General features: G+C 60.6%; 48 protein-coding genes, 2 tRNA genes, 11 pseudogenes and 1 riboswitch (2 of these 62 cut by a window edge). Of the genes and pseudogenes, 25 read left to right on the forward strand and 36 right to left on the reverse strand.

Translation table 11 applies throughout. The features are described 5' to 3' along the window. From QNJ43_RS07810 to QNJ43_RS07820, 3 genes are all read left to right on the forward strand, one after another. Positions 1 to 297: the 3' end of a bifunctional 2-C-methyl-D-erythritol 4-phosphate cytidylyltransferase/2-C-methyl-D-erythritol 2,4-cyclodiphosphate synthase gene (locus QNJ43_RS07810; protein ID WP_300468820.1), read on the forward strand. Its footprint begins 918 nt before the window's first position; 297 of the gene's 1215 nt are visible here — the last part of the coding sequence; the start codon falls outside the window, past its left edge; the stop codon is at positions 295 to 297. Positions 298 to 350: 53 nt separating this feature from the next. Then, a complete protein-coding gene (locus tag QNJ43_RS07815; RefSeq protein ID WP_300468823.1) occupies positions 351 to 887 on the forward strand; it encodes a CinA family protein in 537 nt (178 codons plus the stop codon). Between the two features lie 226 nt (positions 888 to 1113). Beyond that, entirely contained in the window at positions 1114 to 1401 is a 288-nt protein-coding gene (locus QNJ43_RS07820) for a hypothetical protein (protein WP_300468825.1), read from the forward strand. Between the two features lie 54 nt (positions 1402 to 1455). Here QNJ43_RS07820 and QNJ43_RS07825 read toward each other — a convergent pair whose 3' ends face one another. The 11 genes and pseudogenes from QNJ43_RS07825 to QNJ43_RS07875 all read right to left on the reverse strand — a co-directional run bounded on the left by QNJ43_RS07825 (position 1456) and on the right by QNJ43_RS07875 (position 14880). Further along, complete coding sequence (locus tag QNJ43_RS07825) at positions 1456 to 1911, reverse strand: type II toxin-antitoxin system RatA family toxin (protein ID WP_300468827.1); 456 nt, start codon at positions 1909 to 1911, stop codon at positions 1456 to 1458. Between the two features lie 148 nt (positions 1912 to 2059). Next, entirely contained in the window at positions 2060 to 3046 is a 987-nt protein-coding gene (lipA, locus tag QNJ43_RS07830; protein ID WP_300468829.1) for a lipoyl synthase, read from the reverse strand. 96 nt (positions 3047 to 3142) lie between these two features. Next, complete coding sequence (locus QNJ43_RS07835) at positions 3143 to 3304, reverse strand: GlsB/YeaQ/YmgE family stress response membrane protein (protein ID WP_346432909.1); 162 nt, start codon at positions 3302 to 3304, stop codon at positions 3143 to 3145. After that, positions 3284 to 4666, reverse strand: a pseudogene (lpdA, locus tag QNJ43_RS07840) (dihydrolipoyl dehydrogenase); the annotation flags it as partial. The gene QNJ43_RS07835 and the pseudogene lpdA, both read right to left, overlap by 21 nt. A 167-nt stretch (positions 4667 to 4833) precedes the next feature. Beyond that, positions 4834 to 6195 (reverse strand): pyruvate dehydrogenase complex dihydrolipoamide acetyltransferase, encoded by a 1362-nt coding sequence (locus QNJ43_RS07845; RefSeq protein WP_300468831.1) that lies wholly within the window; start codon positions 6193 to 6195, stop codon positions 4834 to 4836. 12 nt (positions 6196 to 6207) lie between these two features. Then, complete coding sequence (locus tag QNJ43_RS07850; protein WP_300468833.1) at positions 6208 to 7563, reverse strand: pyruvate dehydrogenase complex E1 component subunit beta; 1356 nt, start codon at positions 7561 to 7563, stop codon at positions 6208 to 6210. Between the two features lie 17 nt (positions 7564 to 7580). After that, positions 7581 to 8645, reverse strand: coding sequence for a pyruvate dehydrogenase (acetyl-transferring) E1 component subunit alpha (gene pdhA / locus QNJ43_RS07855; protein ID WP_300468834.1), 1065 nt, complete (start codon positions 8643 to 8645; stop codon positions 7581 to 7583). Positions 8646 to 8821: 176 nt separating this feature from the next. Continuing rightward, on the reverse strand, positions 8822 to 9151 hold the full coding sequence (locus QNJ43_RS07860; RefSeq protein WP_300468835.1) for a septum formation initiator family protein: 330 nt from the start codon (positions 9149 to 9151) through the stop codon (positions 8822 to 8824). 365 nt (positions 9152 to 9516) lie between these two features. Further along, positions 9517 to 10645 (reverse strand): peptide chain release factor 2 gene (gene prfB, locus QNJ43_RS07865; protein ID WP_300468837.1). Its coding sequence is split into 2 segments (ribosomal slippage): positions 9517 to 10575 and positions 10577 to 10645, totalling 1128 coding nucleotides; the frame shifts between segments, so codons are not numbered across the junction. Positions 10646 to 10776: 131 nt separating this feature from the next. Beyond that, positions 10777 to 13263 carry a penicillin-binding protein 1A gene (locus tag QNJ43_RS07870; RefSeq protein ID WP_300468839.1) on the reverse strand — a complete coding sequence of 829 codons (2487 nt, stop codon included), beginning with the start codon at positions 13261 to 13263 and terminating at the stop codon, positions 10777 to 10779. Positions 13264 to 13626: 363 nt separating this feature from the next. Beyond that, positions 13627 to 14880 carry an N-acetylmuramoyl-L-alanine amidase gene (locus tag QNJ43_RS07875; RefSeq protein ID WP_300468841.1) on the reverse strand — a complete coding sequence of 418 codons (1254 nt, stop codon included), beginning with the start codon at positions 14878 to 14880 and terminating at the stop codon, positions 13627 to 13629. Positions 14881 to 15657: 777 nt separating this feature from the next. On the opposite strand from QNJ43_RS07875, the gene QNJ43_RS07880 reads away from it, so the two are divergent. Further along, positions 15658 to 18339 carry an Rne/Rng family ribonuclease gene (locus tag QNJ43_RS07880; protein WP_300468843.1) on the forward strand — a complete coding sequence of 894 codons (2682 nt, stop codon included), beginning with the start codon at positions 15658 to 15660 and terminating at the stop codon, positions 18337 to 18339. A gap of 111 nt (positions 18340 to 18450) precedes the next feature. On the opposite strand, the gene QNJ43_RS07885 is transcribed toward QNJ43_RS07880, so the two are convergent. After that, entirely contained in the window at positions 18451 to 19557 is a 1107-nt protein-coding gene (locus QNJ43_RS07885; protein WP_300468845.1) for an aminotransferase class I/II-fold pyridoxal phosphate-dependent enzyme, read from the reverse strand. Positions 19558 to 19855: 298 nt separating this feature from the next. On the opposite strand from QNJ43_RS07885, the gene QNJ43_RS07890 reads away from it, so the two are divergent. The 6 genes from QNJ43_RS07890 (at position 19856) to aat (ending at position 25883) form a co-directional block, all read left to right on the forward strand. Beyond that, positions 19856 to 21235 (forward strand): M48 family metalloprotease, encoded by a 1380-nt coding sequence (locus QNJ43_RS07890; protein WP_300468848.1) that lies wholly within the window; start codon positions 19856 to 19858, stop codon positions 21233 to 21235. Between the two features lie 198 nt (positions 21236 to 21433). Then, a complete protein-coding gene (locus QNJ43_RS07895; RefSeq protein ID WP_300468852.1) occupies positions 21434 to 22219 on the forward strand; it encodes a DsbA family protein in 786 nt (261 codons plus the stop codon). Positions 22220 to 22706: 487 nt separating this feature from the next. Beyond that, on the forward strand, positions 22707 to 23147 hold the full coding sequence (gene aroQ / locus QNJ43_RS07900) for a type II 3-dehydroquinate dehydratase (RefSeq protein ID WP_300468854.1): 441 nt from the start codon (positions 22707 to 22709) through the stop codon (positions 23145 to 23147). Positions 23148 to 23178: 31 nt separating this feature from the next. Next, positions 23179 to 23649 carry an acetyl-CoA carboxylase biotin carboxyl carrier protein gene (gene accB / locus QNJ43_RS07905; protein WP_300468856.1) on the forward strand — a complete coding sequence of 157 codons (471 nt, stop codon included), beginning with the start codon at positions 23179 to 23181 and terminating at the stop codon, positions 23647 to 23649. Between the two features lie 9 nt (positions 23650 to 23658). Beyond that, on the forward strand, positions 23659 to 25011 hold the full coding sequence (gene accC / locus QNJ43_RS07910) for an acetyl-CoA carboxylase biotin carboxylase subunit (protein ID WP_300468858.1): 1353 nt from the start codon (positions 23659 to 23661) through the stop codon (positions 25009 to 25011). A 182-nt stretch (positions 25012 to 25193) separates the two neighbouring features. Continuing rightward, positions 25194 to 25883, forward strand: a complete 690-nt coding sequence (aat, locus tag QNJ43_RS07915; RefSeq protein ID WP_300468860.1) for a leucyl/phenylalanyl-tRNA--protein transferase — start codon at positions 25194 to 25196, stop codon at positions 25881 to 25883. 74 nt (positions 25884 to 25957) lie between these two features. Here the strand turns inward: aat and QNJ43_RS07920 are convergent, their stop codons facing one another. The 8 genes and pseudogenes from QNJ43_RS07920 to QNJ43_RS07955 all read right to left on the reverse strand — a co-directional run bounded on the left by QNJ43_RS07920 (position 25958) and on the right by QNJ43_RS07955 (position 33260). Further along, complete coding sequence (locus QNJ43_RS07920; protein ID WP_300468862.1) at positions 25958 to 26488, reverse strand: DUF2155 domain-containing protein; 531 nt, start codon at positions 26486 to 26488, stop codon at positions 25958 to 25960. A gap of 144 nt (positions 26489 to 26632) precedes the next feature. Next, a complete protein-coding gene (locus tag QNJ43_RS07925; RefSeq protein ID WP_300468864.1) occupies positions 26633 to 29488 on the reverse strand; it encodes a valine--tRNA ligase in 2856 nt (951 codons plus the stop codon). Between the two features lie 188 nt (positions 29489 to 29676). Continuing rightward, a pseudogene (locus QNJ43_RS07930) lies at positions 29677 to 30435 on the reverse strand (DUF2497 domain-containing protein). 322 nt (positions 30436 to 30757) lie between these two features. Then, on the reverse strand, positions 30758 to 30967 hold the full coding sequence (locus QNJ43_RS07935) for a hypothetical protein (protein ID WP_300468866.1): 210 nt from the start codon (positions 30965 to 30967) through the stop codon (positions 30758 to 30760). Positions 30968 to 31034: 67 nt separating this feature from the next. Further along, positions 31035 to 31427, reverse strand: a complete 393-nt coding sequence (locus QNJ43_RS07940) for a TolC family protein (protein ID WP_300468868.1) — start codon at positions 31425 to 31427, stop codon at positions 31035 to 31037. Between the two features lie 124 nt (positions 31428 to 31551). Further along, positions 31552 to 31761 (reverse strand): annotated as a pseudogene (locus QNJ43_RS07945) (TolC family protein); the annotation flags it as partial. Beyond that, positions 31758 to 32135, reverse strand: coding sequence for a TolC family protein (locus QNJ43_RS07950; RefSeq protein WP_300468870.1), 378 nt, complete (start codon positions 32133 to 32135; stop codon positions 31758 to 31760). The gene QNJ43_RS07950 and the pseudogene QNJ43_RS07945, both read right to left, overlap by 4 nt. A 453-nt stretch (positions 32136 to 32588) precedes the next feature. Beyond that, positions 32589 to 33260, reverse strand: a complete 672-nt coding sequence (locus QNJ43_RS07955; RefSeq protein WP_300468872.1) for a protein-L-isoaspartate O-methyltransferase — start codon at positions 33258 to 33260, stop codon at positions 32589 to 32591. A 272-nt stretch (positions 33261 to 33532) separates the two neighbouring features. Here QNJ43_RS07955 and QNJ43_RS07960 point away from each other — a divergent pair. The 6 genes and pseudogenes from QNJ43_RS07960 (at position 33533) to QNJ43_RS07985 (ending at position 36745) form a co-directional block, all read left to right on the forward strand. Continuing rightward, positions 33533 to 33606 (forward strand) — tRNA-Cys (locus tag QNJ43_RS07960). 491 nt (positions 33607 to 34097) lie between these two features. Beyond that, positions 34098 to 34547 (forward strand): hypothetical protein, encoded by a 450-nt coding sequence (locus QNJ43_RS07965; protein ID WP_300468874.1) that lies wholly within the window; start codon positions 34098 to 34100, stop codon positions 34545 to 34547. A gap of 1 nt (position 34548) precedes the next feature. Then, the gene (locus tag QNJ43_RS07970; protein WP_300469046.1) at positions 34549 to 35112 is read left to right on the forward strand and encodes an aminotransferase class I/II-fold pyridoxal phosphate-dependent enzyme; all 564 of its coding nucleotides are present in this window, start codon (positions 34549 to 34551) and stop codon (positions 35110 to 35112) included. 51 nt (positions 35113 to 35163) lie between these two features. Then, a pseudogene (gene cbiB, locus QNJ43_RS07975) lies at positions 35164 to 36103 on the forward strand (adenosylcobinamide-phosphate synthase CbiB). Further along, positions 36043 to 36492 (forward strand): annotated as a pseudogene (locus tag QNJ43_RS07980) (DUF938 domain-containing protein); the annotation flags it as partial. The pseudogenes cbiB and QNJ43_RS07980, both read left to right, overlap by 61 nt. A 16-nt stretch (positions 36493 to 36508) precedes the next feature. Then, positions 36509 to 36745, forward strand: a complete 237-nt coding sequence (locus QNJ43_RS07985) for a DUF938 domain-containing protein (RefSeq protein ID WP_300468876.1) — start codon at positions 36509 to 36511, stop codon at positions 36743 to 36745. Between the two features lie 20 nt (positions 36746 to 36765). On the opposite strand, the pseudogene QNJ43_RS07990 reads toward QNJ43_RS07985, so the two are convergent. Together QNJ43_RS07990 and QNJ43_RS07995 are read right to left on the reverse strand one after the other, a co-directional pair. Beyond that, a pseudogene (locus QNJ43_RS07990) lies at positions 36766 to 38206 on the reverse strand (cobyric acid synthase). Further along, on the reverse strand, positions 38203 to 38457 hold the full coding sequence (locus tag QNJ43_RS07995; protein WP_300468878.1) for a YrhK family protein: 255 nt from the start codon (positions 38455 to 38457) through the stop codon (positions 38203 to 38205). The pseudogene QNJ43_RS07990 and the gene QNJ43_RS07995 overlap by 4 nt, the downstream one beginning before the upstream one ends. 422 nt (positions 38458 to 38879) lie before the next feature. Between QNJ43_RS07995 and QNJ43_RS08000 the strand changes: the two genes are divergently transcribed. Further along, entirely contained in the window at positions 38880 to 39203 is a 324-nt protein-coding gene (locus QNJ43_RS08000; RefSeq protein ID WP_300468880.1) for a hypothetical protein, read from the forward strand. A 52-nt stretch (positions 39204 to 39255) separates the two neighbouring features. Here QNJ43_RS08000 and cobO read toward each other — a convergent pair whose 3' ends face one another. The 5 genes and pseudogenes from cobO to cobU all read right to left on the reverse strand — a co-directional run bounded on the left by cobO (position 39256) and on the right by cobU (position 45357). Continuing rightward, positions 39256 to 39882: a cob(I)yrinic acid a,c-diamide adenosyltransferase gene (cobO, locus tag QNJ43_RS08005; protein ID WP_300468883.1), complete on the reverse strand. Its 627-nt coding sequence runs from the start codon at positions 39880 to 39882 to the stop codon at positions 39256 to 39258. 107 nt (positions 39883 to 39989) lie between these two features. Next, a pseudogene (gene cobN / locus QNJ43_RS08010) lies at positions 39990 to 43738 on the reverse strand (cobaltochelatase subunit CobN). Between the two features lie 74 nt (positions 43739 to 43812). Then, positions 43813 to 44220, reverse strand: coding sequence for a GTP-binding protein (locus tag QNJ43_RS26890; protein WP_346432910.1), 408 nt, complete (start codon positions 44218 to 44220; stop codon positions 43813 to 43815). Between the two features lie 33 nt (positions 44221 to 44253). Next, a pseudogene (locus tag QNJ43_RS26895) lies at positions 44254 to 44847 on the reverse strand (GTP-binding protein); the annotation flags it as partial. Beyond that, a pseudogene (gene cobU, locus QNJ43_RS08020) lies at positions 44844 to 45357 on the reverse strand (bifunctional adenosylcobinamide kinase/adenosylcobinamide-phosphate guanylyltransferase). The pseudogenes cobU and QNJ43_RS26895, both read right to left, overlap by 4 nt. 349 nt (positions 45358 to 45706) lie before the next feature. Then, a riboswitch (cobalamin riboswitch) is annotated at positions 45707 to 45955 on the reverse strand. Positions 45956 to 46179: 224 nt separating this feature from the next. On the opposite strand from cobU, the gene QNJ43_RS08025 reads away from it, so the two are divergent. From QNJ43_RS08025 to QNJ43_RS26900, 6 genes and pseudogenes are all read left to right on the forward strand, one after another. Beyond that, positions 46180 to 46254 (forward strand) — tRNA-Asn (locus tag QNJ43_RS08025). A 413-nt stretch (positions 46255 to 46667) separates the two neighbouring features. After that, positions 46668 to 47030 carry a hypothetical protein gene (locus QNJ43_RS08030; RefSeq protein ID WP_300468885.1) on the forward strand — a complete coding sequence of 121 codons (363 nt, stop codon included), beginning with the start codon at positions 46668 to 46670 and terminating at the stop codon, positions 47028 to 47030. Between the two features lie 9 nt (positions 47031 to 47039). After that, positions 47040 to 47411 carry a hypothetical protein gene (locus QNJ43_RS08035; protein ID WP_300468887.1) on the forward strand — a complete coding sequence of 124 codons (372 nt, stop codon included), beginning with the start codon at positions 47040 to 47042 and terminating at the stop codon, positions 47409 to 47411. A gap of 269 nt (positions 47412 to 47680) precedes the next feature. Then, positions 47681 to 48469, forward strand: coding sequence for a hypothetical protein (locus QNJ43_RS08040; protein WP_300468889.1), 789 nt, complete (start codon positions 47681 to 47683; stop codon positions 48467 to 48469). Positions 48470 to 48735: 266 nt separating this feature from the next. Continuing rightward, a pseudogene (locus QNJ43_RS08045) lies at positions 48736 to 51030 on the forward strand (PHP domain-containing protein). Beyond that, positions 50987 to 52051: an OB-fold nucleic acid binding domain-containing protein gene (locus tag QNJ43_RS26900; RefSeq protein ID WP_346432900.1), complete on the forward strand. Its 1065-nt coding sequence runs from the start codon at positions 50987 to 50989 to the stop codon at positions 52049 to 52051. The pseudogene QNJ43_RS08045 and the gene QNJ43_RS26900 overlap by 44 nt, the downstream one beginning before the upstream one ends. Positions 52052 to 52384: 333 nt before the next feature. On the opposite strand, the gene QNJ43_RS08050 is transcribed toward QNJ43_RS26900, so the two are convergent. After that, a complete protein-coding gene (locus QNJ43_RS08050; protein WP_300468891.1) occupies positions 52385 to 52588 on the reverse strand; it encodes a hypothetical protein in 204 nt (67 codons plus the stop codon). Between the two features lie 106 nt (positions 52589 to 52694). Here QNJ43_RS08050 and QNJ43_RS08055 point away from each other — a divergent pair, with 106 nt between their 5' ends. Together QNJ43_RS08055 and QNJ43_RS08060 are read left to right on the forward strand one after the other, a co-directional pair. Continuing rightward, a complete protein-coding gene (locus tag QNJ43_RS08055) occupies positions 52695 to 53030 on the forward strand; it encodes a hypothetical protein (RefSeq protein WP_300468893.1) in 336 nt (111 codons plus the stop codon). Beyond that, positions 53023 to 53238 carry an AzlD domain-containing protein gene (locus QNJ43_RS08060; protein WP_300468896.1) on the forward strand — a complete coding sequence of 72 codons (216 nt, stop codon included), beginning with the start codon at positions 53023 to 53025 and terminating at the stop codon, positions 53236 to 53238. The genes QNJ43_RS08055 and QNJ43_RS08060 overlap by 8 nt, the downstream gene beginning before the upstream one ends. Before the next feature lie 320 nt (positions 53239 to 53558). Here QNJ43_RS08060 and QNJ43_RS08065 read toward each other — a convergent pair. The 8 genes and pseudogenes from QNJ43_RS08065 to QNJ43_RS08100 all read right to left on the reverse strand — a co-directional run. Then, positions 53559 to 54130, reverse strand: a pseudogene (locus QNJ43_RS08065) (biotin transporter BioY). An 81-nt stretch (positions 54131 to 54211) separates the two neighbouring features. Further along, the gene (locus QNJ43_RS08070; RefSeq protein ID WP_300468897.1) at positions 54212 to 54445 is read right to left on the reverse strand and encodes an energy-coupling factor transporter transmembrane component T; all 234 of its coding nucleotides are present in this window, start codon (positions 54443 to 54445) and stop codon (positions 54212 to 54214) included. After that, on the reverse strand, positions 54442 to 54777 hold the full coding sequence (locus QNJ43_RS08075; protein ID WP_300468900.1) for a hypothetical protein: 336 nt from the start codon (positions 54775 to 54777) through the stop codon (positions 54442 to 54444). Before QNJ43_RS08075 ends, QNJ43_RS08070 begins: the two co-directional genes overlap by 4 nt. Further along, the gene (locus tag QNJ43_RS08080; RefSeq protein WP_300468901.1) at positions 54774 to 55460 is read right to left on the reverse strand and encodes an ABC transporter ATP-binding protein; all 687 of its coding nucleotides are present in this window, start codon (positions 55458 to 55460) and stop codon (positions 54774 to 54776) included. The genes QNJ43_RS08075 and QNJ43_RS08080 overlap by 4 nt, the downstream gene beginning before the upstream one ends. A 219-nt stretch (positions 55461 to 55679) precedes the next feature. Next, positions 55680 to 55790, reverse strand: a complete 111-nt coding sequence (locus tag QNJ43_RS08085; RefSeq protein ID WP_300468903.1) for a hypothetical protein — start codon at positions 55788 to 55790, stop codon at positions 55680 to 55682. Positions 55791 to 55840: 50 nt separating this feature from the next. After that, positions 55841 to 56353 (reverse strand): hypothetical protein, encoded by a 513-nt coding sequence (locus tag QNJ43_RS08090; protein WP_300469049.1) that lies wholly within the window; start codon positions 56351 to 56353, stop codon positions 55841 to 55843. Positions 56354 to 56428: 75 nt separating this feature from the next. Then, the gene (madL, locus tag QNJ43_RS08095; RefSeq protein WP_300468905.1) at positions 56429 to 56926 is read right to left on the reverse strand and encodes a malonate transporter subunit MadL; all 498 of its coding nucleotides are present in this window, start codon (positions 56924 to 56926) and stop codon (positions 56429 to 56431) included. Continuing rightward, on the reverse strand, positions 56927 to 57105 hold the 3' portion of the coding sequence (locus QNJ43_RS08100; RefSeq protein ID WP_300468908.1) for a biotin/lipoyl-containing protein. The gene runs 34 nt beyond the window's last position; only the last 179 of its 213 coding nucleotides appear in the window; its start codon lies beyond the right edge, outside the window; its stop codon occupies positions 56927 to 56929.

Raw genomic sequence — 57105 nt, forward strand, 5'->3', positions numbered from 1 at the left:
CCGCCCACCGATCCGCAATGGAAGGGAGCGGCTTCCGACATCTTCCTGCGCAAGGCCGTCAATCGTGTCTTAGAGCGCGGTGGAATAATCGGTCATCTCGATTTGACGATCGTGTGCGAGGCTCCGAAGATCGGACCGCATCGCGACGCAATGCGTGCGCGGATCGCCGAGATTTGCGGGATCGAGATCGGGCGTGTCGCGGTGAAGGCAACGACTTCGGAACGGCTGGGCTTCACCGGACGGCGCGAAGGCATCGCCGCTCTTGCCGGTGCAACTGTGCGGCTGCCGCTCGCCTGACTTCCGGCACAGGCGATCGTGAAGAACGGCAGTCCTGATCAGGACGGAAACGAATGACCGATTTGGCTCCGCTCCATGCAAAGGCTCGGGAGATTCTGGATAACGCAGGTGCGGCCGGGTTCATGGTCACGGCGGCGGAATCGTGCACCGGCGGAATGGTGAGTGCGGCCTTGACCGAGCTCGCCGGGTCGTCGGCGGTTTTCGAACGCGGCTTCATCACCTATTCCAACGAAGCCAAGATGGACATGCTCGGGGTCCCAGCCGCCATGCTCAAGGAGCACGGCGCAGTCAGTTCCGTTGTTGCAAGGGCAATGGCGGAAAGCGCTTTGCTGCATTCGCGTGCCGATCTTGCCGTATCCATTACCGGCATTGCCGGTCCCGGCGGCGGTACAGTCGACAAGCCGGTCGGCCTTGTGCATTTTGCAATCGCCGGTCGCTACTCCGGCATCATTCAATTCGTTGAGGATTTCGTAAAAAACTTCCTTGTTTCAGACCGTTCACAGATCCGCATGAATGCAGCCGGCTTCGCTTTAGAAATTCTCTCAAATTCAATCAATTCACTTCGTGAAATATTAACACGTAAACTATAGTCTTTTTTCGGATCGGTACGATATCGACGTTCGGCATGACGCCGACGGGGGGCGGGCACCGGTTCCGGGAGAGGGGAATGCGTATACCTGCTTTTGGCACTGGCTCTGTCCACGACGGCAGCTTCTCCTGCTCTGGCGGGCGAAGTGCATATAATCTCGCGTGACAGTGGGGGGCAGATTTCTCTCTAGCCACCAGATTTTTCTGTCAGATCAGCCGCGTGAGCAGATGACCGCGGTTGACTATTGCGGGCGCACCTACTTCGTCTACTGGGACACGATCGACTGGCTCGATAACCAGGCGTTCGAGGGGCACAATCTCGGCGTTGAATATTCCAACGGCAAGAGCTGGCACCTGGTCAACCGCAACCCTGAGCAACAGATCACGGATATCCGGGAAGAAGAGCGCCCCAAGGAGCAGGGCCAGAGGAATATCCCGCGCGGCAAGGCAACAAGTACGGCTGGATTGGGCTTCTCGACAAGCGCGCCGCCCGCTAGATTTTCATATTACCGATGAAAGCTTGCGCGAACCTGCCTCCCGAGTTGGAGGCAGGAGATGTGGTCTCCGTCTTCAGGCGGCGCCGTACATCTCGTCCGCCCGCGCCTCGAAGGCGGTGGCGAATTTGCGAAATGCCTTATCGAACATGGTTCCCATCAGCGAGCCGAGCGCCCGCGAGCAGAACTCGTAGGTGATGTAGAACCCGACCTCGCAGGAATTCTCACCAAGCGGTTTGAAATTCCACTTGTTTTCCAGATGCCGGAACGGACCTTCCAGATATTCCACCGTGATCCTGTGCTCGGCCTTGTCCAGCATCACGCGGGTCGCGAAGATCTCACTGAAGACCTTGTAGGCGACCGTCATGTCCGAGATCAGGACGACCCGTCCGTCCTCAAGCTCACGCCGCCCGCGAACCCGTATGGATTGGCACAACGGCACGAACTGCGGGTATTTCTCAACATCCGCGACGAGATCGAACATGTTCCCGGCGGAATGGAGAACACGGCGGCTTGTCTGAAAACTCGGCATTCTGGAGATTCTCGCGGTTCCTCGACGTGTCACGCCGCAGGAAAATCCGGAACCTCAGAAAGGGTCCGGATTACAGTTTGCAGACGATGCGGAAAACGGCATTCTTCCGCACCATTCGTCGACTGACGCGGGGCCCCTGCCCTTCGGCTCAGGCCTTCGCGGTCTTGCCGTCGCGGGCAAGCCGCGCGGCCTTCAGGTCGCGGAAGTCCTCGCCCGCATGGTGCGAGGAGCGTGTCAGCGGGCTCGCAGACACCTTCAGGAAGCCCTTGGCATAAGCGATCTGCTCATAGCCCTTGAAGGCTCCCGGCGTGATGAAGTCTATCACCGGATGGTGCTTGCGCGTGGGCTGCAGGTACTGACCGATGGTCAGGAAATCGACATCGGCGGAGCGCAGATCGTCCATGAGCTGCAGCACTTCGTTCCGCTCTTCGCCCAGGCCCACCATGATACCGGACTTGGTGAAGATCGTCGGATCCAGTTCCTTGGCCCGCTGCAACAGGCGGATCGAATGGAAATAGCGCGCGCCTGGACGAACCTTCAGGTAGTTCGAGGGCACCGTCTCCAGATTGTGATTGAAGACGTCGGGCTTGGCTTCCACGACGATTTCCAGCGCGCCCTCCTTGCGCAGGAAGTCGGGGGTCAGAATCTCGATTGTCGTTTCCGGAGATCGGGTGCAAATGGCGTGGATGACGTCCGCGAAATGCCGGGCTCCGCCATCGGCAAGATCGTCGCGGTCAACGGAGGTGATCACCACGTGATCGAGCCCCATCGCGGCAACGGCTTCCCCGATCCCCTTCGGTTCGTCGGGATCGATAGGTCCCGGCATGCCCGTACGCACATTGCAGAAGGCGCAGGCGCGCGTGCAGGTGTCGCCCAGGATCATGAAGCTTGCGTGCTTTTTCGACCAGCACTCGCCGATATTGGGACAACCGGCTTCCTCGCACACCGTCACGAGCTTGTTGGAACGCACCACGTCCTGGGTTTCGCGATAGACCGGCGAGAACCCCGGCGCCTTGACGCGGACCCAGGCCGGTTTCCGCTTCATTGGCGTATCGACGTTCTTCTGCTTTTCCGGATGGCGCGGACGTTGAGCCCGCGCATCGGCGTTTGTAACGGTATCGACGACTGTGACCATTATCGAACACATCTCGTGGACTGCGGTCGCCGTCAAGTGCGGCTTACCGCTATATTGGATTTCTTATGCGCCGTTTTAGGCATTTGTCCGCGCCAATCAACGTCGAATGGCGCGAAAAACGAAGATCAGAAGGCAGGCGCCGACGACCGCGACGACGAGCTGTCCGATGAATCCACCAATCGTATGGTCGATAAGGCCGATCAGAATGGCGTTCGCGACAACGGCGCCCAGAATGCCGAGCACGCTTTCATGCATCATTTCAGACAAGGTCGGATGCGGGAAGACGGTTTCCATCAGTTCTCCTTCTGTCGTCTCCAGGTTCATGGCGACGACAAAGCCCTGAATGAGCTCCGTAACCTCCGCCCCAACCATGTGGGCCCCGAGAAGCTGGCCGGTCTTTGCGTCAAAAACCGTCTTGACCAGATCGTCCGGCTCGCCAAGCGCGATTACCTTGCCGTTGCCGACAAAGGGGAAGCGGCCGACCTTGACCTCGTGTCCCTCTTCCTTTGCCTTGGCTTCCGTCAACCCGACCGACGCGATCTGCGGCTGACAGTAGGTGTAGCCGGGGATCTTCTTCTTGTCCATCGGGTGCACGTCGAGCCCCTTAGATCTTCTCAACGCAGATAACGCCTTCATGTTCCGCCTTGTGGGCGAGCATGGGCGGATCGGCGACATCGCCGATGGCGTAGAGATCGGGAACGTTCGTGCGGCCGAACTCGTCGATGACGACGCAGCCGCGGTCCGTTTTCACGCCGAGCTTCTCAAGGCCGAGTCCGTCGATATTGCCAACCACACCGACGGCGGAGATCATTCGATCCGCGGTAATCTCCTGGCTCTTGCCGTCCTTGGTCTCGACCGTAGCCGTCACGCTGTCGGCCGCCTTGGTGACCTTGGAAACCTTGGCATCGGTCAGGATCTTGATGCCCTGCTTCTCGAAGCGCTTGCGCGCCTGAGCGGCGATCTCGGCATCCTCGACGGGCAGGATCTGGGGCATCATTTCCACGACCGTCACTTCCGCCCCCATGAAGCGGTAGAAGGAGGCGAATTCGATGCCGATGGCGCCCGAGCCCATCACGATCAGGGATTTGGGCATGGTTTCGGGAACCATCGCCTCGAAGTAGGTCCAGATCAGATTGTTGTCCGGTTCGATGCCGGGGAGAACGCGCGGACGCGCGCCGTCCGCCACGATGACGTGCTTGGCCGAATAGTCGCCGCCCTTGAGCGCGCCCTTCGGCGGATTTTCCGCGTCCTTGACCTTGATCTTGCCGAGCGCGGTGAGTTCCGCCCTGCCCCAGATCACGTCGATCTTGTTCTTCTTCATAAGGAAGCCGACGCCGGTAGTTAGCTGGTTGGAGACGCCGCGCGAGCGCTTGACGATCGCGAAGATGTCAAAGCCGATCTTGTCGGCTGACAGCCCGTAATCCTTGGCGTGTTCCATGTAGTGGTAGACTTCGGCGGAGCGCAGCAGCGCCTTGGTCGGGATGCAGCCCCAGTTGAGGCAGATGCCGCCCAGATGCTTGGTCTCCACGATCGCCGTCTTGAAACCGAGCTGTGCGGCGCGGATTGCGGTCACGTATCCGCCCGGACCCGACCGATGACGTCATAAGAGGTATCGGCCATGCCCCACCCTTTCCTGATCTTCAGCGAGGGTCGGCGGAATATGGGCCGCACCGTCGCGAAATGTCCGCCGCACGCAGGGTCGCGTGCGGTCTGAAATCACAAAGTCTCGTTGGCCTGGCCGGAGCGGCATTGAAAGTCGGAGCGCCCCGGCCGGCTCAATTGCGGTCCTAGACCAGCATGCTCATCGGGTTCTCGATGAAGCCCTTGAAGGCCTTGAGAAGCTGTGCGCCGAGCGCGCCGTCCACCGCACGGTGGTCGGTTGCGAGCGTCACCGTCATCATGTTGGCGATGGCGACGGCATCGTCCTTGACGATCGGCCGCTTCTCGCCCGCGCCGACCGCCAGAATGGTGGCATGCGGCGGGTTGATCACGGCGTAGAAGTCGCGCACGCCGAACATGCCGAGATTGGACACGGCCGTGGAGCCTCCCCGATACTCGGAAGGCTGCAGCTTGCGATCCTTGGCGCGCTTGGTGAGATCCTTCATCTCATTGGAGATGACGGAAAGGGTCTTCTCTTCGGCCCGGCGGATGATCGGCGTGATTAGGCCGCCCGGAATGGACACCGCGACACCGATATCGGAGTGCTTGTGAAGCACCATGTTCGCGTCGGTCCACGAGGCATTGGCCTCTGGCACCGCCTGCAGCGCCATCGCCTGCGCCTTGATGATCATGTCGTTGACCGACAGCTTGTAGGCGGGCTTGCCGTCTGCGTTGCGCGGTGCACCGTCATTGATCTGAGCGCGCAGCGCCAGCAATGCATCGATGTTGCAGTCCGCCGTCAGGTAGAAATGCGGCACGATCTGCTTGGACTCGGTGAGCCGGCGCGCGATCGTCTTGCGCATGCCATCATGCGGACGAAGCTCGTAGGAACCTTCCTCGAACAGCTTGAGGATCGCGCCGTCGCTGGGAGGCGTTGCCGGGGCGGACTTTGCAGCCTGCGGAGCGGCCTTGCCAGCCGTTGTCGTGGACGCTTTCGCACCGCCGGATGCAATGGCCCCCTCCACGTCGCGCTGAACGATACGGCCGCGCGGGCCGGAGCCCTTGATCTCGGAAATGTCGAGACCGTTCAGCGATGCGATACGGCGCGCCAGAGGCGAGGCGAAGATCCGATTGCCGTCAGAACGCGGAACCGGCCCCGCCGTGCCGCCGGTCGGCAGTGCGGAGGTCTTGGCCGCAGCCTCGGCCGGAGCCGCGTTCTTCGCAGGCACTGCCGCCTCGGTCGCGGGCTCCCTGGGAGCCTTCCCTTGCGCGGCGGGCTTGGCGTCTCCTATGGCGCTTGCGTCCTCGCCCTCTTTGAGCAGGACTGCGATCCGTTCGTTGACCTTCACGCCCTCGGTGCCATCGGCGACGAAGATCTTGCCGACCTTGCCTTCGTCAACGGCTTCCACTTCCATGGTCGCCTTGTCGGTCTCGATCTCGGCGATGACGTCACCGGTCGAAACCGTGTCGCCTTCCTTGACCAGCCATTTGGCGAGCTTGCCCTCTTCCATCGTGGGAGAGAGCGCAGGCATCAGAATGTCGATAGCCATTTTCGTCTCTCCTCACGCGGTGTAGGTCACGGCCTTGGCCGCTTCGATCACTTCCGCGACCGACGGCAGGGCCAGCTTTTCCAGGTTCGCGGCGTAGGGCATGGGCACGTCCTTGCTCGTCACGCGAGCGACCGGCGCGTCGAGATAGTCGAACGCCTTTTCCATGATCTGGAAGCCGATTTCTGACGACATGGAGCAGGTCGGCCAGCCTTCCTCGACGGTGACGCAACGCCCGGTCTTCTTGACCGAGGCGAGGATGGTGTTGATGTCGAGCGGGCGAACCGTGCGAAGGTCGATCACTTCCGCATCGATCCCCAGTCCCTTCAGCTCTTCCGCCGCCTTGGTGACGTAGGCCATGCCGATGCCGAAGGAGACGAGCGTCACGTCCGACCCGGCCTTGACGACCTTCGCCTTGCCGAGCGGCACGGTCCAGTCATCAAGCTTCGGAACGTCGAAGTGCTGCCCGTAGAGGATCTCGTTTTCGAGGAAGATCACCGGGTTGGGCGAGTGGACGGCGGATTTCAGCAGGCCCTTGGCATCGGCTGCCGACCACGGCTGCACGACGGTCAAGCCCGGAACGTGCGCATACCAGGAGGAGTAATCCTGGCTGTGCTGGGCGGCGACACGTGCCGCGGCACCATTCGGTCCGCGGAAGACGATCGGACACCCCATCTGACCGCCGGACATGTAGAGCGTCTTGGCCGCCGAATTGATGATCTGGTCGATCGCCTGCATGGCGAAGTTGAAGGTCATGAATTCAACGATCGGGCGCAGCCCGCCGAGCGCGGCACCGACGCCGAGACCGGCAAACCCATGCTCGGTGATCGGCGTGTCGATCACGCGCTTGGCGCCGAACTCGTCGAGCAGGCCTTGCGTGATCTTGTAGGCACCCTGGTACTCGGCCACTTCCTCGCCTATGACGAAGACGTCGCCGTCGGCGCGCATCTCTTCCGCCATGGCGTCGCGAAGCGCCTCGCGGACGGTCGTGGAGACCATCTCGGTGCCTTCCGGCACTTCCGGATCATCTTCCGGCTCGGGGCCCTTGGGCGCGGCTGGTTCGGACGGCGCGGCTTCGGGTGCAGCCGGAGCGCTTGCCGCGGCCTCGGCCGCGTCGGAGATGTCCCCGCCCTCCCCCGCGATCACGGCGATCGCGGTATTGACCTTCACGCCTTCGGTGCCTTCGTCGATCAGGATCTTGGCAACCGTGCCTTCGTCAACGGCTTCCACTTCCATGGTCGCCTTGTCGGTTTCGATTTCCGCGATGACGTCGCCAGCGGAGATCTCGTCGCCAACCTTGACGAGCCATTTGGCCAGTTTGCCCTCTTCCATGGTCGGCGAGAGGGCCGGCATCAGAATTTCAGTCGGCATTTTCTTGTCCCTTCGCCTCAGTGCAGAATGTCGGTCCAAAGCTCGGACGGATCCGGCTCCGGATCGGTCTGGGCGAATTCGGCGGCTTCGCCGACGAGCCCGCGAACATCCTTGTCCATGCTCTTCAGCTCGTCCTCGCCGGCCCACTTCTTGTCGAGGAGGCGCTTGCGGACCTGCTCGATCGGATCGTGCTCGGTGCGCATCTTCTGCACTTCCTCCTTGGATCGGTACTTGGCCGGATCCGACATGGAGTGCCCGCGATAGCGGTAGGTCAGCATTTCCAGGATATAGGGGCCTTTGCCCGCCCGGCAGTGGGCGATCGCCCGATCGCCGGCGGCCTTCACGGCCCTGACATCCATGCCGTTCACCTGCTCGCCCGGAATATCGAAAGAGGCGCCGCGTTCGGACAGGTCGACATTCGACGAAGCGCGTTCCACGCTCGTGCCCATGCCGTACTTGTTGTTCTCGATGATGTAGACAACCGGGAGGTGCCAGAGCTTCGCCATGTTGAAGCTCTCGTAGACCTGGCCCTGGTTGGAGGCGCCGTCTCCGAAATAGGTCAGCGTGACGTTGTCGGTCCCGCGATAAACGTTGGTGAAGGCGAGGCCCGTGCCCAGCGGCACCTGCGCGCCGACGATGCCGTGTCCTCCGTAGAAGTTCTTCTCCTTGGAGAACATGTGCATCGAGCCGCCCTTGCCCTTGGAGTAACCTCCGCGGCGGCCGGTCAGCTCGGCCATCACGCCCTTGGCTTCCATGCCGGTTGCCAGCATGTGGCCGTGGTCGCGATACCCGGTGATCACCTGATCGCCCGGCTTCAGCGCCATCTGCATTCCCACCACCACGGCTTCCTGACCGATATAGAGGTGGCAGAAGCCGCCGATCAGGCCCATGCCATAAAGCTGGCCGGCCTTTTCTTCGAAACGGCGGATCAGCAGCATGTCGCGGTAGGCGGCAAGCTCTTGTTCCTTGGAGAATTCCGCGATGGCCGGAGTCTTCTTAGCGGTCCGGCTTGTCGATTGGCGGGAACGCGAATGCGTGCCTCCCTGGTTGCGGGTGGCAGCGGTTTTGGGTTTGGTAGCCATAGGCCCTCGTCTCGGTGACGTTTCCCTCAAGCGTGTAGCGGAAATTAGTTGAGAGGGGCTGTCAATCCAAGAACGTAAAACGGTCTATTTAAAACAGGGTAAGCTATTGTATATGATGGTTAATAAAACAATTAACATAATTTAGATTAATTTACTTATATTAACGAAATTTCGATTTATTTCTGCGCGCTACGGTCATTGCGCAAAATAACTATCTCATCGGGATGAACAAGGTTCAGATTGTCGCGGGCACGCTCGTCGATCATGTCCGGATCAAGGCTTTCCGGACGCAACAGCACGACCCTGCGCTCCAATGTCTCCCGCTTCTGCTTGAGATCGGCAAGCTTCCTTTCAAGCGCGTGTGAGTTGTTTTCCAACTGTCCGCGCGCGATCAGCCCGTAGTCGCCGGAAAGGGCATGCAGGGCGAAATACAAAAGAAGCGCCGCTGACAGGCCTGGCAGGATCAGGCGACGGAGAAACGACTGCTTACGCTGACGGGTGTACATCACAATACGCGAACTCTACGCAACACACTTTGAACTGTATCGATCCTCGTCCAACAGCATTAACGGAGCGTTGAGATGGTCGATAAATCACAACCAATATTACCGGTAACGGGATAATGCCGGCGGCGTTTTGGTATTGAGGTAGTTATTTACCTCCGCGAACGGAGGAAAAGAGAAATGGTAGAGAAAATTGCGGATATAGACACCAATTCGCGCCCAAACCACTTAAGGTCGATAACGGAATTAGTTCGCACAAACAACGCGGTGACGTCATTTTCTCGGAATTCTCGCTCTGCCTCCCGCTTATCCGCCATAGGATAGAACGGGAGGCAGAGCGAAAGGCTCTGTTCGCTGCGTGACGGGCCTCAGTCGATGTCGGCCACTTCCGCCGTCTCGCCGCCGACACGGAAAGCGAGTGCTGCTTCCATGAAGTCGTCGAGATCCCCGTCGAGGACGTCGCCGGGAGACCTCTTCTCAACGCCGGTCCGCAGGTCCTTGACCATCTGATAGGGCTGCAACACGTAGGACCGGATCTGATGGCCCCAGCCGATATCGGTCTTGGCGGCCGCATCGGCGTTCGCCTTGTCTTCACGGATCTGCAGCTCGCGCTCGTACAAACGCGCCTTCAGCATCAACCACGCCGTTGCCCGGTTCTTGTGCTGGGAACGCTCTGCCTGACACTGCACGACGATGCCGGTCGGGTTATGGGTAATGCGAACCGCGGAGTCGGTCTTGTTGATGTGCTGGCCGCCGGCACCGGATGCGCGGTAGGTGTCGATCCGGCAGTCGCTCTCATTGATCTCGATATTGATCGAATCGTCGACGACTGGATAGACCCAGACGCTTGCGAAACTCGTGTGCCGCCGGGCTTGGCTGTCATAGGGCGAGATTCGCACGAGACGATGCACGCCCGATTCCGTCTTGATCCAGCCATAGGCATTCGGGCCCTTGATCTGGATCGTAGCGGACTTGATGCCAGCCTCTTCGCCGTCGTGCACTTCCAGCACTTCCGTCTTGTAGCCACGCTTTTCAGCCCAGCGCAGATACATCCGGAGCAGCATGCTGGCCCAATCCTGGCTTTCCGTGCCACCCGCGCCCGCATGGATTTCGACGTAGGAATCGTTGCCGTCGGCTTCTCCGGACAGCAACGTCTCGGCCTGACGACGATCGCCTTCCAATCGCAAGGCCCTGATCGCCTCCTCGGCTTCTTCGATCACGGAAGCATCATCCTCCATCTCGCCGAGTTCGATCAGCTCCAGATTGTCGGATAGCTTGGTTTCCATGCGCCGGACAGCGCCGATATTCTCTTCCAGGTACTGCCGCTCGCGCATCAGCTTGCGCGCCTTGGTCGGGTCGTTCCAGAAATCGGGGCCTTCAGCTACCGTGTTCAGTTCATCCAGACGTGAGATCGCGCGATCCCAGTTAAAGATGCCTCCTCAGCAGGCTGAGTGCCTGCTTGATCTCTTCAACGATCGCCTGCGTTTCCGGACGCATCGCATATGCCTCATGAATTGGGATGTTCTTGAAGGTGCGGACAGGCTGAGTGCCGCCGCCCTCGAGTCAGGGCGGCGACCATACTGAGCACATCCTCCGTGTGTAAACCGGGCGCCCCACCCCGGCCGGGCTCAGTAGAGCCCGCCGGTCCCCGTCATGATGGCCCGATCGGCCTCGGGCGTCACTGCGCCGGGCTGACCCATCTCGTCCTGGTAGCCGATGATCGAATAGTTGTCCGGCGGGGCTGTGCCGGGCTTGAAGGCTTCCAGGATCGTGTCGGGAGAATCCGCGGTTGCGGTTGCACGCAGGCCGGTGTGGCTGTCGATCGGTATAAGCTTGATGCCCGGCGGCACGCGGAATTCCATGGCGGGCTTGTCCGCCAGCGCCTGCTTCATGAATTCGGTGAAGATCGGTGCAGCGATGTGGCCGCCCGTCTGACCGCGTCCCATCGGCCGCGGCGTGTCGTATCCGACGAACACACCGACCGTCAGGTTCGGAGAGAACCCCATGAACCACGCATCGCGTTCATCGTTCGTGGTGCCGGTCTTGCCCGCGATCGGGCGACCGACGGCATGAACGCTCGTCGCCGTGCCGCGCTGAACCACGCCTTCCATCATGGACGTGATCTGGTAGGCGGTCATCGGGTCGAGAACCTGCTCGCGATTGTCGATCAGCTTCGGCTCATCCTGGCCATGCCAGTCGGTCGCGTTACACCCAACGCATTCGCGGGAATCGTGCTTAAAAATGGTGCGGCCATAGCGGTCCTGAATTCGGTCGATCAGCGTCGACGTGACCTTGCGGCCGCCGTTAGCGATCATCGAATAGGCTACGGTCATGCGCATGACCGTAGTCTCACCCGCGCCAAGAGCCATGGAGAGCACTGGAAGCATCTTGTCGTAGATGCCGAAACGACGGGCGTATTCGGCGACCAGCGGCATGCCCATGTCCTGTGCGAGGCGTACGGTCATGATGTTCCGCGACTTCTCGATGCCCGTTCTGAGCGTCGAGGGGCCGTAGAACTTGCCGCCATAGTTCTGCGGCTGCCAGACCTCGCCCCCGGCCTGTTCGACCGAGATGGGGGCATCCATGATCACGCTCGACGGGGTATATCCGTTATCGAGCGCGGCCGAATAGACGAACGGCTTGAACGAGGATCCCGGCTGGCGATAGGCCTGCGTTGCACGGTTGAATTCACTCTGGTTGTAGCTGAAGCCGCCGACCATCGCGAGAACGCGCCCGGTGAAGGGATCCATCGCCACGATGGCGCCAGACACCTCGGGGATCTGTCTCAGCTTCCACGCCGTGCTCTTGCCGCCAGCGGGATCGGGGATCTTCTCCACGTAGACGACATCGCCGACCTTGAGCACATCGTCCGAGCTCTTGACCGAATGGGTGCCGTCCTTGACCCGACGCACCCACTTGATTTCGCTGAAATCGATGTGGCCGCGTTCACGATCGGTCGACAGATGACCGTTCGCCAGCTTTTCCGGCTGCACGCCGATGGTGGCGCGATCCGCGTTCACGTCGAGAACCACAGCGAGCTTCCATTCGGGAACATCAGTCAGATGGTCGATATCGCCGATAAGGCCGCCCCATTCACCGGCATTGAGATCGACATGGTCGACCGGGTCGCGCCAGGTGCCTTGCTTGCGGTCGAAATGGATCAGACCGTCCATCAACGACTTGCGCGCTTCGGCCTGCATCTTCGGGTCAAGCGTCGAGCGAACGGAAAGGCCGCCGGTGTAGAGGCGATCCTTGCCATACATGTCCTTGACTTCGCGGCGCACCTCTTCGGAGAAGTACTCCGAGGCAAAAAGCTGGGGACCAGTTTCGCGCGGCGTGATCTTCAACGGCTCGGCCTTGGCCTTTTCGCCGTCTTCCGGCTTTACGTACCCGTTCTCGACCATGCGGTCGATGACCCAGTTGCGCCGGGCGATCGCCGCCTTCGGGTGGCGGAAGGGATTGTAGTTGTTCGGCGCCTTCGGCAGGGCCGCGAGATAGGCTGCTTCGGCAACATCCAGCTCGTGAACGGACTTGTCGAAGTAGAGAAGCGAGGCCCCGGCAACGCCATAGGCACCCATGCCGAGATAGATCTCGTTCAGGTAGAGCTCGAGGATCTTGTACTTGGTGTAGGTATCCTCGATCCGCAGCGCTAGGATCGTTTCCTTGATCTTGCGCTCGTAGGAGACCTCGTTGGTCAAAAGGAAGTTCTTCGCCACCTGCTGGGTGATCGTTGACGCGCCAACGAGCCGGCGATTGCTGCCGGTTAGCCTGTTGCGCAGATTGACGAGGACCGCGCGCCCCACGCCGGTGATGTCGATGCCGGGGTGGTGGTAGAAGTTCTTGTCTTCGGCGGAGATGAAAGCGTCCTTCACCAGATCCGGGATGCCCTGGATCGGGAGGAACATGCGCCGCTGTTCCGCATATTCGGCAACCAGGCTGCCATCAGCGGCGTGGACACGCGTCATCACCGGGGGGGCGTAGTTCTTCAGCGCCGTATAGTCGGGCAGATCCTCGGGGATCTTAGACAGGTACCATGCTCCGCCCGCCGCAAGGACGAGGAAGCAGACCGCGCCGATCCCGAAAAGATAACCGAAAAACTTGAGCAGAAATTTCATACACCGGACTCGTCCGTATCAGGCTCGTTTGGAGTGGAGAACCGGCGGTGGCGTCAACCGGTGTTGCCGCACTCAGGTCCTCCGTCACATTCTGGCAGCGCCGTCGTGCTACCGGTTCGCGCACCCCCGGTGAGCGGCAACCGTGCACCATCGAAGGATCGAAAACCGGGCCGCTTTCCAACGGGCACTCGCGGTGCAGGGCCTTCATGCGCCTTGCCCCGCGGCTCTCGCTCGTCTTCCGACTCTTGCGGGGCACCTACCATACCCCAGGCTGATCATCGTCTGCATCGGTCACTATTGTGGCGATGCTGAGGCGTCACTGTTGCCAGCGCGCTACAGTTCAAGGCGCCCTATCGGCTCCGCCTATTGGCCTTGTGCCAGCCGGGGGCGAAAAAAGCGCGCGATACTCGCCACCATAGCGTCCGCCGCTCGTTCCCGCCATGCGTCGGAAACCAGAAGGTTCTCGTCGTGCTTGTTCGACAGGTAGCCGAGTTCCACGAGAATCGACGGCATGTCATAGGCTTTCAGAACGCGGAAACCGGCCGAACGCCAGGGGTTCTTGATCAGCTTGACCGCGCTTTCAAATTCGGAGACCAGCGTGCGGGCGAACAGGATCGAGAAGCTCTTGGTTTCACGCCGAGCAAGATCGATCAGGATGTCGGCGACCCCGTCGGGTCCATCCTCGAGATCGGCCCCGGCAAGGACATCGGAACTGTTTTCATGTTTTGCAAGGGCGGCCGCGATGGCATCCGATGCGCGTTCCGACAATGTGTAGACGGTCGCGCCGCGCACGTAATGCTGCGGCGCCGAATCGGCGTGGATCGAAATTAAGAGGTTCGCCCCGAGCTTGCGAGCGATCTCCACCCGCTTTCCAAGTGGAATGAAGCGGTCGTCGTCGCGCGTCATCAGCACCTTGTAGGCGCCTTCTTTCTCAAGCTTGGCCTTTAGCAGCTTGGCGAATTGCAACACGACGGCCTTTTCGTAGACGCTGTCGACGCCGATAGCCCCGGTATCGATGCCACCGTGACCGGGATCCAGCACAATAATGGGCTTCGTCGATACCGTGGCGCCCACCGGCTTTTGGTCGCTTTTCGTGGCCGCCTCATCGACGGGCACCGCGTCGGGGCGCGGATAATCCGCCAGGAACTTGTCCCGGGTGGTCTTGACGAAATCAATGACAAGGCGCGCGGGCTGGCCGTCGACCGGGGGCAGAACGAAGGATTTGTCGATGCGTGCCGGGCCCGACATGTCGAGCACGATGCGGGACTTGCCCGGTGCGATCAGTCCGTAGCGCCATTCCTTGACGAGGCTGCGCCCTGCTTCGCCGGATTTCGGCGGAAGGTCGAAGCGAACCTCGGGCATGTCGAGAATGACCCGGTCGGGATTGGCGAGCGCCGAGGCAGTGAAGGTGACCGAGCGACTGAGATCGATGATGAAACGCGTGCGGTCGCCATCCCCGGTGATACGCGCGTAGGTTGCAACGACTTCCGTCTTGCTGGCAGGCTCAGGCGAAGCGTCTCCAGGCGGCGATGTTTCCGCATTCGCCATCGCGCAGAACAGCACGAATGCAGCCGCAAAGGCGACGGTCAGCTTTGCGGAGATATCCTTGAGCCTCATGCGGATTTATCTACCCGGCGCACCGCCGGGGCCCATGATTGAAGTTCGACGACCGCCGTACCCATATCCTTTCGAGGCACACGGTATCCAATCATATGACATTAGGGCGGCATGGTTAACCGGGTCTTTTGCGTATTGACAGGAGATACGCAGCTTCCCTGATGTTGTTGCCGAGTTCGCAGTCTGCTGCCAAACAGGTGCGTACAGATATCGAACGAACGTCGCGTGAGGTAGTGCAACAGGTTATCTTGCCAACCGGCACTGGCATCCTTAAAAGAACAAGTTGGATTTAGGTCACCGCGCGACTCATTCTGCCGTCAGGGGCGCCGCTTCTTGACGGGACTTGATGCGGGGCGGTCTTCGCATTCACGTTTTCGAAGACATTTGCCCGCATTCCGGTCTGACCTGACCACTCCCATCACGGTGAACCGCTGGGATCATGGGACAGGTATCGGAATAAGCGAGGTGACAGTCCGGAGATTCATACCGTGCCGGATGCGGCAAAACCGGGCACGGACTGCACGGTCGGCGATACGCCGATCTTACTGAAATTCGACAATCAACGAGCGTTGCGATGAGCGACCGCGCTGAACCGAAGAGCAGATTGGAGACGACAGGCGCCTCGACAAAGGCCGCCTTCCCGTCCGTTCCGGTGCACGCAACGCCCGCAACAAGCTTCAAACACAACCGAGACAAACAAAGCGGCCATGCACATGGAACATATACGCGGCAGCGGACAGCGCCGGTTCCGCCAGGTGGTCGTGGAGACCCCTTTAAATGGCAAACAAGATGCTCATCGATGCCGCGCACCCGGAAGAGACCCGGGTCGTCGTGGTGCGCGGCAATCGCGTAGAAGAGTTTGACTTCGAGGCCGCGAACCGCAAGCAGCTGCGCGGCAATATTTATCTGGCGAAAGTCACACGGGTGGAGCCGTCGCTGCAGGCGGCATTTGTCGATTACGGTGGGAACCGCCATGGATTTCTGGCTTTTTCGGAAATTCATCCCGATTTCTACCAGACCTCGACTGCGGATTGCAAAGCGCTGCTGGAAGACGAGGACGACGCCGAAGAGGAAACGGCTGAGGCCGCGCCCGCCAGGAGCAAGCGTGGCTCCCGCGCCCGCAAGAAAGTGGAGGCGGAGGACGCCGGCGACGAGGCAGAGGATGCCGAGGCCGCCGCGAGCGATGACGACACCAATTCGGCAGACAATTCCGACGACGATGGCGAGAGCGACGATCAGGTCGAATCCTTTGGCGTGGAAGAGGTTCCGGAGTGCCAGTCGCGCCCTGCTCGTCGTCACTACAAGATCCAGGAAGTCATCAAGCGCCGTCAGGTGCTGCTGGTTCAGGTCGTCAAGGAAGAGCGCGGCAACAAGGGCGCGGCTCTGACCACGTGCCTGTCGCTGGCCGGTCGCTATTCCGTCCTGATGCCGAATACGGCACGCGGTGGCGGTATTTCCCGCAAGATCACGTCCGTTCAGGACCGCAAGCGCCTGAAGGCGATCGCGGGCGAGCTGGATGTGCCGGAGGGAATGGGCGTCATCCTGCGCACCGCAGGCGCCAGCCGCATGAAGGCCGAGGTCAAGCGCGACTTCGAATATCTGCTGCGCCTGTGGGAGAACGTTCGCGATCTTACGCTTCGCTCGATTGCCCCCTGCCTCGTCTATGAGGAAGGCAGCCTGATCAAGCGGTCGATCCGTGATCTCTACAACAAGGATATCGATCAGGTTCTGGTGTCCGGCGAGGACGGCTATCGCGAGGCCAAGGACTTCATGCGCATGCTCATGCCGAGCCATGCGAAGAACGTTCAGCCCTATCGCTCGACGACGCTGATCTTCACCCGCTACGGCATCGAACCGCAGCTCGATGCGATGTTCTCGCCGCAGGTCACCCTGAAGTCTGGCGGCTATATCGTCATCAACCAAACCGAAGCACTCGTCGCCATCGACGTGAACTCCGGCAAGTCGACCCGTGAGCACAATATCGAGGACACCGCGACCCAGACCAATCTGGAAGCGGCGGAAGAAGTCGCGCGCCAGTTGCGGCTGCGCGATCTTGCCGGTCTGATCGTCATCGACTTCATCGACATGGAAGAGAACCGGAACAACCGGGTGGTCGAGAACCTCATGAAAGACTGCCTGAAGTCCGATCGCGCCCGTATCCAGGTTGGACGGATCTCGCATTTCGGCCTTCTGGAGATTTCGCGTCAGCGCATCCGTACCGGCGTTCTGGAGAGCTCCACCGAAGTGTGCCTGCACTGCCGTGGCTCGGGGATGATCCGTTCGGTAGAATCGGTTGCCCTGCATGTGCTTCGCGCTCTCGAAGATCACCTGCTGCGCCATTCCTCGCACCATCTCAACGTCAAGACGCAGGCGCCGGTTGCGCTCTACATCCTCAATCAGAAGCGCCATCATCTGATGGAGCTTGAGGAACGGTTCGGCCTCAACGTCTCGATCACGGCGGATGAGGATATCGGCACGCAGTACTATGTGCTGGAGCGCGGAGAGACTGTCGTTCGCGATCCGAACGCACCGCCTGCGCCCACGATCGTGCAGCTGGATACGATCTCGCTGGACGACGAGGACGAGATCGAAGAGAGCGAGACCTCTGCCGACAACGAGAGCGGCGGCGAGGTCGAAGAGGCGCGCTCCGAAGAGAACGGCCGCAGCAAGCGTCGTCGGCGTCGGCGTCCGTCCTCCGATGATCAAGAAAATCGCGAGAGCGGCGATCAGGCCGAAGCCGAGGGCAATAAGGCCGAGGCGGAAGGCGAGGACCAGGCCGCGGCTTCATCTGACGACAACTCCGAAGGCGGTGATGACCGTCGTCGCAAGCGGCGGCGCGGTCGTCGCGGTGGACGTCGCGGACGTCGCAATCGCGAGGAGCAGGCAACCGCTCAGGAAAACGGCGAGACTGCCGAGACCGAGCAGTCGGCCGAAACCGTGAGCGAGAGCGATACCGGTGAGATCCCGGCTGAAGTCGACCAGTCTCAGGATACGGAAGCTTCGAAGCCCGAAGAGGTTCAGTCCGAGGCGTCGGCTCCTTCCGAGGAGGCTACTGACGAGAGCGCCTCACAGGAGGTCGCCGACACTGAGGAGCCGACTTCTGAGCCGGTTGCCGAAGAAGCGGCTGCGGAGACGCCGGCAGAAGCCGAAACCGAGGTTGCAGCACCTGAAACGGAGCAGGCAGAACCGGCGGAAGAGCCCATCGCTGCCGACGTGACGCTTGAGGAAGCCGAACCGGTTGCCGCGTCTGAGAGCCCGGAACCCGTCCGTGAGGCCGAACCTGTCGAGGCGGAGGCTGCTGAAGCCGAGACCTCGGACAAGGACGGCGCAATCGCGACGTTGGAGGCCGAGCCGACGACCGCGACGCAGGCCGGTCAGGCGCTGGAAGGTGCGACTGGCGACGGCAAGGAAAAACCGCGCAAGCGCTCCGGCTGGTGGCAACGGCGCTCCTTCTTCTGAGGGCGCCCAAGCATCGCAAATTGAAAAAAAGACGTCCGATTGGCCGTCTTTTTTATGTTCTGCTTCAAGTTATCAGAGACCGGAATAGCGGGACACTACCCCCTTTGGCTGTCAGGCTAGCCAGCGCGCCAGTCGCTCTGTCGCCTCGACCATGTCTTCATGCAGACCCGCGAAAGAGAAGCACAGGTATCCGGGGCCGCGATCGTGATCGAAATCGGCGCTCGGTGTGGTCGCGATGCCCGCTTCCGCCAGCATCCGGCGTGCGAAATTGCTGGAGTCGTTGGTCAATGACCGCACGCCCGCATAGACGTAAAATGCGCCGTCCACGGGGAGCAGCTCGTTGAACCCGATCTTTGGCAGCACATCGAGCAGAAGCTCCCGGTTTTTCGCATAGCATTGCTTGACCACTTCCAGCTTCGGCGTCGCGTCGAATGCGGCCAGCGCGGCGCGCTGGGAGATATCGGGCGCGCATATGTAGAGGCTCTGGGCAATCCGCTCGATGGAACGAACGAGAGCTTCCAGCGCGATCATCCAGCCGATCCACCAGCCTGTCATGCAGTAGTATTTGGAGAAGGAATTGATGACGATCGCCTCGTCGGAGTAATTGAGCGCCGAAGCCGTTTCGCCCCGGTAGACGAGCCCGTGATAGATCTCATCGGAGATGAAGGTGATCCCGAGATCGCGCGTGGATTCGCAAAGCGCCTTCAGGGCGACCGGCTGCATCATAGTTTCGCTCGGATTGCCGGGGTTTGCCACAAGCACGCCCTTCAGCGGCTTTTCCGTATGTGCCCACTCCAGCAGTTCCGGCGTCAGGACCCAGCGGGTTTCTTCCTCGACGGGGCTCTCCACCGGTTCGAGCTCCAGCGCCTTGAGGATATTGCGATAGGCGGGATATCCCGGCGCCGTGAGAGCGACCCGGTCTCCTGAATCGAACGCCCCCAGAAATGCGAAACTGAACCCGGCAGACGATCCGGTCGTTACGATGATCCGGTTCTCCAGGATGTCGACCCCGTAGGTTTCGCGATAGTGCCGCGCAATTCGATCGCGCAACGGCGCAATTCCGCGCGCTTCGGTATAACCGAAATACCCGTCCGACAGTGCTACCTGGGCTGCCTCGATCACCGTTGCCGGAGCTCGTGCTCCCGGCTGGCCGATTTCCATATGGATGATTTTTTCGTTTGCCGCTTCGCGTTTGCAGGCTTCTTCGAGAATATCCATCGTGAGGAAGGGATCGACTTCAGAACGATGTGAGGCTTTCAACGTCAACTGTACTGTCTCTTGGAGGCGGGAGGTGTTCCGCCTAATTTCTGACCGCAATCGATTTGCCGCATTTCGGTTCCTATCTTCAGTCCCTGTTGACCGTGGCGATCCGGCCCACCTACTTTCCCCCGAACGCCGATCTAGGAGGATGCAGCGCGTGTCAACACGTCCCCTAACGCAGAAATGGCACTTGTTCCAGAAAGTATCGCTGCCGATGGCTGACGCAAACTGCCACGCCCGGCGATCGCGCACGCCCATGTTCACACGTCTTTTTTCGTTTCTGATTGCCGCTCTTTTCGCATTTCAGGTGATCGCTCCCCTGCCCGCTGCCGCACAGGTGCGCGGCCGACGTTTGCCGGTGGTGCGCGATGCGGAGGTGGAGAACCTGCTCAGGGATTACGCCGAACCGATCCTGCGGGCGGCGGGCCTCGGCGAACGCTCCCTTCAGATCATCCTCGTCAACGACCTCAGCTTCAATGCCTTCGTCGTTGACGGGCACCGTATGTTCATGAATGTCGGCGTGATCATCGACGCGGAGACACCGAATGAAGTGATCGGGGTCATCGCCCACGAAGTTGGCCACATTGCTGGCAACCATCTGGTGCGCCTGCGCCAGGCGGCGGCCAACGCGCAGATCATGGCGGTACTGGGAACATTGCTCGGAGCCGGAGCGGTTGCCGCAGGTGCTGCGTCGGGATCCGGCGGGCTCAGTCAGGGCGGCGGCGCGATGCTCGACCTCGGCGCAGGTCTTGCTCAGCGCTCGCTGCTTTCCTATCAGCGTTCGGAGGAAGCCACGGCGGACCGGTCGGCGGTCAAATACCTGAACGCCACCCACCAATCGCCCAAGGGCATGCTGGACACGTTCAAGCGACTGGTCGACCAGCAGCTCTTCGCCTCGCGCCACGCCGATCCTTATGTGCAGAGCCACCCGATGGCGCGCGACCGCGTTGCGATGCTGGAAACGCTCGCCAAGCAGAGCAAGTACTACAACAAGAAGGATCCCCCGGCCCTTAAGGCGCGTCATGATCTTGCGCGGGCGAAGCTGCTGGCCTTTGCCGGACGACAGGGGGCCGTTGCTCGCAAATACGGCAACAAGCAGGGCCTTCCGGCCCGCTATGCCCGCGCCATCTTCACCATGCAGTCGGGAAACCCGCGCGATGCGCAGCGGGCCATCGACGGTCTTTTGAAAACCCAGCCTCAAAATCCCTATTTCTGGGAACTCAAGGGTCAGGCGCTGATTGAATCCGGCAACCCTCCAGCTTCCATCCCCTCTTTTGAAAAGGCGGTTTCCTATTTGCCGAAGGAAGGATTGATGAAGATCTGGCTTGGTTATGCTCTGGTCGCGACGGGAAAGGATGCCTACCTCAACCGGGCGGTCAGCCTGTTGCGGACCGGTTTGCAGGAAGAACCGAATTCGCCGCTAGCCTACAGTCAGCTTGCCATTGCCGAAGCCCGGCGGGGAAATCCGGCTTTGGCAGACGTGGCGACCGCAAAGAGCATGATGCTTTCGGGTAACTATCAGACCGCACGCCAATTCGCCGCCCGCGCCCAGAAGAGGCTGAAGCGCGGCTCGCCGAGCTGGCTCCAGGCGGATGACATCGTCTCCTACAAGCCGTCCGATTTCCGTAACCGATGACAAGATCTCGATGTCAAACGCGCAGTTGTGACCGCTTGCGCGATTGACCCGGGGCGCCGAAGGCGGAAAGGCCTCTTGGCGTCCAGTTTGCGGCCTTGCACGTATCACGAAAGTCCGGCCGGAAGGCTTCGGTCGGCTCGCAATCGTCAACGGCAGGACTCCAACAGGGCCAACGCCCACTAGGAAAGAAACACGACCATGATCACCACCGGCCGTCTCGTGGCCTTCGTTGCTGGCATCATCTTCGCCGCCGCCGCCTCGCTGCTCACCATCAATGCCATGCGCAGCCAGCCGTCTCCGGCAGACGTGGCGTCCCAGCCCGCAAACGGCGATTTCATCCGGACCTATCTGCTGAAAAATCCGGAAATCATCCGGGACGCCCTCTTCGAGCTTGAGCGCCGCAAGGCGGAAGCTGAACAGAAGGAGCGCTTCGCGACGATCGACCAAAACAAGTCGATCCTGTTCGATTCGACCCGTCAGGCCGTTCTCGGCAATCCGAAGGGCGACGTCACGCTGGTGGAGTTTTTCGATTACAACTGCGGTTATTGCAAGCGGGTGCTTGGCGACATGAACCGTCTGATCGACGAATATCCGAACCTTCGCATCGTCCTGAAGGAATTTCCGGTTCTCGGTCAGGGCTCGGTTGAAGCCGCGCAGGTGGCGACCGCCGTCAACATGATCGCCCCGGAGAAGTACGACGCGTTTCATCAGGCGCTTCTGACCACCAAGGGACGCGCCAACGGCGCGAAGGCGATTGCGGTCACCGAGCAGATCGGCATCGACCAGGCGGCCCTGACCAAGGCTCTCAAGGATCCGGAAATCGGCGCCACGCTCGACGAATCGTATGGCCTTGCGAAGTCGCTCGAACTTACCGGCACGCCGTCCTACGTCATTGGCGAAGAAATCGTTTTCGGCGCTGTGGGTTATGACGAACTGAAGACCAAGATCGACGACATTCGGGCCTGCGGCTCCACATCCTGCTGATCCTGGTATTTTCGATATTAAGGAAGGCGGCGCAGGCGATATATCGACGCTCCGCGCCGCTTTCCTCCTCTTCAGGTTTCAAGATCACAAACCTTGGATTTTTGATTGAAACTTCCGCCAAATTATTGATTTAAAGTAATTTCTATATACTCTTGCCCGCGCTCAACATGCTGTGGGAGCATGGATCTGGAGCGCAAGCACAATCCGAAAACATCGTGTTTCCCGTATTCGGGTCCGTCGCAGATACGGCGAGATTTGTAGCCGGGAGGTGCGGCTGGCGCGTTTCAGGTCCTGCTTTTTTGCGCTACCGTTCACATGAAGGCTGACTTAAACGCGCGGGGGGTTTTCCTGCCCCTTGTGACCCAATATAAGGGGCAAACCGCGGCGTCGCCCGGCGCTTTGATATCCGGGACGCGCACAGTCAGCGAAACTCAGGACCGTCAGTCCCTCGCAGCATCGTCGGACGGGTCATTGTGGCGGAAGGCCTATGGCTTCACCCATCTTCGTTCTGAACGGACCGAACCTCAATCGGCTCGGCACGCGCGAACCGGAAATCTACGGGCGCCTGACGTTCTCCGACATCGAACGCCTGTGCAAGGACACGGCGGAAGATATCGGGTTCGAGCTGGAATTCCGCCAGACGAATTTCGAAGGCATGCTGGTCGAATGGATCCAGGAAGCCGGGGATCTGGCGCAGGGGCTGGTCATCAACCCCGCCGCCTACACCCACACTTCAGTGGCCATTCGCGACGCCATCATGACGGCCGATATACCCACTATCGAAGTGCACCTGAGCAACATCTTCACACGGGACGCATTTCGCCATCATTCCTTCGTATCACCAGTAGCCTATGGCGTAATCTGCGGATTCGGCGCCACTGGCTATCGATTGGCGATCGAAGTCCTCTCCGAAGTTATCCGGGCCTGAAAAGGGCAGCCGGTCTGAAACGAAAAGAAATATGTCAAGCAAAAATAAACCGATTGACCACGATCTGATCCGCCAACTCGCGACCCTGCTCGACGAGACCAATCTTTCGGAGATTGAGGTGGAGCAGGACGATCTGCGCATTCGTGTAGCGCGGCAGCTTTCCATCACCGCTCCTGTTGCGGCTCAGGCCGCTCCGGCGCCCGTTGCCGCCGCGCCGCAATCTGCGGGTGGCGAGGTTGTAGGCGCGGCGGCCGATCCTGCCAACCGTCCGGGCGTCATCCCCTCCCCGATGGTCGGCACGGCCTATCTTGCTCCGGAGCCGGGCGCGCGGCCGTTTGTCGATGTCGGTGAGACGGTACGTGCCGGACAGACGGTCATGATCGTCGAGGCGATGAAAACCATGAACCAGATCTCCGCTCCCAAGGCGGGTACGGTCAAGGAGATCCTGGTGGAAGACGGTCAGCCGGTCGAATTTGGCGAGCCGCTGCTGGTCATCGAATAGGCAGGGTTCATGTTCAGCAAGATCCTCATCGCCAATCGCGGCGAAATAGCCCTGCGCATTCTGCGCGCGGCGAAGGAACTGGGTATTGCCACCGTCGCTGTGCACTCCACCGCCGACGCCGACGCCATGCATGTGCGTCTGGCCGACGAAAGCGTGTGTATCGGCCCGCCTCTGGCGCGCGACAGTTATCTCAACATCCCCAACCTCATGGCGGCGTGCGAGATCACCGGCGCGGACGCGGTACACCCCGGTTATGGCTTCCTTTCGGAAAAGGCCCGCTTTGCGGAAATCCTGGAAGCCCACAAGATCGGCTTCATCGGTCCGTCTTCGGAACATATCCGCATCATGGGCGACAAGATCGAGGCCAAGCAGACGGTCAAGCGTCTGGGCATTCCGGTTGTCTCCGGCTCCGACGACGGCGTTACCGACGTCAAGGAAGCCAAGCGCATCGGCGCAGAGATCGGCTATCCGGTGCTGATCAAGGCTGCCGCCGGCGGCGGCGGTCGCGGCATGAAGGTGGCCAAGTCCGAAGACGATCTGGAAGAAGCCTTCCATTCCGCCCGTTCGGAAGCCCGCAACGCCTTCGGCGATGACGCTGTCTACATGGAAAAGTACCTGGAGAAGCCTCGGCATATCGAGATCCAGGTGCTGGGCGACGGTCAGGGCAATGCGGTGCACCTGGGTGAACGCGATTGCTCGCTGCAGCGCCGCCACCAGAAGGTGCTTGAGGAAGCGACCTCACCCGCCCTCAATGACGAGCAGCGCAACCGCATCGGTGGCCTTGTCGCCAAGGCTATGGCGGAGCTGAAATATTCCGGCGTCGGAACGATCGAGTTCCTGTATGAGAACGGCGAGTTCTATTTCATCGAAATGAACACCCGTCTTCAGGTGGAGCACCCGGTCACGGAGATGATCACCCGCATCGATCTGGTCAACGAGCAGATTCGGATCGCGTCGGGTGCGGAATTGTCCATGAAGCAGGAGAATATCCATCTCTCCGGCCACGCCATCGAGTGCCGTATCAACGCCGAGCACCCGCGCACCTTCGCGCCCTCGCCCGGCAAGATCACGTACTACCATCCGCCCGGAGGTCTGGGCGTGCGCGTCGATTCCGGCGTCTATGCGGGCTATTCCATCCCGCCGAACTACGACAGTCTGATCGGCAAGCTGATCGTGCACGGTCGCAATCGTGTGGAATGCATGATGCGTCTGCGCCGGTGCCTCGACGAGTTCGTCATTGACGGTATCGAGACGACGATCCCGCTTTTCCGCGATCTCGTGGACAATCAGGACATCGCCAATGGTATGTACGACATCCACTGGCTGGAAAAGTACCTGGCGAACAAGTCGGCTGACGAATAGACAGCCGCCAAGATTAAGGCAGGGACCGCGCCACGCGTGATCCCGCCTGTAATTCCCTTAAGGCAGGCGGAGAAATTTGACCGCGGCCTGCTTCAAACGACGATTTCGGCTGGTCTTATTGCGGCTGGCGACCTACTTAAAGATTGAGTGATACTTCCTCATCTCGAGTCACATAGCCTCTCATGGCATTGCATGACGATTCTCCGCAGCTCCAGATAACCCCACAGGTGCTTTTGAAAGCGTATGCCTGCGGGATCTTTCCCATGGCGGAGTCGGCGGAAAGCCAGGAACTCCACTGGATCGAGCCGACCTGGCGCGGCATCCTCCCGCTGCATACTTTCCATGTACCCCGCAGACTTAAGCGTACCGTTCGCTCCGATCATTTCGAGGTCGTGATCGATACCAATTTCGATGCCGTTCTGGACGGTTGCGCCGCGCCCGGCCCCGGACGACAGAAGACATGGATCAATGCGCCGATCCGCAAGCTCTGCGGCGAGCTATTCTGTCTTGGCCATTGTCATACGGTGGAATGCTGGCGCGAAGGTCAGCTTGTCGGCGGGCTCTACGGCATCGAGCTGGGCGGCGCCTTTTTCGGCGAGAGCATATTTTCGCGCGAACGCGACGCCTCAAAGGTTGCGCTCGTCCATCTGGTCGCACGTCTGAAAGCCGGCGGCTTTTCTCTGCTCGATACGCAGTTCGTCACCGAACATCTGATGACCTTCGGCGCGGTGGAAATTTCCAGGTACAATTATTCGATGCTGCTGGATCAGGCCGTCATGAACGATGCCGCGAGCTTCTATGCCGTGCCGAACCGTATGATCGGTGTCGAGGCGCTGGCCACGCTGGAAACCAGAACGACTCATCACCTCTGATCCGCCTTCGTTCCTGATCCTTGCATCAAATGCAAAACCGGCGCCGTCCTGGTGAACGACGCCGGTTTGATCTGTTACGGCTCAAGTTGAGGTTTTTCGCGCGGAATGTTCGGCGGCGGCGCGTTCGGGTCGCGCGGAGCGTTGCCCAGCGGATCGTCGGGGGCAACCTTCTCGATCACCGGCGGTCCGTCATAATTGTCCGGCGGCGGCACGTTGGAGGACTGCTTGCAGTCTGTCAGCCACACGTCATAGACGGGATGCTCGACCGCATGCAGACCGGGACTTGCCGCAAACATCCAGCCGGTGAAGATCCGGCGGACCTTCTTGTCGAACGTCACCTCGTCCACTTCAACGAATGCATCGGTTTGAGGCTGTTCCGTCGGCGGGCGCGAGTAGCACGCGCGCGGGGTAACCTGCAGCGCGCCGAACTGAACCTTTTCGCCGATATAGACATCGAACGAAATGATCCGGCCGGTGATCTTGTCGAGACCGGCGAACTCCGCCACCGGATTGGTGATCCGCTCCGCATGAACGGGTCCGGCGGCCACCGTAAAGACGCTCGCGATAAGGGGCGCCGCCAAACGACCTATCCTGCCAATCGTCATATTTTCTCCCGCGACCGTCTTTGCCGGTTGAGTTCCTGCGATTCGCGCATGGTGTAGCATCATCCCCGGCTAGGAAAATGGCAGCCTTGGGAACAATCCGAAATCGGTAGTTCCCCGAAGGCCGGGGAACCGCCGAACTCGGTCTTATCCCATCTGCGAAAGCCGGGCTTCGGCCTGCTCGACCTTGCCGCGCAGCTCAACGAACTCCGCCCGCTTTTCCTTTTCGCTCTCGACCATCTTGGCGGGTGTCTTTTCGACGAATTTCGGATTGGCGAGCTTCTTGTCGATTCGCGCGATTTCTCCGTCCAGCCGACCGCGCTCCTTGGCGAGCCGGGTCTTCTCCACGTCGAGATCGATCACCCCGGCCAGCGGCAGACACAAGGTCACGGTTTCCAGAACGATCTGCGCCGAGTCCTTGGGGGCGGTATCGGCATGTTCGATCTTTTCCACCCGCGCCAGACGCATGATCGCCGCTTCATTGGTGGCAAGCCGCGTCTTGGTCTCCTCGTCTGCACCGACGACGATGAGTGACAGGGTCGCACCTCCGGGCACGTTCATTTCCGCGCGAACCGAACGGATATGCGTGATGAGGTCGATCAGCCAGTTGATCTCCTCAGCGCTGTCGTCATCAAGCGGTGAGAGTTCCGGCCAGGGCGCGAGCGCGAGAAGTCCGGCACGCGCCGGCCCCTCCTCACCCGTGCGGGCCCACAGCTCTTCGGTCAGGAAGGGCATGAAGGGATGGAGGAGCTTCAGGATCTCGTCGACGACCCAGGCAGCGGTTGCGCGTGTTTCCGCCTTGGCGGCTTCGTCGTCGCCGGACAGAACGGGCTTAGCAACCTCGATGTACCAGTCGCAGAACGTGTTCCAGACGAAGCGGTAAATGCCGTTCGCCCCGTCATTGAAGTGATAGGCCTTGATCGCGTCCGTGACGTCGGCTGCGCACCGCGCCGTTTCCGTGACAATCCAGCGGTTGAGCGTTCCCTTCGTGGCAGTCGGGTCGAACCCGTCCACGCGCACGCATTCGTTCATCTGCAGGAAGCGCATCGCGTTCCACAGCTTCGTCGCGAAGTTGCGGTATCCGGCCACCCGGCTCGTGGCCAGCTTGATGTCGCGGCCCTGGGCCGCCATTGCCGCCAGCGTGAAGCGCAGAGCATCCGCACCGTATTCGTCGATGAGGGTGAGCGGATCGATGACGTTGCCTTTCGACTTCGACATCTTCGCACCCTTCTCGTCGCGCACGAGAGCGTGGATGTAGATGTCGGCGAAGGGCTCCTTGTCCATGAAGTGCAACCCCATCATCATCATCCGGGCGACCCAAAAGAAGATGATGTCGAGGCCCGTCACCAGCACGCTGGTGGGATAATAGCGCTTCACTTCCGGCGTATCGTCCGGCCAGCCGAGCGTTGAGAACGGCCACAGCGCAGAGGAGAACCAGGTGTCTAGCACGTCCTCGTCGCGAACGAGGTCAACCTTCTTGCCGTAATGCTTCTCGGCAAGCTCGCCCGCCTCGTCCTTGTTGTAGGCGACGAAGACCTCTCCGTCCGGGCCGTACCAGGCCGGGATCTGATGGCCCCACCAGAGCTGGCGCGAAATGCACCAGGGCTCGATGTTCTCCATCCATTCGAAATAGGTCTTTTCCCAGTTCTTCGGCACGAACTTCGTGCGGCCTTCGCGCACGGAAGCGATGGCCGGCTGGGCCAGCGTCTTGGCGTCGGCAAACCACTGGTCGGTCAGCATCGGCTCGATGACTTCGTGCGAGCGGTCGCCGAAGGGCTGCATGACCTTCTTGTTCTCGACGAGCGGCACGTCGTTGCCTTCCTCGTCCTTGACCGTAACGGCGAGACCGTCCGCGTTGATCGCGGCGATGATCTTTTCGCGCGCCTCGTAGCGATCGAGACCGCGATATTCATCCGGCACCAGGTTGATCGCATCGACCTCGGATTCGGAAGGAAGCTCGCCGTAGGCGACGATCGCCTTGGCCTTTGCCACACACTCGGCGTAGGCGGGATCGTCGGTGCGCATGGCAGCCTTCTCGTCCATCAGGCGATAGAGCGGGATATTGTTGCGGCGGGCGACCTGATAGTCGTTGAAGTCGTGCGCTCCGGTGATCTTCACCGCACCGGAGCCGAAGTCCGGATCGGGATACTCATCCTGGATAATCGGGATCAGGCGGCGGTATTCCTTCGGCCCGACCGGGATCTCGCACAACTTGCCGACGATCGGCGCATAGCGCTCGTCAGAGGGATGCACGGCAACCGCGCCATCACCCAGCATGGTTTCGGGACGCGTCGTGGCGATGGAGATGTAGTCGCGCGTTTCGCGCAGCGTGACGGTGCCGTCCTCGTCCTTCTCCACGTACTCGTAGGTTGCACCTCCGGCCAGTGGGTACTTGAAGTGCCACATGTGGCCGTCGACTTCCGTGTTCTCCACTTCCAGATCGGAGATTGCGGTTTCGAATTTCGGGTCCCAGTTGACCAGATGCTTGCCGCGATAGATCAGGCCTTCGCGGTAAAGCTGGACGAAAACCTTGAGGACCGCCTTCGACAGCCCGTCATCCATTGTGAAGCGCTCGCGCGACCAGTCGCAGGAGGCGCCTAGCCGCTTGAGCTGGTTGAGGATCATGCCGCCGGATTCGGCTTTCCACGTCCAGACCTTCTCAACGAAGGTTTCGCGGCCGATGGCGCGGCCGCCGGGTTCCTGGCGCTGGGCCATCTGGCGTTTCACGACCATCTGCGTTGCGATGCCGGCATGGTCCATGCCCGGCTGCCAGAGAACGTCGTTGCCGCACATCCGGTTGAAGCGGATCAGAATGTCCTGCAGCGTGTTGTTGAGGGCGTGCCCCATGTGGAGCGAGCCGGTTACGTTCGGCGGCGGAATGACGATGCTGTAGGGGTTGGCCCCCGCGCGCGCTCCAGCGCCCGCGCGAAACGCCCCGGCTGTTTCCCAATCCTGCGAAATCCGCGGTTCGGTCGCCGCGGCATCATAAGTTTTATCGAGCATGGAACCCTGTCTCGTCATTCTAGTTGCCGGCGCGCGAAAAGGAGAAGTCAGCGCGCAACGCCGCATTCGCTCGTGTAAATCGGATGGTCGCCGTCAAGTCAACCTGCACGCGGCGTCACAGCCGAAAAGGACCTTAAATGAAAACGCCGCCCGGGCGGGCAGAGCTTGCGAACAGCTTGCGCGAGAGCTTAACGCCTCCGCGTAACCCGCTCGATCTCCTGACGGACCATCCGCTCCACCATAGTCGGCAGATTGTCGTCAAGCCATGCCTTGATCATCGGACGGTGCATTTCACGCACCAGATCGTCAAGGGTGCGCGAATTCGCCGACAGGATCGTGTTGGACAGGCTGGAAAACGCCGAGTTGACCGCGCTGTCGGTCATTTCCGACATGAGATGCGCTTCCGATGTCAAAGACTATACGTCGTCGCGAACAGGCTTGTAGTCGAAGGCGGGTTTGGGCGCAGGCTCGGGCTCGACCGCAGCTTCGGCCATCTCGAAAGCCTCGTCGGCTTCCTCTTCGTCGGAGACGAAGGCCACATCGCCGGTATTAGGTATTTTCCGGAAGCCCTTCCACCATGTCCGGGGCTTCGTCAGCCTCTTCCATGGCCAGGTCTTCGGTCAGCTCAAGGACATCGTCGCCAGCGCCCTCGTCGTCCTCTTCTTCGTCGGACATCGCGGCAGCCATGTCGAAGTCGCAACGTCCTCTTCAGGCTCTGCCTCCATCTCCGGCTCTGCGATTTCTTCTTCTACGTCGAAATCGCCGCCATCGCTGTCGAACAGCTTATCGAGATCGTCCTGGGAGAGATCAGCCGACATATCCGGTTCTTCTACCGCCGCACTTGCCTCGGCGTTGTCCTGAGGCGCGTCATCATCGGAGATAATCCGGCGAATCGATGCCAGGATTTCCTCCATCGAGGGTTCCTCCGCCTGCCCGGCTTTCGCTATTTTACCCCTCACCAACTTGTTCTAGCAGGATCGCAAACCAGAACATCGACGTCCGGCTCTACGCAATTATACCGCGTCAACTGACCAAACAGAACCGAAACGCTTGAGTTACGCGACGATTCTCAACCGCTTGACTATAACGATTCTTTAACCAGTTCGGAAATTCCGGTCATTGCTATTGGAATCTTCCCCCGATTTACCGAAACAATTCGGCCCGGTGCTTGCACATGATCGGATGTATTTTCGGAATGGCGGTTCTTCGTAGAAGTACTCATCCCTTGCAGAACCGCACTTCAAACCACGACAACAGACGGGAGCTGCCTCAGCGCCCGTCCGGAGTACGCAGACCGAACCATTTGTCCCGCACCGCCTCATAATGCTTCTGCGGCTTATAGGCTGCGACATGAAGACCGAGATCCTGCGCGGTCAGACGTCCGACGGCGGAGACGAGGGAGAACGCGGCGACAACGCTGTCACGCTGCGCGGTGACAAGCGTGGACTTGGCGTCGATCAGTTCGTTCTGTGCGTTCAACACGTCCGGTGTGGTCTGCTGGCCGACGCGCTACTCCTCGATGACACCGTTCAACGAGAGCTGGGCCTCATCGACCTGTGCGTGCGCAGCCGTCACAGAAGCTTCCGCTGCCTGATAGTTGCCCCAGGCAGCCACGATCGAGGCCCGCACGCTGTCGCGTGCGGAATCCAGAAGGAGATCCCCGTGCGTTGCCGAGCTCTTCCTTGGCCTGTCGGACCTGCGAGGACACCTGCCCGCCCTGATAGAGCGGCACCGACACCCGCCCGACAATGGAAGCGCTGTCCGCATAGTCGTAGCTGGTCGTCGTCGAGGGGTTCCAGATACGGCCGACATTGCCTTCCACCGTGACGGTCGGGAGCATGTTGCCCTCCAGAACCTTCACGTTGAACTGGGCCGCATCGATATTGAACTGGGCGGCGATGATGTCGGGATGGTTGTCCGGCACCGGCTGCGAGTGCATCTTTCAGATTATGCGGCAGTATGGAGCTGATATTCGTGCGCGGCATTATCCGGCCCGGCTCCACGCCGATGACCTGCCGGAAGACAGCACGGTCGGCGTTGAGATTGGCGAGCGCCAGATTGAGCTGGGACTGGGCGGCGGCCAGACGAGCGTCCGCCTGGGCGATATCCGTGCGCGTTCCTTCGCCGACCTCGAAGCAGTCCTTCGCAGCCCGCACCTGCTCTCCGAGGAACTTGATGTTCGACCGGTTGAGCGAAACGATCGCGGTGTCGCGGATCACGTTCATGTAGAACTGCGCCGCCGAGAGCATGACGCTCTGCTCGGACGAGGTCAGCGAGGTGCGCGGAGCCTTGACGAGGGTTTCTGTCTGCCGAGTGCTGTGACGGTTCGAAAGCCGCGGAAGACCGCCTGCTGGATCCGTAGCCCAACGGTCGCGGTGTTGTAATAAAGCTCTCCGCCCGGCTTGAAGCTGTAAGAGGTGTGGCCAGCACTGAGATTGGCGAAAATCTGCGGACGCCAACTCGAAAGCGCCTGGTTCACGCCTTCGTTGGTGGCGTGCAACTGTGCCCGGGCCGCATTCAGCGAGGGATTGTTCGAATAGGCCATGGCCGGCGCATCGCTGATCGACTGCGCTTGTTGTGCTCCGGCTGCGAAAAAGAACACGGTGGAAGCTGCCGCCAGAGCGACGGCCGAAGTACGAATGGTCATTACGCCACGCCTCATTGTCGCACGGCCCCTGTTCGTCCCGCCTTCGCCTCCCCCCGAAGGAACGGCATATAACGTAGCGTCATCTGATCTCCCAGAGGCTAGCGCACAGCCGTTACGTTAACGTAACCGTCCCGAGGTCGGGCGCAACTTTTATCCCTATTGGGAAAACAGATTAGGCTGCGAGAGATGACAGTTGAACCCTTGCTTGAGCAACAAGGGGCAAAAAAGAGGGATGAGGCGAAACCGCAACAGCGATTTGAAAGCCAAACCGCGGCATTCTGCCGCCGCGCCGCCCTGCGGCATAGTGGCGCGTATTCGAATGGACCAGAAGGATGCGGGGATAAAACCTTACCCTGCGTCGAATATCCGAAGTCTCGCGCAGGGCTTTCAACGATCGAGAGTCGCCCCGGCCGAAGCCGGGACATGTCGGGAAGCGCCGTTACCGGCGAAACCTCAGAACACGAATTCGGGTGATTTCTCAAATCCCGGCAGCGAGGGCACGCAGGCGTTGAACGAGGCCCGGGTGCTGATCTCGCCTTCCGAACAGACCGTCAGCACGGCTTCCGCCGCACCGCCGCGTCCTCTGACGCAGACGAGACGACCGCCATCTTTGAGCTGTTCCTTGAGAGCGTCCGGGATTTCGTCGACCGCGCCTTCGATCAGGATCACATCGAAGGGGCCTTCGCATGCAAGTCCCTTGGTCGGATCGCCGCTCACGATCGCCGCATTGTCGATCCCCTGCTCCACCAGCTTCTCGCTGGCGGCTTGGGCAAGCGACTCGTCGGCTTCGACGCCCACCACCGAATTGGCGATGCGTGCAAGCATCGCCGTCGCATAGGCGGACGCGCAACCGACCACCAGAACGATGTCGGTGTTGTCGATATCCGCAAGCTGAACGAGTTTTCCGAAAACCTGTGCCGAGATGAGATAGCGGGCAGGACCGTTTTCATCCGCCGGCTTTATCTCAATATCGCCGTCGCTATAGGCGAAGGTGCGTTTGCCTCGGGGGACATAAAGTTCGCGCGGGACGGTGCCCATAGCGTCAAGAATACGATAGTCGGTGATATCGCGGGTACGAAGCTGGTTGTCCACCATACGGCGGCGCTTATCATCGAATTCGCCCATGACGCGTGTCCTGTCCGCTACGTTTTCCTTAGCTCTCCTAGAGGCCCGTGACAAGCATCGCGCCGCCTCCCCCGCCACCCGGTGCCAAAACATCGTCTTAAAATACCGACTATAGAGTAGACTTTTCACCAGGTTTCGTCACAGTCATACCGAACTATCCACTCACCCCCAATTTAGTTTCGCTTGCCCATTGTCGGTAGACGGAAGCTCTGCTAAGCAACCGGACGTCGTCGTCACCTCGCAAAAACGTGATTTGTCGATCGACCCTTCGAGGCTACGTGGCGGAGTGGTGACGCAACGGATTGCAAATCCGTGTACCCCGGTTCGATTCCGGGCGTGGCCTCCAAATTCTTACCTCCCCTTATTCCTCCCATCTTCAAAATTCGCCAGCGATGCGGATCGCTCGTGTATCGAGCGATACAGGCCTGTCACGCGTTCTAATTCCCCCGAACGCACAGGCTGCAATCGCTACCTCTTCCCTTAGGCATATCCGCTGACATGGGCTGCCAGTCGGCGGTTGCACCGGGGGCAATCCTTCCGCAGGCGAATCATGACCACATTGGGAAACCAGACTTTCTTCGGCGATATCCACCCAGGGCTGGTTCCCATTTTGCAATTTTCGCATTTGACATTCGCGATACGTTTTAGCCGTATCGGAGCCGAATCGATCCGGTTCCGTTAATCTCTCCGCAAGCTAATCCTTACGGCCGCGCCGGTCTGTTCGGTCAATTCCGCTCCGAAGATTTCGTTATGGTCGCGAGATAACGTATTCCGTTTTTTGTGCGGCGGTTAAAATAACCGATGCCACGGTCGAAATGATTTCCAAAAGTTGTTCCCATGAATCACGGCGGTAACATCAAGCAGGCGAAGGATCGTTACGGTTTCGTAATAGATGATTGGCTCGACCTCTCCACCGGCATCAATCCCCATGCATGGGGCACCGGAACCCTTGCAAACCTCGTTGTGGAAAACGACCTGACGCGGTTGCTGGATACCGCTTCGCAGCAGCTATTGGTGGATTCGGTCAGTAAAATTTGTCGCGCGCCCGTAACGTTAACGGTTGTGGCAACGCCCGGTACGCAGGCCGGTCTTTCCTGGATGGCGAACCTGGCGCCTGAAGGCGATGCGGCGATCGTCGCGCCGACTTATACGGGCCACCGCGAGGCATGGACGGCGGTCGGACGCCCGTTGCGAAACATCGCCAATCTGAGCGGGGCGGGCGACGCGACCACGGTCATCCTCGTCAATCCCGACAACCCCCGATGGAAGACGGCTTTCGCCGGATGAAATCCTTTCTGCCGCGCGCGATCTCAAGAAGCGCGGTGGCCTGCTGATCGTCGATGAGGCCTTTGCCGACGTGACGCCCGAAATCAGTGTCCTGCCGCATATAGGAGACGAACCCATCGCGGTGCTGCGCTCCTTCGGCAAGTTCTTCGGGCTGGCCGGTCTCCGGCTCGGTTTCATCGCCGCGCAACCGCCTCTTGCGAAGGCTCTTGAGGCATGCTTCGGTTCATGGGCCATATCGGGCCCCGCCCTGTCCATCGGCCGCGCCGCGATTACCGATATCGACTGGCAGATCAACATGCGAGCCCGGTTGCAGCGCGAAGCCGCGGTGCTGGATGACGTTCTCCGGAATGACGGGCTCAAGATCATCGGCGGAACGTCCCTCTTCCGGCTGACGGGCCACCGCGATGCATTTGCGCTGCACTATGCCCTGGCCCAGCGCCGTATCTGGACCCGTCAGTTCGATGATCATTCGACGTGGCTCCGGATCGGCTTGCCCGGATCGAGGGACGCCTGTGTCCGCCTGGCGGACGCACTGGCCGCCGCCCAACGCAACCTTGCAGGCTGAGGACCGGCGCACACGCATGCTCACCTCACCTCTCCCGACGCCTTTGCCGTTCTGGCCCTTGCTCTTGCGCTCGATGCCGTCATCGGCGATCCCCGGAGGCTCTGGCAGCGCCTTCCCCATCCCGTTGTGCTTATTGGGCATCTTATTGGTTTCATCGACAGGCATGCTAACACGCCGGCGTTTAGTGAAGGCACGCGGCGCGCCTTCGGTGGGATCTGCGCCCTCATTCTCTTGTTTGTATGCGGTGGTATCTTTGTATGCGGTGGTATCGACCTTGCGATCGAATGGGGGCTGGCGATGGTTTCCGTTGGCCCGTTCGTTCTTGCCGTTCTGGCCTCGGTGCTGTTGGCGCAGAACAGCCTCGTTCGGCATGTCGCTGCGGTCGCACGGGACTTGAACCGGGACGGAAAGCCGTTTCGATGATCGTCGGACGCGATCCGAGCGTGCTGGATGAAGCGGCCGTGGCACGCGCGGCGATTGAATCCGATGCGGAGAATTTCTCCGACGGTCTTGTGGCGCCCGCCTTCTGGTTCGCGGTTGCGGGGTTGCTGGCTTACAAGGCGTTCAATACGGCGGATTTGATGATCGGACACAAATCACCACGCTACCGGGCATTCGGCGAGGCAGCGGCGCGGTTGGATGATCTCGCCAATTACCTGCCCGCCCGCCTAGCAGGCCTCCTGATCGTGCTGGCGGCTCCCCCTTCGGCAGAGGTTCCCCGAGTGCTGCCTTTCACGTTATGATGCGCGATGCTCGCCGCCTCGCCTCGCCCAATGCGGGATACCCGGAGGCCGCCATGGCGGGGGCTCTGGACCGGGCGCTTGCCGGACCTCGCCAATATGCGGGAGGGGTCACCGAAGGCGATTGGCTGAATCAGGCAGCATCGGCCGATGCAACGGCTGCCGACATTCGCCGGTCCGTCCGGATCACATGGGCCGCGTGGGGCCTTCTGTTTGCCCTCGTACTCGTTATTGCCATCCTGTTGTTTTGAAGAGGAAGCCATGCCGCAGAACACCGATCCATATTGCCGGTTCCGTCGACGTATCGCCGTTTTCGCCCGCGGCTGAAAACAACAAGGAGCCGATCGCCGAGGTCTTGCGCGACGCCTTTGCGGACGCTCATCGGGTTCTGGAGATTGCCAGCGGCACCGGACAGCATGCCGTCCACATAGCCGCTCAACTTCCCGCTCTGACGTGGCAGTCGAGCGATTTGAGCGAAAACCTGCCCGGATTACGGCTGCGCCACGCGCAGGAAGCTCCGGCCAATCTCCTGCCTCCCATCGAGTTCGACATATCTCATCTGCCCTGGCCCGAGACGGGCGCCGATGCGATCTTTGCCGCCAATTGCCTGCATATCGTGTCGTGGCCGCTGGTCGAGGCCTTCTTCGAGGGAGCCGGTGGGACGCTGGCTGCGGGCGGAACGCTCGCCGTTTACGGTCCTTTTCAAATATGGCGGGGATTTCACGACGCAGAGCAATGCCGATTTCGACGCCTTTCTGCGCGAGCGGGATCTGGCGGCAGGCATCCGGGACTTCGAACAGATCGACGCGCTGGCGAAGGCTCAGGGGTTCGAATTCATTCACGATCACGCGATGCCCGCGAACAATCAGCTCCTTGTCTGGCGACACAACTGAACGGGCGGCTGAGTTTTGTTTCAGCGGCTCCTGGAGATCTGCAGGAGCACGTCGAGATCGACCGACCGTTCCAGGTGATCGGCGAGTGCGTCGAGCGCGCGCTCGACCCGGGCTTCATAGCCGAGGTCCGAGGCGCCGCCGAGATTTTCCAGAAACGTTGCCCGGAACACGTCGCTGCCGAACAGACCGTGCAGATAGGTTCCCATCAACCAGACCGTCGGCGGAGATCGCCCCGTCCGGGTGGCACTCGATTTCAATCAGAGGTCGGGCGCAATCGGCACCTGATGTCGTTCCAAGATGGATTTTATAGCCGGAGATTGGCGTGTCCGATGCCATGTGGCGACCGGTAGCCGTGGAAAGCGTCTTGTCCCCGGAAAGCACCGTTTCCACATCGAGCAGGCCGAGGTTTTCGGCAACGCCGGGCGCGCCCTCGACGCCTTGCGGATCGGCAACGTTGCGCCCGAGCATCTGATACCCGCCGCAGATACCGAGCACGGCTCCCCCACGACGGTGATGGGCGGCGAGATCGACATCCCACCCTTGCGCACGGAAGAAAGCGAGATCCGCTACCGTGGATTTCGAACCGTGCAGCAGCACGAGATCGGCATCGCCGGGGAGCGGCTTGCCCGCCTTGACCAGAATGAACTCGACGCCCGCTTCCATTCGCAAGGGATCGAGATCGTCGAAATTGGCGATTCGTCCGATGACGGGAACCGCTACCTTCACCGCACGAGCAGACGGGGCGTTGGCCGTGCTTCCGGTCAATCCCAACACATCCTCGGCAGGTAGGTCGGCCGCGTGCGGAAACCAGGGGATCGTGCCCAGCGCCTGCCAGCCTGTGCGCAGTGAAATATCACCCCGGAACTTGTTGATCAGAAAACCCTTTATCCGACTTCTCTCTTGCGGTTCGAGAACGCAATGGGTTCCGACGAGGGCGGCGATGACACCGCCGCGATCGATATCGCCGATGAGCACGACGGGGACGTCGGCGGCTTCCGCAAAGCCCATATTGGCGATGTCACCGGCACGCAGGTTAGTCTCCGACAGGCTGACTGAGCCCTCCACCAGGAGGAGGTCCGCCTGACCTTCCAGACAGGCGAAGCTCTCCAGAACCTTCGGCAGGAGATCGGCTTTCATGCGTCCGTAGTCCCGGGCCATGGAGGTCGCGATCCGGGCGCCCTGCACTATCACCTGCGCGCCGGTATCGGTCTCGGGCTTCAAGAGAACCGGGTTCATGTGCACGCACGGTTCAACTCCGGCGGCCTTCGCCTGCAAGGCCTGTGCGCGACCGATCTCACCTCCATCGATGGTCACGGCGGCGTTGTTTGATATGTTTTTCGGCTTGAACGGCATGACCTTCAGACCGCGTCGCACGAAGGCGCGCGCCAGACCGGCGACGATCATGCTCTTGCCGACATTCGATTCAGTTCCCTGGATCATCACCGCGGGCGGGCGTGTCATTCCCCGCCCTCACCATCGCTCGGCAATGAGACGAGATGGATTTCCATGGCCAGCCGCACAGCCGGACGCATGGCGAAGAGAACCAACCCGATCACGAAAAACCAGGTGCCCGCGTATTGCAGCGAGTCATAAAAGAAGAAGATGTTTCCCACGATGAAGGCCACGGCCGCCGCGAATTCCACACCCGTCCGAGCCATTTCGTAGCGCGTGGTGGTCAGGGCGTGCACCGGGGGTGAGCGTTCGGTTGTCATGGTCAAAAAGGGTCGGCATGGGGCCTCCGCGGGGTTTTCGTGTCACATGATGGGAGAGAGAGGACCACGCGACGATTTCATATTCAACAGGCCTTCGTATGCCGTTAAGTCAGCGTAAAATGCTCTCCGGATATCTGCCGATAAGCCTCGATGTTTCCACTACTTTTCCACGAAACATACAGAGATGTGGCCGTATCTGTCTTGATTGCCGCCAACTGGAAAGTTAGACGCGCCCTCCTACGCACCACTGACGCGAAATGTCTCATTCGTGCGGGTGCTGCGTCGATCGATCGGGCTGAGCCCATCCGATGCCGACCGTATCCGGTGGCATGTCGATCATCCATCCCCGCACCTCCGGCGGCCGTATGAAGCGGCCCTCGCAGACCGGCGGTTGCATGAGAACGATCCAACGGAGAAGACCAGTGTTCGTTATTTGGTCCGGTTGGGGTATCGCCATCCTTGCCACCGGTTTTGTGGGGGCCTTCATCACGGCCCTTTCCAGTCAGTCGCTCGGCTTTCCGGCTGCTTTCGCCATCGGTTTCGGCCTCACCGCGATCGGCAACTTCCTTCTCGCACGCTGGCGCAACGACCCGTCCCGCACGCGCCAGCTTGTCGATCCGCAGAGTGGTGAGACGGTCATCGTGAAGGGCCGCTCCAGCCTGTTCTTCATCCCCATCGCAGCCTGGACCTACATCGTCCTGGTGCTGCTCGTGGTCCTCGAAGTGATCATGATGGTGGGCAGCTAAATTTCCCGGCCGTCGCGATGCGTTCGATGGCATCGTGACGGCCGAAACCACCTCAGAACTCAATGCCCATCTGCGGCTTCACGCCGGAGCGGAACGGGTGCTTGATTTGGGTTATCTCCGTGACGAGATCGGCGATCTCGATCAGCTCTTCCTTGGCGTTGCGGCCGGTGATGATGACGTGAACATCCTCCGGCTTCTCATCGCGCAGGAAGGCCACGATGTCATCGAGCGGGATGTAGTCGTAGCGCAGCACGATGTTCAGCTCGTCGAGTAGGACGATGCGATACTCGCGTGACGATATCAGCTCCTTGGCCACGTCCCACGCCTGATGGGCGGCCGCGATATCGCGCTGGCGATCCTGCGTCTCCCACGTGAAGCCTTCCCCCATCCGCTTGATGGTGACGAGATCGGAAAAACGCTCCATCGCTTGACGTTCACCCCTCTCGATGCGCCCTTTCACGAACTGCACAACGGCCACTTTCATGCCGTGGCCAAGAGCTCGGAAGATCATTCCGAAACCGGCCGTCGACTTGCCCTTGCCCTTGCCGGCGTGGACGATGAGAAGCCCCTTCTCGATCGTCTTGGTCGACATGATCTTGTCGCGAGTGGCCTTTTTCTTCTTCATTTTTTCCGCGTGACGGGCATCGAATTCCGCCTCGCTCATGTCCTGCTTCGCCATGGCGTCTCTTTGTCGTGTAACGGGGGACCGCTTGTCGCGGCCCTTCCTCTCCTGGTCTCGTATTCCTAGACGGTGCGCACCCGAACGGGGTTGCCGGCGCGTGGCGCTCAGGCGTTTTCCCGCGATGGGCGCGCGAGCCTGTTCAAATAATCATAGGCGCTGTTGAGCTTCGGTCGCCACAGCCCCTGGTCTATGGTATCACGCAAACGATCGGCGATTTCGGCAAGCGCTGCCGGGTTCTTCTCTTCGATGAAATCGCGCTCCGTCTCATCTTCCAGATAGGCGGTGTAAAGCTGATCGAAATGATGGTCCTTGATCGCGTGGGTCGTCGCGGCGAAGGCGTAGAGGTAGTCGACGGTTGCCACGATCTCGAAGGCGCCCTTGTAGCCGTGGCGCATGACGCCCGCGATTCATTTCGGGTTGGCCGCCCATCCGCGCACCACCCGGGCGATTTCCTCGTCCAGCGTGCGCACCACGGGGCGCTCGGGTCTCGAGTGATCGTTGTGGAAGACACGCGGCGCGCTGCCTTTCAGCGTTTCCACGCTCGCCGCAAGGCCCGCCTTCGAACTGGTAGTAGTCATCGGAATCGAGAATGTCGTGTTCCCGGTTGTCCTGATTGTGGACCACGGCGTCGATCGCCTTGAGACGGGTTTCCAGTTCCGGCCGGGCCCCGGCGCCTTCCGTGCCGTCGCCATAGACGTAGCTGTCCCAGATCAGGAAGGCGTCGGCAAAGTCGACTCGCTCATCCCAGATGCCTTCGTCGATCAACGCCTGTAGCCCTGCTCCATAGGCGCCTGGCTTGGATCCGAACACCCGGTAGGAAGCTCGTCCGCCTCCAGACGATGGGCTTCGGCACTCACGCGCGCTGCGATCAGGTTCCCGTCCTCCGGCTCATGAAGGGCCGCCGCCGATCGAACCGCGCTGTCGAACAGATCGATCTGATGCGGGAAAGCATCACGGAAGAAACCGGAGATGCGCAAAGTCACGTCAATGCGGGGACGACCGAGTTCGGACAGGGGAATGATCTCTAAGCCTGTCACCCGTCCCGATCCGGGTTCCCCATATGGGCTGCACGCCGATCAAGGCCAGCGTCTGTGCAATGTCATCGCCGCCGGTGCGTATGTTCGATGTACCCCATGCGGTCAGCGCGATGGCGATCGGCCATTCGCCTTCTTCCTCGAAATAGCGCTCCGCCAACCGCTCGGCGGAAAGACGTCCGAGCCGCCAGGCCAAGGCGCTCGGCACCGCGCGCACATCGACGGAATTAGAAGTTGCGGCCCGTGGGCAAAACGTCTGACCGCCCCCTTGTCGGCGCCCCGGAAGGTTCCGGCTGGACAAACTTACCGTCAAGCCCGGTCAGAAGGGATGATATCTCCTCGTCTCCAGATAGTTCGACAGATTTATTAAGGTGTCTAAGAACCTGGTTTAAGACGGCTTTTGACTTCCCACATAAGCCTCTGCTTTTTCTAGATTTTCGATAATTTCAACTGCGGCCAGTTCGATGCGTTCCATCGTATCTCCGGCCGTACGCCACAAGCTGTCACTCAAGCTTGCGAGGGCCTCCGGCCTCTGCCCCGTCCAGGCCTCGGCCATATCGCAATCCAGCGGATCGAAAGGACGGGACAAGGCTGTCGGACCATTGGTCAATCCGAGATCCTCGGCGATCGCACGATGGAGACTTCCCTCGCCTTCGTCCGATCCACGCGGCACGCGCGCGAGCGCCAAGAGCAGGTTGCGCAACTGGACTCCGTCGGGAACGGTTCCCAGAATGTGCAATCCGTCGCGGATCTGCAGTTCCTTCAGATCGCACAGATGTGCGTCGATGCGGGTCAGCTTGTCGGAGCGATCCATGTCTCGCGTGATGCCGACATCCGCATCGAGACCATGGCGGGCGGGCGGATCGAAGATCTCGTTCTCCAGCGCCTCGGTCCGGCGCGGATCGACGCCGGAGGCGAGATAGTACTCGTCGAGCAGGCCCTCCAGTTCCACCGCCACGCCGTGGCTCTCCGCTCGGGTCATGGGCGGCGTCAGGTGATCGATGATGACCGAGGACAACCGCCGCTTGGCCTGCGAGCCCTCCCCGGGATCGTTGACGATGAACGGATAGAGGTTCCGGGACGGGACCGAGCACCGCTTCCGGATAGCACTCTTTCAGATAGCGCCAGAGCTTTGCCCGGCAGCCACTCCAGATTGCCGTGCTTGCCGACATGGACGACCGCGTCGACACCGAACTCCTCCCGGAGCCAGAAATAAGTCGCGAAATAGAAATGTGGCGGCACCAGATCGGGAGAGTGGTAGGTCTCTTTGGGATCGATGTTGTAGCCGCGCGCGGGCGGCACCGCGACGACCGCAGAGCCATACCGATGAATGGCGAGATGAAAGACAACACCATCCGCCAGGAATGGATCCTCCTCTGGTCCTTCTCAGCGCGCCGTCACGGCCTCACGGACGGTTGCCGGCAGAGCCGCGAACAATTCCCGATAAGCGTGCAAGCGTCATGCGCTCGCCGCCGCTGCGGGGCCCGCCCAGCGCGTTGGTCGGCCCGGACGTTGATCTCGGTCATCAACGCATCGGAATTTTCCGGCACGCGTGCCAGGGCATACCCCGCCACTTCCATCACCTTTAGGATTGCGACCGTTGAGGCGGGCGTATCCAGTCCCACGCCTTTGGCAAGTCGCCCGTTCTTGTTGGGATGGTTCGCCAGAAGCAACGCAACCTTTCGTTGCCTGGACGTTTTCCTCCCCAGCTTTGCCCTGTTCGCGGCCAGTTCGGCAACGAAACAGATCCGGTCCGGTTTGGGAACGAAACGAATGGGCGCGCTCTGGGTTTGCGAGTCGACGTCGCCCGCCTCCTTGAAGGAAACGGCCCGGGTGAAGATCCGACCATCCAGCTCGGGCAGCACCACATGCATGGCGAGATCGCGCGTGGACAGGCCACAATCGCTCTCCGCCCAGCCATCTTCGGATGACGATGAAAAAACCACCTGCAAGATCGGCCGCCTAGGTCCGTCGAGAATCGTCGGGCGGAACACGCCTGCCACGGTGGAAAGCGCAAAGGCCGTGGCATTGATCACGACGCTTGGCGGGGTTTCATCGAAAAACCCTTCCAGGACGGCCGCCGAAGATGCCTCCTTGAGGCTCGCCACGAAAACGGGGAGCGCGTTTACTCCGGCAGCATCAAGGCTCTCGATCAGGCGCGCGACGGGCTCCGTCGCAGCTCCTTGCACCAAGGCCCGATAGAAAACGATCGCCGCGACAGGCTGAGCGGGATCGCGCCAGCGGGCCTTCAAACTATCGATGGTCGGCGCGGCGACGCCGGGCCACCACAGGCCCGCCCGTGGGATCAGGCGTGGCAACGGCGGTTCCTCTGCCTTGCCGATCAGATATCCGGCAAAACGAAGCGCATGGAGAAGGTTATCCGCCCCGCCTTCCACGCAGTAGCGCCAGAGCCGCTCGGTGACCTCCGGTTCAACGGTCGACCAGGCGGCGAGCTTTTCATCCCACTTGTCGTGGCCGGGCACCACGACGAGCTTGATCTTCTCCGCCCGCGCCGTCTCGGCAAGACGCTCCAGCCCGTAGGACCAATAGGCCTTGCCGTCCAGAAGACGCACGAAAACGAGCTTTGCACGCGAAACCGTTTTCTCGACATAGAGATCGACGGAATAGGGATGGCCCAGCGCCATCAAGCTCGCCAGACGCACGCTCGTGGCCTCACCCAGCTTGTGCGCAGCCTCTGCAAGCCCGGACAGCTCCGTGTCCGCAACCGACAACACGAGGATATCGCCGGGCGACTGACCGAGATCGATCGCCTCGTCGCCATCATCGACACGTCGCGTTTGAGAGACCTGAATATGTATGGTGAGGAAGCATCATCTTTTTGAGCAATGCAGGGTGAATTCGCGGTGATCTCGCCGGTCGGCGAAGCGAACCCTTATTCGACGGGCTCGGCCTCAAGCACGGCCTCGATGCGCGCCTTGTTGATGCCCTTCAGACCGATCACGACGAGCCCCGGCTTCTCTTCCGCAGCCGGTGCGAACCATGCCTCCACCCGAGGGCCCATGGCCTGCACAACGACGGGAGCAGGCTTTGCCGCAACCCACATGTGCCCCTTGACGCGCAAGACGCCCGGAACCGCGACCGCCGCCGCAACCCGCGCCTTGGCATCCGCCAGCGAGACCGCCGGCGGCACGTGAACCACGAAGCTCTCAAACTCGTCGTGGTGATGATCATGATGGTCGTGGTCGTGATGGGCGCTGCGACTGTCCATGTCGTCCTCCGCCCCGCTTTCCAGTCCGAGCAGAACCTCGGCGGGCAGTCGGCACATATCCGATTTCAGCATGGCGACATCGGTGCGCGCGTCCTGAGCCACCCGGGCCTCGATCTGCGCGATCTCGCTCTCGTCGCACAGACCGGATTTTGCGAACACGATCAGGTCCGCGCAGCGCAACTGATCCTCGAACAGCTCCTCGATCGGGCTTTCGTGATCGAGTGCCGTATCGGCGGCGCGCTGGGCAGCGACAGCGCTTTCGTCCATCGCCACATGTCCGTCTGCCACCGCGCGGACATCGACGACCGTGACGACCCCGTTCACCGTGACCCGCTCGCGCATATCCGGCTACTGGAAGGCCCGAACCAGGGGCTGCGGCAGAGCGAGACCGGAAGTCTCGATCACGATGTGCTCAGGCGCCGGATCTCGCTTCAGAAGCGCCTGCATCGCGGGCAGGAATTCATCGGCCACCGTGCAACAGATGCAGCCGTTGGTGAGCTCTATCACCTCATCCGTGCCACAGTCCGGCACTCCGCACTCCGACAGCATGCCGCCATCGAACCCCATATCGCCGAATCCATTGACGATGAGAGCGATGCGCTTGCCCGCGGCACTTTCGATGAGGTGGCGTACCAGAGTGGTTTTGTCGGCTCCCAGAAATCCGGTGATAATCGTGGCGGGAATCTTTGCGGGCCTCATGACTGGCCTCCTCGGGTTTGATCGCTCTTGAGCGTCAGCGACAGTCCCGCCGCAATGAAAATCACATCGGATGCGACCGATGCCACCGCCTGATTGAGGCGGCCCTGATGATCGCGAAAGGCGCGGCCCAGCGCCGTTTCAGGCACGAGACCCAGCCCGATTTCGTTCTAGACAAGAATGACCGGCCCCTTGCAGGCCGCGATGGCCGCGACCAGGCGGTCCGTTTCGCTCTCCACGTCCCGCTCATCCAGCATCACGTTCGTGAGCCACAGGGTCAGGCAATCAACCAGCAGCGCGCGGCCTTCCCCACCTTCAAGATCGAGCACGCCGGCGACATCGAACGGTTCTTCGATCGTTTTCCATTCGCCGCCGCGCCTGATGGTGGGCTATGCGCTCCGTCATTTCCTCATCCATGGCGCGGCCGGTCGCGACATAGATCCTCTCAAGCTCGGAATTTTCCACCAAGCTTTCCGCATGGCGGCTCTTGCCTGACCGTGCTCCACCGAGAATTCAGTGTTTTTCGTTTCATTCGTGCCGCCTCAACGCCCTATCTGGCTTTCCTTGCCGTCCGGCCCATCGGTATCGGGCGAGCCGCGATCGTGCCGTGGAGGGCACGAGCGACTGGCAAACAAAAATTTCATCGGAAGAACGCACCCGCGCTCGACAGGGGAGAGGCTCAGCGGCCGGGCAAGGCCCAACCGAGACCGACGGAGCCAGCGATGCCGCTCGACCGGAGGCAAACGCTGCGCCGGTTCCATGCAGGCAGCACGCGCGCACGTCGAAGGCCGCACGAAGATTCGGGGAAAACGACTGGAATCATCAAACCTCTCCTCAACCGTCCGCCCGACGGTATTTTCGCAGGATTTCATCGTGTGTCGGCTGGTTTCCTGGCTCGCGGGTCGTCACATCTCCCACGTCTCCCACGCTTTCCCGGATTTGATCGGTTGCGATGCGCTTGACCGACCGTCTCCAGTGGCATTTTGCGGGGATGCTCGCCGCTTACAGTTGCGGGGGCAGCTGCGGCCTGGGGGATCCGTTCGGATCACCGTCACCGCATTTGATCCCCTCAAATGTGACCCGTCGGGGAACCGGTCCGGATGTTGTAACCGCTTGTGGAAATGCCCTCAAGGTATAAGGAGGGCGCGCGCAGTGCGGTCCACTTGCAAAGCTGGCAAAACCCTTGGAATACGGGCATTCCCTCTGGTGCCGTGCCATTTATCGGAGCAGGATGGTTTCGGTTCATCCACATTTTTTGCGCATCGGGACTTGGCAAGCGCATTTGGCATTGATATAGCCTCGTCCATCGCCGCGCCACTGACGCGGTTGACCTGTTCCCCGGTAGCTCAGTGGTAGAGCAAGCGACTGTTAATCGCTTGGTCGCTGGTTCGAGTCCGGCCCGGGGAGCCAATTCCCTTCCCAAGCCTCTGATTTCAAAAACGTCTTTTTCATCAGGCAGTCGTCCAGGTACGCGTTGTGCTACACAACGAGGTACACACGGGCGTATTCATGTGCCTGTTTGCGGCGGGAAGCGGCTCTGTTTGCCCTGCCGCTGAAGAGGGCACGTTTCCCACCTCCCGATATCTCCTCTCTTGACTCTTTTCCGTGCATTTGGTTCTAATAGAACAAAATGAGAATGTTTATACAGCCCGGCATGGCCGGACGGAGCAGGCACGGATCATGGAAAGAAGGAGCAGCCTCTCCGCTCTGAGCGAAATCGCGCATGCCCGCACACCCGAAGGGCCTCGATTGTCCATTGGAATCGAGAGGATCGATCGCATGCTCGGCGGTGGGCTCGTGCGCAATGATCTGCATGAGGTGCGATGCGCTCACAGTCGCGAGATCGGTGCGACGACGTGGTTCGTATCCGCGTTGCTGGCGCGTCTGCAGGAAACGAAGCACGGGCGGGTCATCTGGGTGGCGACATTGGCCGCGTCTGCAGATGCGGGGTGCTTTTCCCGCAAGGGTTGGCGCAGACGGGCCTTGATCCGGCCGGGCTGGTTCTCGTCACGCCCAATGACCTGTCCGGAGCGCTGTGGGCCGCCGATGAGACATTGAAATGCCGGGGCGTTGCCGCGGTGGTGCTCCAGATCGAGGGTAATCCGCACCGCTTCGACATGACCGCGACGCGACGCCTGATGTTGCGGGCGCAGGCCAATGGTGGGTTCGCCTGCATGTTACGTTAGAGCGGCGAGGTGGAGGCCAGTGCCGACCTGACCCGTTGGCGGGTGGAGGCTTGGCCGAACGTTCATGCGGGCGAAATGCCGGAAACGATGGCGCCGCGCTGGCGCGTAACGCTTGAGAAGAACCGCGAGGGTCGGACGGAGGAATGGTCACTCGCATGGAACAGCGGATGTAAGGCTTTCGAACATGTCCCCGACACGTGTTCCGCAAAGGGTACCGGCTTCACGCACTGCCGAGCGACCACGGGGCAAATGGGGCAGTCGTGGCGTTTGGGGCCGCGCTCTGATGCTCCGCCCATCGTGGTGGTCGATACGATAAGGAATGCCCTGCGCATCGTGGCTTGCGACGAACATGCTGCCAGCCTCGGTATCAAGGTCGGGTAGAGCCTGAGCGATGCGCGCGCTGGCCCCGGATCTGGAAAGCGTCGCGCATCAGCCGCAGGAATTGCAGGCTCTGCTGAAAGTGCTTTGCGAGTGGTGCGGACGCTACACGCCGTTGGCCGGGCTCAGCGGATCAGATGGGTTGTTCCTGGATATCAGCGGCTGTGTGCACCTGTTCGGCGGCGAGGAAGAGTTGCTCCTGGATCTGGAGCGACGCCTCGAGCTTCGGCACGCCCGCGGCCTTAGGTGGACAACGCGAGGCGCTAGCCCCCTTGCCGTTTACCGCCCTGCGCCTGAACGAGGCGCTGGTGACGGATCTCGCCCAACTCGGCTTCAAGATGATCGGCTGCCTGATCGACGTTCCGCGCGCACCTCTTGCCCGGCGGTTCGGGCAGGATCTTCTGCGCCATCAGGACGAAGTTCTCTCGCCCCTGATGCCTGTCGCCGATCTGACATCGGAAAAGCGTTTTGCCGAACCGATCGTCTATGAAGACGACATCCTACACACGATCGATCAGCTGGCCACCAATATCCTGCCGCTGTTGCAAAGACGCGGGCTTGGGGTGTGGCAATGTGAGATCAAGCTCTTCCGGGTCGACGGCCAAATTCTCAAGCTTGCGGTCAGCGCCTCCGCTCCGCTGCGCACGCCCAAACGGATTGCGGCCCTGTTCCGCGAGCGACTTGCCAGCCTGCATGACGACTGGGACGTGGGGTTCGGTTTCGATGTCCTGCGTCTCGATATCCTGCATGCGGATACCTTCGAGGAGAGTCAGTCGGGTTTCGGGAGTACCGGAGACGTCGAGGCTGAGCGGGCCGCCCTGATCGACCGACTGGGCGCGCGCCTCGACACGGACCGCATCCGTCAATTCGCCTTCGCCGATACCCATATTCCCGAACGCAGCTTCGCGCTGCTTTCCGTCGGGCAGGCAGGCCCCTGCGAGAACATCCCCCTGCCCGACGCTCAGCCGGAATACGGCTCGACGCGCCCCTTGCTGTTATTGTGGCAGCCGGAACCGGTGGAAGCCATCGCGCCCGTGCCGGACGGGTCGCCCATCCGCTGACGCAAGGCGCTTTACGAGACGCGCCATTCTGAGGGGCCGGAGCGCATCGCCTGCGAACGGTGGCGCGACGGGCGCGGGGCCTTCAGCCGGGACTATTTCCGCGTCGAGGATACGCGCGGCTATCGCTTCTGGCTCTTTCGCCACGGCCTTTACGAGCGTGAGACCGAAACCCCACGCTGGTACATGCACGGGCTCTTTGCATGAGCGAGCCCGACACGCCCCGCACGTTGCCCTATCGACCAGATCCCGCTTATTGCGAGTTGGCGATGTGCAGAAACTTCTCGTTCCTGCACGGGGCCTCGCATCCGGAAGAATTGATCGCGCAGGCAGCGCGTCTCGGACTTTCCGGCGTAACCCTGATCGACCGCAATTCGCTGGCCGGCGTGGTGCGCGCGCATATGGCGGCCAAGGAAGCCGGCATTGCCTATGCCCCTGGCTACCGACTGGTCTTTGCCGACAAGACGCCGGATATCCCTGTCTGGCCGGAAGATCGCAAAGTCTACGGCAACCTGTGCGAATTGCTGACGCTCGGCAAGCGCCGCGCGCCTAAGGGTGGGTTTCATCTGATGCTGGATGATTTTCTGGCCCTCGGTCGGGGGCTTCTGATGGCTGTCTTGCCGGGTGCACGGCTCGACAAGACGCTCACCGCCTGTCTGACATCGCTGAAACAGGCTTATCCCGATTATGTGCATCTCGCTCTGGTGCGCCGATACGGATCTACCGACCAACGCCGCATGGCCCACATAACAGAGACCGCGCGCCGTCTCGATATTCCGACGGTTGCCGTGGGCGATGTGCTCTACCATCATCCGGATCGGTGGCCCTTGCAGGATGTCCTGACCTGCATTCGCGAACACGCGAAACTGACGGATATCGGCCGACGGCTCGAACCGAATGCCGAACGTCATCTGCATGCGCCGGAGGAAATGTTCCGGCTGTTTGCGGGATCCGAGGCGGCCCTTATCCGCACCCAGGCCCTTTTCAAACGCATCCGTTTCTCGCTCGATGAGTTGCGTTACCAATACCCCGAAGGTCCGATCTTCGAGGAGCTGGGCGGCATCCCCCTGCCCTCCCAGCAAGCGTTGGAGAAGCTGGTTGCAATCGGGCTGGAGCGGCGCTATCCGGACGGCGCGCCGCAAAAGGTGCTTGCGGCCATCGCGCACGAGACGCAACTGATCGCCAAGCTCGCCTATGCCCCCTATTTCCTCACCGTCTACGACATTGTGCGCTTTGCGCGCTCGCAAGGGATCCTGTGTCAGGGTCGTGGGTCGGTCGCCAATTCGGTCGTTTGCTATTGCCTAGGGATCACCGAGGTCGATCCGGAAAAGGTCGATCTCCTGTTCGAACGCTTCATTTCTGAAGAGCGCCAGGAGCCGCCCGACGTCGATTTCGAGCATGAGCGGCGCGAGGAAGTGATCCAGTACATTTATCGCAAATACGGGCGTGAGCGCGCAGGGCTGACCGCGACCGTCATCATCTATCGGGCGCGCTCCACCATTCGCGATGTCGGCAAAGTCTTCGAGCTATCGGAAGATGCCATCACCGCGCTGTCGGGTACGCGATGGGGAAGCAGTTCGCGCGACATTGGGCTGGCCGACGTCGAACGCGCGGGCTTAAACTCAAAGTAGAAGAATTTTCTTCAAATTATTGATATTAGACGACAAATTTTCATTTTTCCCCGTCACTTTTCTCAGCATGTCGGCGGCTTTGTCATCACGCGCGACCGGCTGTCCACGCTCATCCCGATCGAGAATGCGGCCATGGAAGATCGCACGATGGTGGAGTGGGACAAGGACGGTCTGGACGGTCTCGGCATACTGAAGATCGACGTGTTGGCGCTCGGCATGCTGACGTGCCTGCGCCCGACCTTCACTCTGCTTGAGGCGCATTACGGGCGATATGAAACGCTCGCCTCGCTGCCGGAAGGCGATGTGCCCACCTACGATATGATCTGCCGGTCCGATACTATCGGCGCCTTCCAGGTGGAAAGTCGGGCGCAGATGACCATGCTGCCGCGCTTCCGGCCGCGTTGCTATTACGACCTTGTCATCGAGGTCGCGATCGTGCGCCCCGGCCCCATTCAGGGCGACATGGTTCATCCCTATCTGCGTCGACGGCAGGGGCTGGAACCAGTGAGCTATCCCAAGGAGGAACTGCGTCAGGTACTTGGCAAGACGCTGGGCGTTCCGCTTTTTCAGGAGCAGGTGATGAACATCGCCATCGTTGCCGCCCATTTCAAACCCGGAGAGGCCGACCGGCTGCGCCGCGCCATGGCAACGCTCCGACGGGTCGGCACGATCGGCTCATTCCGTCGCAAGATGGTGGAAGGCATGGTCGCCAACGGGGATACGAGCGTGACTTTGCCGAACATTGCTTCCACCAGATCGAGGGCTTCGGCGAATACGGCTTTCCCGAAAGCCATGCAGGGCGAGTTTCGCCTTGCTGATCTACGTTTCCTGCTGGATGAAATGCCACTACCCGGACGCCTTTTGCGCCGCCCTGCTCAACCCGCAACCCATGGCCTTCTACGCCCCGGCCCAGATTGTGCGCGATGCCCGTGAGCATGGGGTCGAGCTTCGCCCGGTCGACATCAACCATTCGCACTGGGAAACGACGCTGGAGCCGGACGCGGCACGAACCGAGATCGCCCCTCAGCACCGGGGAATGATCGGCACCGTGAAAAACACCCATGCAGTGCGCCTCGGGTTCAATCGCATCAAGGGGTTCAGCGAGGCGGACGCGGAAGCGCTCGTTCATAACCGGGCGCGCGGGTATGACAGCATACGGGATCTCTGGCTGCGTTCAGGCCTTTCAAGAAGCGTTCTGGAGCGCTTGGCGGAAGCGGACTGCTTCCGCTCCCTGGGGTTTGACCGGCGTGCCGCGCTCTGGCCGACGAAGGCACTCGATCCTCTGGCAGATGACGAGCGGCTCCCGCTTTTCGCCGGAACCGAGACGCGGGAGCCGGATGTCGATCTTCCGCCGATGCCGCTCGGCGAACATGTCATCATCGACTATCGCGCCCTGTCGCTTTCCCTGAAGGTTCATCCGCTTTCCTTCATCCGGGAGCGCCTTGCCCGAGCCCGATATCGACGCAACGTCGAACTGCAGACGCTTCAATCCGGTCGGCATGTGCAGGTCAGCGGGCTGGTTCTCGTGCGACAACGGCCCGGATCGGCCCGCGGCGTCATCTTCGCCACCATCGAGGATGAAAGCGGCGTGGCCAATATCATCGTCTGGCCGAAGGTTTTCAAGCGCTATCGAGCAGTGCTTCTTGGAAGCCGTTGTATCGGCGTCAGAGGCAAGCTGCAGAACGAGCAAGGCGTCATTCATATCGTCGTCAGCCACCTGGAGGACCTGACGCCCTGGCTCGCCGCGCTCTCCATAGAGGCCGCGGACATGGTCACACTCGCCAATGCCGACGAGGTTCGCCGTCCCATTCCCGAGAGATTGCCCGCAATGCAAGCGACATCGCCCCTCACCCGATTGCTGAAGGATGCCCCTGAAATCAGGCAGGATCTGGAACGGCTGACAATCACCGAAACGGTGAAACATGCCCTTCCGAAAGGACGCAACTTTCACTGATCAGACGGCGGTTTCATATCCCCATGACTGTACCGCGTCATTATGTCCTTTCGAATTCGTCTAAACTCACAGCGGGAATAGCATTTATTAAGAATATTTCATATATCTTTAAGTAATTAGTGAAAACAGATAACCACTCGCATTACATTTATGCACCCTTGACTCCAGAAATATTGACACTAATTTCATTTCAAAATGGAACGATTTCAACGACACGAGATCAGTCTCCACTCAAAGTCGGTCGGTATGAAGACACAATTCTCTACTCCTGAGGCCGAGGCATCCGTCGCAACCGTTTTTCGTATAGCGGCAAGCGATGCCCTGGTCGTTGTCCTAACATTTCTCGTCATGTTCATGGGCGTAGGTCAGATCAGCGCCGAAGCCGGGCTGTCCGCCCTGCAGACTGCCCTCATGACCGGTCTGACCGTTGCCGCCCCTGCGCAGGCGGTAGCCATGCAGATTTTGACCAACGACGGCGCAGTCGCCGGTGCCTGGGTTGCGGCCGTCGTCGTCATCAATCTTGCGCTTCATCGTCATGGTCACCTCCGTCCTCGGCCGTCTGCCGGAGACGAATTTTGTGCGCGGCCTGGGAAGCGTCGACCTGATTTCGGCGAGTTAGTTCGCCGTCATCCTGCCCCGGTTGATGGAAAAGCGTCCGCCGCGCCCTCTTCTTTATTGCGGCATCGTCGGAGGGCTCTGTTCCGGCTCCGCCACCATCGGCGCCGTTGCCGGGCATCAGCTTGCGGCCTCCGTGCCGGTTATCGTCGGCGTCACCCTCGGCGCGATCATTCCGATCTACTTCGCCACTCTGATCGCCAGGCAGAAAAAACAGCGCACCTTGATGGTCAACGCCCTCTTCGGCGCCATCCTCGTCCTGCTCGCCGTGCCCGAACTGGATTCGCTTGCCCTTCTCATTCTACCTCTGATCGTTGCGGCGATCACCATGGTGGTCGATCAGAGGAAGAAGTCCGATGCATAATGTCGTCTTCGCTCAATGGCAGCTCTGGGCCGTTGCCGCCGGAGCCGGGCTCGGCACGTTGATGCTCCGGATCATCCCGCTGATCGCACGCGACCAGATCGGCGGCGAACGCATCCGCGAGTTCTTCGATCGTGCGGGTTACGGCATTCTCGGCGGCATCGTCGCAACGTCGGCGCTGCGCTCCGGCCACAACCTTTTCAAGATTTAGCCCACGATCGGTGCGGTCGTGGCCATCGTCTGCGTGGTCGTCGCCTTCGTGATCGCCGTCTGGAAGGGCGGCACCATCGTGCCGACCATCATCGAGCTTGCCGGCTTCGTTGCCGCCGGCATGTTCTATCTCGGATAAAGGCTTCGGCGTCGTCTGGCGGTTTACTTGCCGTCTCGATGCTCCAATGGTCGCAGCTCCGAGCTCGCACGGCCGACAGAACAAAACGGCCACAGTCTCCCGCGATGGAGGCTGTGGCCGTAATCACGACAGACACACGCTTCTGATGCCCGTGCCGCTCCGTCGGATGGATCGTTCCGCTATCAGGCGGCCGACGTCTTCTGGATGATCGGATAGGAGCGCTTGACGGTGACGGCGACAACAGCCGCGATCCCTGCCTTGACGACGTCGCCGATGACGAAGAACGCCGAGGCGATCGTGGCGTCGACAATCGACAGGTTCACGTAATAGGCGGTCCAGACGATACCGATCGCATAGAGAACGATGATCCCGTCGATGGCGCAGTAGATGAACGAAGACACCACGTTCAGCTGACGCCAGCCCCACTCGTGCAACAGTCCGATCACGAATGCGGCGACGATCCAGCCGAAAATGTAGCCGGACGACGGGCCATAGAAGATGCCGAGACCGCCGCGGCCGCCCGACAGAAGCGGCAACCCCACGGCAACCAGCGCCAGAGAAACAGCAGGATGGAAAACGTGCCGCGTCGTGCGCCCAGGACGGCGCCGGCCAGCATGACGCCGAGCGATTGTGCGGTGACCGGCACAGCGATGACCGGCAGCATGATCGGCGGAAACAGCGACAGCGCTGCCGTCAAAGCAGAGAAGAGCGCGATATAGACGATGTCTCTAGTGGAGGTTCGTTGTCCGTGCATGTTTTCCTCGATGAGGTTGTATTCGCCCTGTTTGCGAACCGCGCCGGCAGTTCATCGTCATCGTCATAAGGCGAGCGTGCTTCAATTGCATCGGCGACATCTTCCGCCATCCGCAGCGACCGCAACACAAGCGGCAGCGCCAGCGCGATCGGATTGGAACCAAGCCCGCGCGCGCTGCGCATTGCGAATTTCCTGGCTCTGTCCGCCAATGACCGGAATAAACCGCAACGCCAGGGAGAAGGCCAGACTGACCTTCTTCGGATCGACGCCGAAACGCCGGAAGGGCCCGAGCGCCTTTTCGATCACAGCGATCATCGCGTCGTCAACGTCACCAGCATCGCCAGCAGGGCCAGAGCCGCGATCCGCAGGACCACCATTGCCGCGAGATCCCACGATTCGATAAATCCCTGGACGACGAAGATGAGAACGAGCAGCCACTTCAGCGGGCTGATCTGTTGATACGCCTGCCGCATCGGGATCTTGGCGACGCGATACAATCCAAGCGCAACGGCGAGTACCACGACCAGTTCGCGCCAATCGCCGAGCAGCATGATGCCGGAGGCGACGACTGCCAATGCAACGAGCTTCGTTCCCGCACCGAGGCGGTGAATGGGCGACACGGTGAAGGGATCGCGAATCTCACTCATTGCATCCGCTCCACATAGAACTTGAGCGCGGGGTCAGGCTCGTCATCAGCAATCACCTTGCCATGATCGAAGACAATGACGCGATCGAAATGCTCAAGCAGCGGCAGATCGTGTGTAACGATGATTACCGTCTCTTCAAGATCGGCGATCACCCGCGCCACCTTGCGCGCATTGCGCAGATCGAGAAGCGTTGTTGGCTCGTCGAAGACCACGCAGTCCGGACGGGTGACGAGCACGCCGGAAAGCGCCAGAAGCTGCTTCTGGCCGCCGGAAAGAGCGTGAGAGGGATGATAGCGGAACGGGCCCAGACCATACCGGTCGAGCACCTCTTCCACGAGCGCCCCGCGTTGAGCTTTGGGCTGCTTCAGTTCCTTGAGCCCGAAGGCCACGTCTTCCTCCACAATGGGGAAGACAATCTGATTATCTGGGTTTTGGAATACGAATCCGACTTTCCGGCGGACGGCCTTGCCGTTCTTCACCGTGTCGAGCCCATCCACGAGAACTTGTCCCTTCGTGGGAACCCGGAGCCCGTTGAGGAACCTTGCGAACGTGCTCTTGCCCGAGCCGTTCGATCCGACGATCCCGATCCGCTTTTCGGTCAGCGTAAGATCGATTCCTTTCAAAGCTTCGAAAGTATCAAACCGCTGATGCACATGCACATCGCGGACTTCGAACGTCGTCATTCGGTTTCTGCCCTTAGAACGTTTGAAGTCGCCACACGCCTTCCGTAGGGAGAGGTACGCGGCGATTGCAAGACAAGTCATTTGCAATTTTGAGTTGCTTATCCCGGATAAGGACTAAACTTGCCTCTTTTTTAACACCAACCCTTGAAACGCTAGCGTTTGCGCTTCAAATTTGGAGTGGTTCCAAGCTTCGTTCTCTGATTGGCCCTCGCCAAAGGATTATCCAAACAGAGCGACGAGAGCCATGTAACCAAGCGACGGGACGACCAGGCAACCGAAGCCGGTGTAGAAGGTCGCGGTCAGGGCACCATAAGGAAACCAGCCGGGCATCGGTCGCGCCGAGGCCTGCCGCTGTGCCACTTGTGGTGCCCATCAGGCCACTATAAGCCGCGGTCGAAGCCGGGTTTTTTATCCAGACCGGCGATCTTCGCCAGGAACGGCGTCAGGATCATCACGGAGATCGACTTCACCACGCTAGCCGCAACCGAAAGCGCGATCACGTCAGACGAAGCGTCCAGAGCGTTACCGGTAACAGGGCCGACGATGAAGGTGGCAGCGTCACCGCCAATGGTCGCCATGTCGACTGGACTCGTGTACCCGAAGGCGTACGCTGCGGCCGCACCGATGATCAACGAAAGGATCATCGAAATGCACAGAGCGACGACACCCGGCACACCGGCTTTCTTCAGCTCTTCCAGCTTCACGCCGAAAGCAGTCGCGACGATCGCGAAGCCACGGAAGACGCTGCCGCCCATCAGGCCGATGCCCGAGAAGAGGGAAACGTCAGCAATGCCGTGCTTGCCGCCGGTGTACTTACCACCAACGAAGGCCAGGATAAGACCGAACACGATGGCAATAGCCGATGAAGAGCTTCGCGACGATGGACGCGACATACATGAAGATGTCGACGACCACGAAAGCAGTAACCAGAAAATACTTAGTAACTGCGTGTGCAATAATATCCAGGCTTAATTACTTCTCTTCGCAACAGATTCAGTCGAATAAGTGGGATCTTCCTCGATCGGAGGAAGAGAATCACTTTTCTCGCCGAGGGTCGTGATCGGCCGGATCAGCAAGAAGCCAGCGAAGACAGCACCAAGACCGGCAACGAACGCAAGCACACCTGCGTTGTAGGTGGCTACGACATTCTGACGGGCACACATGGCAACCACGATCGGAATGTACATCATGCTCCAGAACTGGATACTGTTCTGTGCCAGCTTGGAGAGCTGGTTACGGTCCATGAGGTGCCGTGCGATAACGACGAGCAGCAGCATCGCGATACCAACGCCACCGACGTTGGCGTTAATGCCGACCAGATGACCGATGAGGTAGCTGAGGCCGGTACCTACGATCATGCAACCGCCCATCAGGGCTAGCCCATAAATCACCATATCACTTAACTCCAGGAGACTAGGAGTTCGAGTTATCGGGGCGGCGAGGATCGCCGCCCCGGTTTCACGCAATCACTCGATAGTCATCAGAATAGCGCCGGTCTCCAGGCGATCGCCTGCTGCCGCTGCGATGGACTTAGCTTCGCCGTCCTGCGGGGCCAGCGTGTTGTTCTTCACCTCCATCGCTTCGACGACGGCAAGGTTCTGACCCTTGGTGACCTTGTCACCAACAGCGACCTCGATCGAGATGA

The organism is Breoghania sp. (assembly GCF_030066895.1).
Taxonomy (GTDB): domain Bacteria; phylum Pseudomonadota; class Alphaproteobacteria; order Rhizobiales; family Stappiaceae; genus Breoghania.

Coding starts and splice junctions, on each gene's coding strand:
- QNJ43_RS07815 (WP_300468823.1), top strand. CDS start 351: ATGACCGATTTGGCTCCGCTCCATGCAAAGGCTCGGGAGATTCTGGAT.
- QNJ43_RS07820 (WP_300468825.1), top strand. CDS start 1,114: ATGACCGCGGTTGACTATTGCGGGCGCACCTACTTCGTCTACTGGGAC.
- QNJ43_RS07825 (WP_300468827.1), bottom strand. CDS start 1,911: ATGCCGAGTTTTCAGACAAGCCGCCGTGTTCTCCATTCCGCCGGGAAC.
- lipA (WP_300468829.1), bottom strand. CDS start 3,046: ATGGTCACAGTCGTCGATACCGTTACAAACGCCGATGCGCGGGCTCAA.
- QNJ43_RS07835 (WP_346432909.1), bottom strand. CDS start 3,304: ATGATGCATGAAAGCGTGCTCGGCATTCTGGGCGCCGTTGTCGCGAAC.
- QNJ43_RS07845 (WP_300468831.1), bottom strand. CDS start 6,195: ATGGCTATCGACATTCTGATGCCTGCGCTCTCTCCCACGATGGAAGAG.
- QNJ43_RS07850 (WP_300468833.1), bottom strand. CDS start 7,563: ATGCCGACTGAAATTCTGATGCCGGCCCTCTCGCCGACCATGGAAGAG.
- pdhA (WP_300468834.1), bottom strand. CDS start 8,645: ATGGCTACCAAACCCAAAACCGCTGCCACCCGCAACCAGGGAGGCACG.
- QNJ43_RS07860 (WP_300468835.1), bottom strand. CDS start 9,151: ATGTACACCCGTCAGCGTAAGCAGTCGTTTCTCCGTCGCCTGATCCTG.
- QNJ43_RS07870 (WP_300468839.1), bottom strand. CDS start 13,263: ATGAAATTTCTGCTCAAGTTTTTCGGTTATCTTTTCGGGATCGGCGCG.
- QNJ43_RS07875 (WP_300468841.1), bottom strand. CDS start 14,880: ATGAGGCTCAAGGATATCTCCGCAAAGCTGACCGTCGCCTTTGCGGCT.
- QNJ43_RS07880 (WP_300468843.1), top strand. CDS start 15,658: ATGGCAAACAAGATGCTCATCGATGCCGCGCACCCGGAAGAGACCCGG.
- QNJ43_RS07885 (WP_300468845.1), bottom strand. CDS start 19,557: ATGGATATTCTCGAAGAAGCCTGCAAACGCGAAGCGGCAAACGAAAAA.
- QNJ43_RS07890 (WP_300468848.1), top strand. CDS start 19,856: ATGTTCACACGTCTTTTTTCGTTTCTGATTGCCGCTCTTTTCGCATTT.
- QNJ43_RS07895 (WP_300468852.1), top strand. CDS start 21,434: ATGATCACCACCGGCCGTCTCGTGGCCTTCGTTGCTGGCATCATCTTC.
- aroQ (WP_300468854.1), top strand. CDS start 22,707: ATGGCTTCACCCATCTTCGTTCTGAACGGACCGAACCTCAATCGGCTC.
- accB (WP_300468856.1), top strand. CDS start 23,179: ATGTCAAGCAAAAATAAACCGATTGACCACGATCTGATCCGCCAACTC.
- accC (WP_300468858.1), top strand. CDS start 23,659: ATGTTCAGCAAGATCCTCATCGCCAATCGCGGCGAAATAGCCCTGCGC.
- aat (WP_300468860.1), top strand. CDS start 25,194: ATGGCATTGCATGACGATTCTCCGCAGCTCCAGATAACCCCACAGGTG.
- QNJ43_RS07920 (WP_300468862.1), bottom strand. CDS start 26,488: ATGACGATTGGCAGGATAGGTCGTTTGGCGGCGCCCCTTATCGCGAGC.
- QNJ43_RS07925 (WP_300468864.1), bottom strand. CDS start 29,488: ATGCTCGATAAAACTTATGATGCCGCGGCGACCGAACCGCGGATTTCG.
- QNJ43_RS07940 (WP_300468868.1), bottom strand. CDS start 31,427: ATGCACTCGCAGCCGGTGCCGGACAACCATCCCGACATCATCGCCGCC.
- QNJ43_RS07950 (WP_300468870.1), bottom strand. CDS start 32,135: ATGACCATTCGTACTTCGGCCGTCGCTCTGGCGGCAGCTTCCACCGTG.
- QNJ43_RS07955 (WP_300468872.1), bottom strand. CDS start 33,260: ATGGGCGAATTCGATGATAAGCGCCGCCGTATGGTGGACAACCAGCTT.
- QNJ43_RS07965 (WP_300468874.1), top strand. CDS start 34,098: ATGAATCACGGCGGTAACATCAAGCAGGCGAAGGATCGTTACGGTTTC.
- QNJ43_RS07995 (WP_300468878.1), bottom strand. CDS start 38,457: ATGACAACCGAACGCTCACCCCCGGTGCACGCCCTGACCACCACGCGC.
- cobO (WP_300468883.1), bottom strand. CDS start 39,882: ATGGCGAAGCAGGACATGAGCGAGGCGGAATTCGATGCCCGTCACGCG.
- QNJ43_RS26890 (WP_346432910.1), bottom strand. CDS start 44,220: ATGCTGAAATCGGATATGTGCCGACTGCCCGCCGAGGTTCTGCTCGGA.
- QNJ43_RS08030 (WP_300468885.1), top strand. CDS start 46,668: ATGCGCTCACAGTCGCGAGATCGGTGCGACGACGTGGTTCGTATCCGC.
- QNJ43_RS26900 (WP_346432900.1), top strand. CDS start 50,987: ATGGCCTTCTACGCCCCGGCCCAGATTGTGCGCGATGCCCGTGAGCAT.
- QNJ43_RS08050 (WP_300468891.1), bottom strand. CDS start 52,588: ATGACGATGAAGCGCAAGATTGATGACGACGACGGCCGCAACCCAGGC.
- QNJ43_RS08055 (WP_300468893.1), top strand. CDS start 52,695: ATGGAAAAGCGTCCGCCGCGCCCTCTTCTTTATTGCGGCATCGTCGGA.
- QNJ43_RS08060 (WP_300468896.1), top strand. CDS start 53,023: ATGCATAATGTCGTCTTCGCTCAATGGCAGCTCTGGGCCGTTGCCGCC.
- QNJ43_RS08070 (WP_300468897.1), bottom strand. CDS start 54,445: ATGATCGCTGTGATCGAAAAGGCGCTCGGGCCCTTCCGGCGTTTCGGC.
- QNJ43_RS08075 (WP_300468900.1), bottom strand. CDS start 54,777: ATGAGTGAGATTCGCGATCCCTTCACCGTGTCGCCCATTCACCGCCTC.
- QNJ43_RS08080 (WP_300468901.1), bottom strand. CDS start 55,460: ATGACGACGTTCGAAGTCCGCGATGTGCATGTGCATCAGCGGTTTGAT.
- QNJ43_RS08085 (WP_300468903.1), bottom strand. CDS start 55,790: ATGCCCGGCTGGTTTCCTTATGGTGCCCTGACCGCGACCTTCTACACC.
- QNJ43_RS08090 (WP_300469049.1), bottom strand. CDS start 56,353: ATGTCGCGTCCATCGTCGCGAAGCTCTTCATCGGCTATTGCCATCGTG.